A 55,577-nucleotide genomic window follows, 5' to 3' on the forward strand; every position below is an offset into this window, starting at 1 on the left:
CTTTAAGAGATACAATAGAGTTAACTTCAAAATATACAGTAGCAAGAATGCTTGAAAGAGAAGATTTCAAAAAGAGATTTGAAAGTCACTCTAGTATAGGAATACACGAATTCTTTTACCCATTATTACAAGCTTTTGATTCTGTTACTCTAAAGGCAGATATAGAGTTAGGGGGAACAGACCAAAGATTTAACCTTCTTATGGGAAGAACTATACAAAAAGATTTTGATCAAGAAAGCCAAGTAGCTATTCTTATGCCATTATTAGAAGGAACAGATGGAAAAGATAAAATGAGCAAAAGTTTAGGAAACTATATAGGAATAAATGAAGATGCTAATGATATATATGGAAAAGTTATGTCTATACCAGACGAAATGATAGTTAAATACTATGAATTAGCTACAGACATACATCCAGATGAAGTAGCGAAAATAAAAACAAAATTAGAAAAGGAAAATGTTAATCCAAGAGATGTTAAAATGGAATTAGCTAAAGAAATAGTAAGACTATACCATGGAGAAGAAGCATCTATAAAAGCAGAAGAAAATTTCAAAAATATATTCCAACAAGGAAATATGCCAGAAGATATAGATACGTTAGAAGCAAATTTAGATGAAACAAATATAGTAGATTTAATAGTTAAAGCAGAATTTGCTCCTAGTAAAAACGAAGCTAGAAGATTAGTAAAACAAGGAGCAGTAAAAGTAAATGGAGAAAAAGTAGATGAAGAATGTAAAGTAAAAAATGAAGATATACTTCAAGTAGGAAAGAAGAAATTCATAAAAATATTAAATCAAAAGTAATTTAATAAAATTTATAAAAAATCTGTGTAATTTCCAATAACAATGGAATGTACGCAGATTTTTTATTTTAATCTTGTCACTAAATTGTAAGATGTGTAATTTATAATTTACATTATAGTATAAACAGAGTTCTCGGATTTAGGGGGAGCTTTTACTCCCACTAAAACTTAGAAATCATTATCCAGAGATGTAGCTGCTCTTTACTCTTAACTTTCAGAAGATGGGAGTACTAGAGCGGGTAGTCATGGGATAAAATTAGAATTTTAATTTGTTAAGGGGATGATTTTAATGAGTATATTAAAAGCTATAGATCTTAAAAAATACTATGGAGAAGGGACTAATAGAGTAAAAGCGTTAGATGGGGTTAATGTTGAAGCGAATGAAGGTGAGTTTGTAGCCATTGTAGGCACATCTGGAAGTGGTAAAAGTACTCTTTTGCATATGTTAGGTGGACTTGATAGGTCAACTGGTGGAAATGTAATTATAAGTAATAAAAATATATTTGCAATGAGTGATGATGAACTTACAGTATTTAGACGCAGAAATATAGGTTTTGTATTTCAAAATTATAATCTTGTACCCATATTAAATGTATACGAAAATATTATACTCCCAATAGAGCTTGATGGAGGAAAAATTGATAAAGAATATATAGATAATATTATAAAAGTTTTAGGTTTAAGTAGTAAGATTAATAATATGCCTAATAATCTTTCAGGAGGTCAGCAGCAACGTGTTGCAATATCAAGAGCATTAGCCACAAAGCCATCTATAATACTGGCGGATGAACCTACGGGAAACCTTGATAGCAAAACCAGTATGGAGGTTATGGGACTTTTGAAAATGACAAGCAAAAAGTTTAATCAAACAATAGTTATGATAACTCATAATGAAGAAATTGCACAACTTGCTGACAGAACAATTCATATTGAGGATGGTAAGATTGTTGGGGGTGTCTCCTATGAAATTTCAAAATAATAATAAAGCTATTATAAAAAAGCTTACTAAAAATAGTATAAAAGCTAATAAAATCAGAAATATATTTGCAATTATTGCAATAGCTATAACAACTATATTATTTACGTCTTTGTTTACTATAGGCATGGGAATGAAAAATTCAATTGAACAGCAAACCATGAGACAAGTAGGAGGATGTGCTCATGGAACTTATAAATATATAACACAAGATCAACTTGATAAAATTAAAAAACATCCTTCCATAAAAGAACTTGGATATTCTGTTATGTTAAATTCAGCGGAAAATATAGAATTGTTGAAGCATTATACTGAAATTAGATATGCTACAGATGCCCAAGCAAAAATGTTTTTTTCTAGTCCAACAAAAGGAAAGATGCCTGAAAAGGAAAATGAAATAGCAACAGACACAGCTGTTCTTGACTTGCTAGGAGTGCAGCATAAAATAGGAGAAAAGGTTAGAGTAGAATATTATATTGATAAAGAAAAATTTTCTAAAGAATTCATTTTATCAGGTTTTTGGCAACATGATGAGGTTATGCCTGCCAGCATGATGTTTGTATCTAAGCAATTTATTGATAAAAATATTGGAGATAGAATTAATAAACTTCATAAGCCAGGAGATTATGTAGGAACTATAAATGCAGATGTTATGTTTAAAAATAGTAAAAATATTGAGGGAAAAATGAAAAAGGTTATAACTGATAGTGGCTTTAGCTTCGATAAATCACCTAATTCCATTGCCTTTGGAGTAAATTGGGCTTATTTAAGTACAAACAATGATAAAGATCCATCCATTATAATTGCAGGTGTTGGAGCACTTTTATTAATTATTTTTACAGGATATTTGATAATATATAATATTTTTCAGATATCTGTAATCAAGGATATTCGTTTTTATGGATTGCTTAAAACAGTTGGTACCTCTTCAAAACAAATAAAAAAACTTATAAAAAATCAAGCACTGTTGCTATCTGTTATAGGAATTCCAATTGGTCTTATCTTGGGTTATATAATTGGAAATGTGCTTTTACCTATTATTATAAGCACAAGTAATATTAAAACAAGTTATATATCCTTTAGTCCTATTATTTTTATTGGATCTGCAGTATTTGCAATTATTACAGTACTAATAAGTTGTAGAAAACCTGGTAAAATTGCAGCAAAGGTTTCTCCAGTAGAAGCAACAAGATATGTAGATGCTACTGTTAAATTTAAAAAAGAGAAAAGGTCTTCAAATGGTGGCAAGATTTATAATATGGCTAAATACAATATGCTAAGAAATAAGAAGAAAACTATTTTGGTAGTTATTTCAATATCCTTAAGTTTAATAATTCTTAACTCAGTAGTTACTTTTGTAAAAGGTTTTAGTATGGATAAATTTATAGAACATGAGATAGCAGCTGATTTTATAGTAGCTAATGCTAATTATTTTAGTATGAATAAGCATTTTACAACGGAAAATGATGTTATATCTGAAGAAATGATTAGTAATATAAATAAACTTGACGGAATTAAAGGGGGAGGAAAAATTTATTATAATGTAGAACCTAGTAGCATAATTTTTAATGGCAAAAAATCACCTTTACAATTGTATGGTATGGATGATTTCCCTTTATCTAAATTAAATGTAGTTGAAGGTAAAATAGATTTAGAAAAATTTAAAACAGGTAAGTATATTATTGAAAATCTAGGTTCAGATGATAATGGGAGAGTCAGGACTGAAGAAAGTAAATGCAAAATAGGGGATAAGGTTACTGTAAAACTAGAAAATAATGTAACTAAACAATATGAAGTTATGGCAAAAGCAGAACTTAAATACAAAATGTCTGTTAGATATTCAGGTAAAGATGAGGCAGAAATATGTATTCCATCATCAGAATTAAAAAAAGAAATAAAAAAACCATTAACAATGTCTTATGTGTTTGATGTAGATGATAAATATGTAGACAAAACAGAAAAATTTTTAAATGACTATACTAAAACTATTGAACCACAAATGAATTATGAATCAAAACAAAAATATGAAAATGAGTTTAAAAAATTAGAAAATATGTTTTTATTAGTAGGTGGTGTTACTAGTTTAATAATTGGAGCAATTGGAATATTAAATTTTATAAACGCTATACTTACAAGTATAATATCAAGAAGAAGAGAATTTGCAATGTTACAAAGTATAGGTATGACTAATAAACAACTAAATAAGATGCTAATATTAGAGGGAGTTTTCTATGCTTTAGGATCAATAGTCACATCTATAATATTAGGTAGTATAGCATCTTTAACAATTGTCAAAACAATTGGAAGAAGTTTATGGTTTTTTAAATATAAATTTATATTAACTCCAATTTTAATTTCATCACCAATCTTAGTTTTAATATCAATATTAGTTCCTTTTGTTATATATGTAAATGTAAATAATCAAACTATTGTTGAAAGATTAAGAGAATCAGAATAAGTATTAATATTAAGAGAGTGCCTCAAAATAGATCATATTTTCAGACACTCTCTTAATTTCATGGTATAATATGGATAAATAAAATTAGTAAATAGAAAAATTAAATGATTAAAATGAGATAGATTAAGTTTTTATAAGTTTAATTTGTTTACTATAGGGGTGATTTTGTGACTAATATATTAATAATAGAAGATGACAGACTTTTAAATAGAGGTATAAAATATGTACTGATGAAAGATAAATATAATGTTATTAGCTCTTATAGTTATGATGAGGGATATAATGAATTTTTGAATAATAATATCGATCTAATATTACTTGATATAAAACTAATGCATAAAAGTGGGCTAAAGCTTTGCGGAGAAATTCGTAAGATTTCAGAGGTGCCTATAATTTTTATAACAGCTAATGATACGGATCAAGATATGGTAGAGGGTTTTAAAAAAGGATGTGATGACTATATAGCAAAGCCATTTTCTATGGAAATTTTAAGGCAAAGAATTAAGGCAGTATTAAAAAGAACTAATATACAAGATAAAAATACGTTTAAGTATAAAGACATAACTATTGATTATAACATGATGATTTTAAAAAAAGGTGAAAAAATAATAAAGTTAACTACAACAGAATATAAGATCATAGAATTACTCACTAAAAATAAAAATCAGGTTATGCCTCGAAAAATAATATTAGAAAAATTATGGGATGCTAATGGTAATTTTGTAGATGAAAATGCATTAAGTGTAAATATTCGTAGACTCAGACAAAAGATAGAGGACAACCCTAAAAAACCTAAGTATATAATTACTATATTTGGAACTGGATATACATGGGGTGAGATTTAATGAAATTTAATTTTAAAATAGCTTTGTATTTTTTTATGATAGTGTTTTGCTGTATTTTGTTTGATTTATATGCATGGTTTAAATATAAAAATATAAATTTTATGATGTTGATTACAATATTTTCAATTCTAATGATAATGTTATCTATAATACTTATATATGTTTTAAAGAAATACATGGAACATATTCTAATACAACTTTCAGAGGTTATTGAATCTATTACAGACATGAATGAGAATGAAGTTTTTTCTGTTTTAAATGATGATATGTTATCAAAACTTCAATCTCAGGTTATTAAATTGACTAATATACTGAAAGCGCAAAATAGAAGAATAAAATATGAGAGAGATGAGATAAAATCCTTAATTTCAGATATTTCACATCAACTAAAAACTCCTTTGTCAAATTTAAAACTGTATTATGAGATTTTACAAGATACTTCAATTTCTAAAGAGCAATATGATGAGTTTAATTTTAATATGAAAAGTCAGATTGAAAAGCTAAGCTTTTTACTTGAAAGTATGATCAAAATGTCACGGCTTGAAAGTGGTATAATTAAACTAACCCCTAATAAAGCAAGCATAAATAATGTTTGTTTAATTGCAATAAAGCAAGTATATAAAAAAGCAAAAGATAAAAATATAGAAATTAGGTTTAATGTTGCAGAAGATATTGTTTTAAATATCGATAAAAATTGGACTACAGAAGCTATTTTTAACATTATAGACAATGCTGTGAAATATACAAACAATAATGGAACTATTGTAGTTGATAGTATAAAATATGAAATATTTGCAAGAATAGATATAAAAGATAATGGGATAGGCATAGATGAGAAAGAAATAAATAGCATTTTTAAAAGATTTTATAGGGGACAAGGCAGTGAAAATGAGGAAGGGGTAGGTATAGGATTATATTTATCAAGACAAATTATAGAAAAACAAAATGGATATATTAAAGTAAAATCCAAACTTCAAAAGGGATCTATTTTTTCAATATTCATACCATGTTAAGGATTTGAATATAACGCATAAATTGTTTAAAAAGGAATTATGATTTAAAATTAAAAAATTGTATACAAGAAGATTTAAATTCCTATGGCTATGAGATCATAGTTTTAGAAGAATTTGATAATGTATTAGAAAATTATTAAAAAAATCCTCAATAGAAAGGGATTTTTTTATTTTAAAGCAATATAACTATTTAGGTAGGTGTTGACATTTTATAAAGAAGGTTATATAGTTAGTTACATAGGTAACTAACTAGTTATGTAGCGAGGTGATAATAATGAATTTAAATTTTAATGAGCATATTACGATATACCAGCAAATAGCTAATGCCATTGAGGATGGAATATTAAAAGGAATTTATGAAGAAGAAAGCCAAATTCCCTCCACAACAGAAATTTCAGTAACTTACAAAATAAATCCAGCTACAGTAAGGAAAGGATTCAATTTGTTAGTAAGTGAAGAAATAATTTATAAGAAAAGAGGGTTAGGAATGTTTGTTTGTAGTGGCGCAAAGGAAAAGTTAAAAGAAAAAAGAAAAAATAATTTTTTTGAAAGTTATATATTGAGCCTTGTAGATGAGGCTAAAAGGTTAGGAATAACTATAGATGAAATAATGGATATGATAAAAGGGGGTTATAAAAATGAGTAATATATTAATAAAGAATGTTACTAAATCATATCAAGGGAAAGAAGTGGTATCAAATATTTCGTTTAATATAGAAGAGGGAAAAATATATGGACTTCTTGGAAGGAATGGAGCAGGGAAAACAACTCTTTTGCATCTTATAACTAATAGAGCTATTTTAGATAGTGGAAAAATCTTAATAGATGGTGAGGATATTTATGAAAATGACAAGGCTTTATCTAAGATTTATTTTATGGAAGAAAAAAATTTTTTCCCTGAATCAATGAAAATAGTAGATGTTTTTAAATGGACAAAAGAGTTTTATGAAGATTTTGATATGGAATATGCTATTAAACTAAGTAGAATGTTTAATTTAAATATAAAGAAAAAAGTAAAAAACTTATCAACAGGATATAAATCAATAAGTAAAATTATTGCTACCTTAGCCTCATGTGCAGAAATTTTAATTTTTGATGAACCTATTTTAGGATTGGATGCTAATCACAGAGAATTTTTTTATAAAGAGCTATTAAAGGTTTATAATGATGGGCAAAAAACAATTATAATATCTACTCATATAATAGAGGAGATTTCTCACATTTTGGAAAAAGCAGTTATATTAAGAGAAGGTAAAATAATAGAAAATAATTCTGTTGAAGACATGCTTAATTTAGCTTATGCAGTTTCAGGTAACAATGAAGCTGTAGATAAATATATAACATCTAAAAATACAATAGATATAGAAACTTTAGGTTCATATAAAAAAGCCACAATTTTACAAGAAAGAACTAAAGAAGATTTAGATAATATAAAGAAACTGGAATTAGAAATTAGCACAGTAGAACTTCAAAAATTGTTTATATATTTAACAAATATGGGGGAGTAATAAATGGAAAAGAGTAATAAGATATGTAAAATTCAATTAAAGACTTCTATAAAATCTATAGTTACTTATTATAGTATATTAATAGGGTTATTAATATTAACATTAATACAAAAATTTATGTTTACAGATTATAATACTCAGGTAAATGGTATAGATTCAGCAACAGTAATTTTTATATTTATAGTGGCATTAAATTCATTTAAATCTTCTTTTTATTTTTCACAAGGGAATAATATTTCAAGAAAGAGTTTTTATTGGGGAAATATAAAGTACGGTATAATAATATCAGCAGTTTTGGTTTTCGTTGATGTAATTATAAATAGAGTATACAATATTTTTATGAGGTGTCCTACTATTTTTGATATGATTTATGGACAAATAACATATTGTGTAAATGCTTCTTGGGAATTGACATTAGATCATAGTGTTTCAAATTTATTGGGAACTTGTGTATGGACTTTTGTATTATATGTATTTGTATTTATGATGGGTCTATTAATAACTATGATTTATTTTAGATTAAATAAATTAGGTCAAATAATAATATCTTGTATTCCAATAATATTAATTATATTTGTAAATAATTTTCCTTATGATATTTATAACAAAGTGTGCATATTTATTGAAAATGCTTTTGGAATTAGTGAAAATCCAAATCCATATATAACAATTCTAACATTTAGTATACTAAGCATTTTAGTAATGGGAGTACAATATTTATTAATTAAAAAAGCAGTTACGGATAAAATTTAATCATAAAAATAAAAATGGAGATTCCCATTTATGGCCATTTTTTAATTAAAGTTTCCTAAAAGTTTAAAGAAATAGCAAGTTTGAAAAATAGTTTTCTAGCAAAGGTGACTAGGAATTTTATAGGAAAACAAAATATTAGACATAAAGGAACTCTAGGTGATAAAATAGTTGTAGTAAAAACATTATATTTTAATATGTTAAAAAATCAATGTTAATATAACTTAAGAGAACTAATTTTTGTATAAGGAGATTAATTTATGAGTTTCAAAATAAAAAAGTTTAATGAATTGAGCGTAGAAGAAATATATGAAATACTAAAAATAAGAAATGAAGTTTTTATTGTAGAACAGGAATGCCCTTATGAAGATTGTGATGGTAAAGATAAAAATGCATATCATTTGTTTTATATGGAAGAAGGAAAGGTTATTTCTTATTTAAGAATATTAGAAAAAGGCTTATCTTATGATGAAATATCTATAGGAAGGGTTTTAGTGGATAAGGATTATCGTGGTAAAGGTTTGGCAAGAAAGTCTATTTTACAAGCCATAGATTTTATACAGAATAATTTAAAAGAAAACTCTATAAGAATCTCAGCACAACATTATTTAATGGATTTTTATAAAAGCTTTGGATTTAAACCGGTATCAGAGGTTTATTTGGAGGATAATATTCCACATATAGAGATGTTATATAAAAAGGATATATCTATATAATTATTAAAATTATTTTTATATCAAGAATTGTAGAGTAAGTTTTTTATAAGGAATTCTTTTTTATGTAATTTTTATAGCAATCTATTGGAGGATAAAGAAAACAATGAATCTAAATTTGCTAATGTGAGAGTGTTAAGCTGAATATTGTGATATAAAAAATTAAGCTTCAAAAGAGTTAAAACTCTTGTAGAAGCTTAAATTTTTTTTGTGAAAAATTAGAATTATATTAATAAAATTAAATTTTAATTAATAACATTGAAAACTATCTATTCTATTTAAGTCAATTCCAGCATAAGCCCAATTATATCCAGTCCACTTCCATCCAGATATAGATTTGTTCCCTACATATACAATCCACATCCAGAAAGGTTTTCCTCTAGAAGGCCAAATATAAGTAAATTTATATCTACAGAATCTTATAGAACCAGGATCAACAGCTTTAACATTAGGCCCACTTTTACTAGGCTTAGTTGGAGGAATGTTTGGAGGTGGTGTAGATGGAGGTCCTCCTTGAGGAGAAAAACCACCTGGCGGTGTCATAAAAGGTGGCATTGGAGGAGGAGCTGGCCCTCTCATGTAATTATCATAATAAAAGTAATAAAAATAAGGATACATCATATTAACTCCTATAAAATTATTTACAATATTAATGTATTCTAAATTAAAAAAAATGCTAACAGATACTTTAAAATTAAAAACTAACATAAAAGTGAAAAGTATATATTTTAATAAAGGCATAATATAATAAGTTTAGTATTCACTAATATGTATTTGAAAGAATAGTATATAGAGGGGTAAAAAATTAGAAATATTTATAGAAACAATAAAATTAAAAAAGTTGATTTCAGTAACAGAAATGCTTGTCCATCATAATATATAGTATAAGCTAAAAAATTAAATTACAAGTAATAATAATTAATAAAATAAGCTTTAAATAAAATATTTTTATAACATGGGAGGAATAAATGATGTCAATGGATGAAATGAGAGGTAATTACGATTCAAATTCATATAAATCAGCTGATCATGACTGCCATAAGGATTGTGGTAGGGTAATAGAAAGTCAAACTTTACCATTATGTGAAGGAACTAATATAACACCAACTGCTGTAACAACACCAGTAGTAGCTAAGATACCAGTAGTTCTTGCAGAAAAAGAAGTTCAAATAGATGTAGAAGCTAGAATGAAGTTAAAAGAAAAATTCTTTGAAATAAAAAGAATTAAAAAAGATGTATTTTTAACTCAATGTGAATTGTTACCAAGAGCAGGCGTTATAGAAAATGGTGTTCCAATAACAGGAAAATTATTCTTAAGTGGATTTGTTAGAAAGAATATAGAATTTGCTACTGCAGACTGTGTAAAACACGATGTAGTAAGTGGTGAAATAAAACACACTACAGAAAAAATACCATTCACTTGCGTAACAGAAGTAACCTATATAACTCCTCCAATATTAGGCAATAGAGGAATTCAACAAAAAACAGATTTATTCTGTGGTAGATGTGATTGTGAGTGTGAATGTGAAGAAGAAAGATTAGGAAAGTTAACTTGTGAAGAATTTTTAGAAGATTCAATAACACTTGTAGAGAAACCATTCTGCGAATTGCTAGGAGCTAGAATATTTGAAGCAGATATACAAAGAAAACCTTGTTATGAACACGGAGAAAAGGTTTTTGATGAATTACTAGAGAAAATGGTAGTTCACATTAGAGTAAAAGTTTTACAATTACAACAAGTAGCTGTAAATGACACAGACGCTGGTACAGGAAGTATGTGTAGAAAATAATAAGAAAAGTCGCTAATGATAAGAGTACTAATAAATAATGCTAAATAAACAACTTTAAGATAATTTAGGAGAAAGGATTTCTCCTAAATTATCTAATTTTATATGTGGATTTTTATTTGGAGTGGATAGGGTTTATTAATAATATATGTATAAATCAAATAAATATTCTTATAGTAATTATATTTAAGGGGAATTTCTAGTGTGAAAAATAATAATTTTAAAAATTTTATTATACTTATACTTATATTTCAATTACTGCAAGAAGAAGAAAAAGAAAACAATATATATAATCTAATTAATCTATCCAATCTAAATAAAATGGAAAGATTAATTATGGAAGAAAAAGATAAACAGCTTTCCAATGGAAGCATTAAATTTAAAAATACAAAAAGTAAATGGAGCTTCAATGAAGACAATGATAAACAAATTTCTAGGGGAAACGTTAAGTTAAAGAAAGAGAACAGTAAACAGATTATAAAGGGGCTCAATGAGTCAAAGAATAAAAAAGGGAAACAGGCTTCCAATGTAAATATTGAATTAAAGAAAGAAAAAAGTAAAAAGACTCCTAAGACAAATGTTGAATTAAAGAATCAGAAAAGCAAGCAGATTCTTAAGGAACAGAATGAGTTAAAGAAAGAGAAAGAGAAACAGCTTCCTAAAGTAAAAGCTGAGTTAAAAGAAGAGAAAAATAAAGAGATTGCCAATAGAAATACTCAATTAAAGAATGAGAAGGATCAACAACTCTCTAAGATAAATAATGAATTGAATAAAGAAAAAAGTAAGCAAGTTCAAAAGACAAATATTGAACTAAAAAATGAGAATAGTAATAAGATTATTAAGGAACATAAGGAAGAAAAACAAAAAAAGCTTCCTAAGGTAAATGTTGAATTAAAGAAAGAGAACAGTAAACAGATTATAAAGAGGCACAATGAGCCAAAGAATGAAAGAGGGAAACAGGGTTCCAATGTAAATATTGAATTAAGGAAAGAAAAAAGTAAAAAGACTCCTAAGACAAATGTTGAATTAAAGAAAGAAGATAGTAAACATATTGTTAAGGGAGATAATGAATCAAAGAATGAAGAAAGTCAACAGGCTTCCAAGATAAATACTGAATTAGAAAAAGAAAAAAATAAACAAATTTCCAAGGAAAATATTAAACTAAGAAATGATAAGAGTAAGCAGAATGTGAATAAACATAAGGAAGAAAAAGAGAACCAGCTTCCTAAAGTAAAAGCTGAGTTAAAAGAAGAGATTGCTAATAGAAATACTCAATTAAAGAATGAGAAGGATCAACAGCTCTCTAAGATAAATAATGAATTGAATAAAGAAAAAAGTAAGCAAGTTCAAAAGACAAATATTGAACTAAAAAATGAGAATAGTAATAAGATTATTAAGGAACATAAGGAAGACAAACAAAAAAAGCTTCCTAAGGTAAATATTGAATTAAAGAATCAGAAAAGCAAGCAGATTCTTAAGGAACAGAATGGGTTAGAGAAAGAGAAACAGTTTCCTAAAGTAAAAGCTGAATTAAAAGAAGAGAAAAATGAAGAGATTGCCAATAGAAATACTCAATTAAAGAATGAAAAGAGTCAACAGGTTTCTAAAATAAATACTGAATTAAATAAAGAAAATAACAATATAAGAAAAAATACGTTTTCTAAAGTACCTATAGTAATAGCAAGTTTTGGAACAGAAATAACAGAAATAGTTTTTACCAAAATAGAAGATACATTTATAGATATAAAAGAAGTTAAAAATAACATTTTTATAGAAGAGGCTAATTTAATAAAATTAAATTTTAATAAGGCTGAATTGTTTATTAGTGGTTATATTAGAAGTTATATAGAATATATAACATTAGATAAAATAAATGAAAATTCTATTACAACTAAAAATCAAGGAATAATTTCACATAAGGATTTTAGTAAAGCTATAAACATAAATTTATTATTTTTTAATAATATGAAAGAAGGAGAAGCTTTTTTTGTAGATTTTAATAATTATATAAAAGATAAAAAAATTTTGTTAGGCAAAATAGAAAAATTAGATATAAAATCTAGTAATATTTATAAAGATGTAGAGAGTTCTCCTTTTGAAAGAGAAAAATGCTATTTAACATTACAGCAAAATTTATTAATAAGGGCAAAGATTAATGTTTTACAAAACAATGTAGTTCTTTTGTAAAGGTATTATAATTATATAATCAAAAAAAATTATAATGAATATTATAAGAGTGTAATTAATATTAGAAAGGAATATATATGTGGAGACAACCTAATATAAGTTATATAGTTAAACCAGGAGATAGTTTATTCAAAATTGCTAGATCCTATGGTATAACTGTTGAACAATTAAAAGAATATAATGGACTTGTTTCTGATGAGTTGTATGTGGGACAACAAATTTTTATACCTATATCTATCTATGAAGTAAAAAGAGGGGATAGTTTATATTCTATTGCTAAAAAATTTAATACTACTGTAGAAAGTTTGATGGTATTGAATAATTTAGATAGTATAAACCTAAGTATTGGACAAATACTTTATATACCCATTTATACTGAAGCTATAATGAAAGTAGAGGATGGAAATATAAGAAGCAGACCTGATATAAACTCACAAGTATTATACAAAATGGATAAAGGTGCTAAGCTTCCGATCATAAATGTGCATAAGGATTTTTATGGAATAAAATTATTTAATGGAAATGAAGGTTTTGTATCAAAAACTATAGTAGATTTTAAAACTTATGGTAATATGAAGCCTGTAGTAGCTGTAGATGGATTTTATACATTAGAAGAAGGAGAAACTTTACCAAGCTCTTACGAATCTTTTGTTACTAATAGAAATTTAATATCTGAAATATGTTTATTTATGTTTAGGATAGATCCTAATGATGCTACAGCAATAGAAAATTTTGGACAGTTTACAGATGAGTATGTAGAAGAATTGGTGAATATTGCTCATAGAAATAATGTTAGAATATTAGCCGTAGTTCATAATCTATTGTATAGACCTGGTGGTACTACAAAGGCTAAAGATTTAGTTAAAGAATTAGTATCTACTAAAGAAAATAGACAAATCTTTATAAACAATTTGATAAATTTAATAGAAAAGTATAATTTTGATGGTGTAAATATAGATATAGAAGATGTTTATATAGAAGATAGAGACAGATTATCTTCTTTATATTTAGAAATGGGAAGAGAATTAAGGAAAAGAGGATATTATTTGTCAGCTTCTGTGCCAGCAAGAGTCAGCGATGAGCCCTTTAATCCTTTTTCAGATCCTTTTGACTATAGAATCATAGGAAGTGCTGTAGATGAATTTATTGTTATGTTATATAACGAACATGGATGGCCAGGTAGTGGACCGGGACCAGTAGTTTCAATAGGATGGATGAATAGAGTATTAAATTATACTATAACTAGAGTTCTGAGAAATAAAGTAGTAGCTGCAGTTTCAGTGTTTGGATTTGATTTTAATTTAACTACAGGAAGAAATACTTATGTTACTTATGCAGGAGCTGTAGAAATAGCTAATAGATATGGAAAAGATATAATATTTGATGAAGAAACAAAAACGCCTATGTTTAGTTATATAGATGAAAATGGTAATAATCATGAAGTTTGGTTCGAAAATGCTGAAAGTATATACGCAAAGGCAGAATTAGCCTTCAATAAAGGTATAAAAGGGATAGCTTTATGGAGATTAGGAATGGAAGATGAGAAAATCTGGGATTCCATGAAAAAAGATATAGTAGTTAAAATGGCTTAATGGTATAATTTAACTAGTAACCCAGTACATGGTGCTGGGTTCCTAGCAATTTTATATAATTAAAGTAAAAAAATAATTATTTAGCAAAATTCCTTAATTATAAATACTTATTTGAAATTATAGGGAATATATTAATAGTATAATATAACTGAACATAAGAGGTGAAACTATGAAAGAGAAAAATTTAATAAAACAAATAGAGTTATCTGTCATAGAAAAAATGGGTATAGCTTATTGTTACTGCAAAATAAGTTTGGACTCATATGGTCAGTTAGAGGATTTTATTTTTATGGAATCTAATGATTATTTTAAAGATTTAACGGGTTTTACAAAAGGATATATAAAAAATAAAAAAGCTAAAGATATAAGGTCTTTTGAAAGTCATAGAATAAATATAATGAAAGCCTTAGAAAAACTTTTATTATATAAAGAAGAAAAAATGGAATTTGAAGATTATTTTGATATTACTAAAAAGTGGGTTAAAGTATTATTGTATACAGAAAAAAAACAGGCTTTTTTTATTACACTTTATGATATAACCAAATATAAAGTAAAAGAAATAGAATTGAAAAATACAATTAAAAAATATAAATATCTTATAGAGTTATCTGCGGACTCAATAATAATTAGAAATTTAAATGGAGATATAATATATTGCAACAAGTCTGCTCTTAATTTGTTTGGATATTCCTTAGAAGAAATGAAAAAGCTTAATATGATAGACTTAATACCTAAATCATCCATAAAAGATATAGGGTTTAATATGTCTATAGGAGATAAGCCTGTTGAGAGAGTACATAAAAGAAAAGATGGAACGCATTTTTATGGGGAGGAAACAACAAAATTAATAAATATAGAAGGGGAATTGGGGATTGCAACATATATAAGAGATATAACAGAACGGAAAATATACAATGATAAAACGAAGCAAATGGCCTATTTTGACTCTCTTACAGAGTTACCTAATAGGAACTCTTTTTTAAAACAATTAGAGCATGAAATAAAATTAAGCAGGAAAAAACAAACCATATTAGCTATAATGTTTTTAGATCTTGACAAATTTAAAGAAGTAAATGATAACTTTGGCCATTGTACTGGGGATAAACTTTTATGGCAAGTAGCTAAAAGGGTAAAAAATACTATTAGTTCTAAAGATTTAATAGCTAGATTTGGAGGAGACGAGTTTACTATATTAATAAGAGATATAGCTTATGAAAAACAAGTTGAAGATTTAGCTAGGGATATAATAGAAGTTTTTAGAGAACCGATATATATAGAAGGAATATATGTAAATATAAAGACTAGCATAGGTATAAGTTTTTTCCCAAAAGATGGGGATACATCACAGGAACTAATAAAAAAAGCAGATAAAGCTATGTATGATGCCAAAAAAAGAGGGAGTAATAAATTTCAAATATATAAATATTGAAAAATGTTGTGTAGACTTTAAATATAATAATTTAATATTTTTAATAAAAATTAGGGATGTATTTTTATAGATGATAAGTATGTTATCTATAAAAATATATCCTATTTAATTTTAGAGCAATATTTTGTAAATTTGAAAGATTTATAGAAAGTTTTAAAAAAATATTGAAAAAATCATTAAATAAAGTATACTAGATATAGAGGATTTCAAAAAAGTGAAAAACAAATCAAAAATATGAAAAAAATATTTATTAAGGTTAATACCAGATATTAAACCTCATATTCATATAGATTCATTTTATAGAATGAATATTTTAATCTAATTGAAGTAAGTACATATAGTTAATTATACATGATTTTATTTTAAATATAAAGGTTTACATAGGTTTTAAGGAGGAAAAATTAATGAAGGATTATAGTGTGTTTGATGTAATAGGGCCAATTATGATAGGACCTTCTAGTTCACATACTGCAGGAGCAGCTAGACTTGCTAAAGTAGCTTGTTCTATATCAGGAGACAATATAGAAGAGGTTAAGTTTTATTTACATGGATCTTTTGCTAAGACTTACAAGGGACATGGAACAGATAAGGCTTTAATAGCAGGTATATTAAATATGGATCCCTGGGATGAAAATCTTGGAAAATCCTTTGAAATAGCTAAGGAAAAAGGTTTAAAATATGAATTTATAGAAACAGATTTAGGGGATGCTCATCCTAATACTGTTAAATTTGTTATTAAGAAAACCGATGGCACTGTATCAGAAATCATAGGTTCTTCTATAGGCGGTGGAAATATAGTTATAACATCTATAGATGGTCAATCTATGGAATTTACTGGGGGTAATCCTACTATTGTAACACATCATAAAGATGTGCCAGGGATAATATCAAGAATTAGCACAATGATGTATTCAGAAGGCATAAATATTGGAGCTATGAAGGTTTTTAGAGAAAGTAAAGGTACAACTGCAACTATGACTTTTGAAACAGATGGAGAAATACCAAAGAAAGTAATAGACGAAATAAAAGCTATTAAGGATATAGAGAATGTAAAAATTATAAATCCAATAAAATAGGAGGAAAAATTAATGTTCGTAAACACAGGAAAAGAACTTATAAAAGTATGTAATGAAAAAAAATTAAAAATATGGGAATATACTTTAAAAATAGAAGCAGAAAGTAAGAATATAAGTGAAAAAGAAGTATTTGAGACTATGAAAAAAGCTCTTAAGGTTATGCGACATTCAGCAAAAATAGGAAGAAAAGAAGAAGTTAAATCTGTAAGTGGATTAATAGGTGGAGATGCTTTAAAGTTAGAAGAATATTCTAAATGCGAAAATACACTAACAGGAAGCTTTATGGTAAGAGCTATGGCTATGGCTATTTCAACCTCTGAGGTTAATGCAGCTATGGGAAGGATTGTAGCATCACCAACAGCAGGTTCAGCAGGAATATTGCCAGCGGTAGTTATAGCGGCAGGAGAAAAATTAAACAAAAGTGAAGATGATTTAGTTAAGGCTCTATTTACAGCCTCTGGGTTAGGAATACTTATTTCTAAAAATGCTACAACAGCAGGAGCAGAAGGTGGATGTCAAGCAGAATGCGGTTCAGCTGCAGCTATGGCATCTGCAGCAGTAGTAGAAATGATGGGAGGAAGCGTAGAGCAAGCTTTAGATGCAGGAGCTATAGTTATAAAAAACATACTAGGGCTTGTTTGTGATCCAGTGGCAGGACTTGTAGAAATACCTTGTGCGAAAAGAAATATTGCAGGAACAGTAAGTGCTTTAACTACAGCAGATATGGTAATGGCAGGAGTTACAAGTCATATTCCTTTTGATGATTCAGTTGAGGCAATGTATAGAGTTGGAAAACAACTTCCATCTTGTCTTAGAGAAACGGCTTTAGGCGGGGTGGCTGTTACTGAGGCAGGATTAAAGCTTAAAGAAAAAGTATTCGGATGTACAGGTTGTAAAAAATAGATATAAGTAGCATTATATAAAAATTGTTAATGAACTAATAATTTAAACTAATAAACAGCGTTGTCCGAAAAATCTAGTTTATAAACTATTAATTTTATTTTAAATGAAAAAGCTATGAAATATAGGATTAACACCTTAATTTCGTAGCTTTTATTTGTTCGTATTATTTATATTTAATTGATTGAATACAAATAAATAATTTTCAATATTTAGGTTACACAAAAATTTTTTATAGGATTTATGTTTTGAAATAATATATAAAATTTAATAATTTTTAGAAATATTTTCTAAGGCTTTAGCTGTGGAAGTTAAATTTTCAATGGCAGCATTTATTTCTCCAACTTCAGATGCTTGTTCCTGAAAAGACACATTTATTTGATTTATGTTTTTAGTAATATTGGACACGGAAAGTTGAATATTTTTAATTATATCTTCAATTTTATTTATAGATTCTGCACTGGATTTAGATAACTTTCTTATTTCTGTAGCAACTACGTTGAAGCCTTTTCCAGATTCTCCGGCTCTAGCAGCCTCAATGGCTGCATTTAGACCTAAAAGGTTTGTTTTATTAGCTATATTTTTTACAAATTCTAATATTTCATCTGTATTTTTAGCTTCATTATTTGTTTTTTCTACATTTTCTAATATATCTGAATTTGTTAGAGCTACATTTTGAATTGTCTTTAAAACTTCATTACTAGATTTGGTGATTTGAGATAAAGCAATTGAAAGATTTTGAGAAAGTGTAGACATTTCAATATTTTTAGCTAGATTTTTTACTATAGCTATACAACCAACTATATTTCCATTTTCATCTTTAAAGGGGACAGATATATTTTTAACTTCTTTTCCAAAAACATCTTTACTTATATTTTTTTCTATAATTTTTCCTGTTTTTATTGCTTCAAAATCTCCACCTTGGTTGCTTATGAAGTCTCCTGCCTTAACGCTTAACCCAAATTTTTCAGCTCCATCTATTTTTATATATTTTTCTCTATCACATACAGATACTAATATATCTTCAGAAAAAAAGTGATGTAAATAAGGCACAATATTTTTAAAGTAATCAAATACTTGATTATCAAATGAGTTACTTATCATTGTTTATCCTCCAATCTAAACTATATTACATTATAAAATTCAACAAAACATTATTTTATCCTTTTATTTATAAATAATAGTTTAAGTGGAAAATTTTTAAATAAATCATTTTAATTATTAAAAGTCAAGTTTATAATAGTTTAGATATAACTTTAATTTATTTCCTATAATTTTTTTTATAGGAAGGGACAAAATAATAATATAATGATTAAAAGGAGGAGAAAAAAATGAGTAAATATGAATTTGATATAAATGATATAAAAAATATACAAGTAGGTGATTTACCTTCTGCAAAGATTGGAATAATTGATAGTTTATCAGGAAAGGATAAACATAAAAATGCTATAGAACAGGATAAAATGGCTTCTTATATTGCTGGTCATGAATTAGGAACAGAAATAGAAAATCTTTTAAAGGGTGATCAAAGAGATTATTAAATATATTTAAAATAAAGTTTTAATAGAATATTTTTTATGATTTTTTAGAACCCTCAATAATTAAATAAAAGCTATGAATTAAAAAATAATCTTTTAAATTCATAGCTTTTAACCTTAAAACTAAATTTTTATTTTATTAAGTTGTAATATATTTATTTTACACCTCTTACACTATCTAATATCATTTGTTGCCTTTTTTCATAGTCTTTGTCTAAATCCCAATCAGGCTTTTTTTCATACATTCTATCATTATTTGTTTTATTATTAATTTTTCTTGATTTTTCATCAGATTTCATTAAAAATACCTCCTTAAAAAGAAAAAGGATTATTATTTTATTTTTAGATATAGAACTGTACATTTATAATTTAACCAGCATATATATAATGTATACTGTAAGCTTTTTTACTAGAATATAATAAAATGTATTTAGTTAATATTTTTGTTATTAACTTTAATTTAATTTATTTTTTAAATTTTTATGTTAATATAAAGGTTGGACATTAAAAAGGATAATATTGAAATATAAAATATATAATTAAAAACAAAAGACAGGGGGATGGAATAATGAATAATCTAAACATATGTATAGATATAGATGGTACAATTACAGAACCTTATTATTGGTTAGACATAAGTAATAAATATTTTAATAAAAATGTAAAACCAGAAGATATAATTGCTTATAATATTGAAGATGTCTTAGGAATAACAGAAGAAGAATATATGAAATTTTATGAAAAATATAAGGTAAGAATTCATACAGAAGAAAAATTAAGAAAGGGAGCTAAAGAAGTATTAAATGAATTAAATAAATATCATAATATATATTTTGTAACAGCAAGAGAAAAATCCTTAGAGGTTCTAACAAAATCTTATTTAATAAATCATTCCATAAAATTTAGAGATTTATATGTTTTAGGAAGTCATTATAAGGTAGATAAGGCTAAGGATTTAAATTGTGATATATTTATAGAGGACAATCCTAGCAATGCAGTAGAACTTTCAGAGGCTGGGTTTAAAGTGATTTTATTAGATACAAATTATAATAAACATATTAAAGAAAATGAAAATATTATAAGAATAAGCCATTGGGATGAAGTATATAACATAGTTAAAGAAATTTCCTCTACAGAAGAAAAGGCTATATAAGGAAAGTGCATAGCACTTTCCTTATAAAATTTCTTTTATAACTCTAAGAGCATTTTTGTATATTATCCTTTCTATTTCACTTTCATGGAATCCTTCCTTTTTTAGTGCATTTATTAGTTTTTCTATTTCATTACTAGATTTTATTTCACTAGGAGTTTCGATGCCATCAAAATCTGAGCCTATGCACATTGAATCAATTCCACCTACATTTTTTATATGTCTTATATGAGCTATCATTTCTGATATTTTTCCTTCTTCACTTTGACCTAAAAAAGTTTTTTCAAAATTTATTCCCATAACGCCACCTTTATTAGATAAAATTTTTATCATATCATCTGTTAAGTTTCTAGAGTGATTTGTTATAGCTCTAGCATTTGAGTGAGAGGCTACAAAGGGTGATTTTGAGTATTTTACTACATCATAAAATCCTCCATCAGATAGATGAGACACATCTATTATCATTTTTAATTTGTTCATTTCTTCTATTACTTCTAATCCAAAGGGAGTTAAGCCATTATTCATAAATTCTTTGCTGCAGTTTGGAAATCCTATTTCATTAGGAAAATTCCAGGTTAGGGTTATAAGTCTAACACCTAATCTATAAAAATTTCTAAGATTATATAAATTGCCCTCTAAAGCAGCTCCTTCTTCTATAGTTAAAAAAGCAGATATTTTATTATTTGATAGGTTTTTATTTATATCTTCATAGTTTTTAGCAAGTGCAATATATTTTGAGTACTTTTCCAATTCATTATGAAAGAAATCTAACATATTGAGTGCAGTCTTTAAAGGAGAGTTAGTTTCAGTTACATCTATAAATAAAGCAAAAAATTGAGCTAAAGAATTGGAAGCTTTCAGTTTTTTGATATCTACACTTAATGAGTTTTTATATAAAGTTTCATTCTCACTTACTGTAATATTTTTATTAGAACAAGGTTTTTTATTTATAAGAGCATATACAGTGTCACAATGCATATCTATAAAATTCATTTTGTACCTCCAGTTTGTTTATATAGAAATTATTATATTGTAAAATAATTAGTATGTATGATTAAGTTTAAGGTTAGATTATAACTATAGAAATATGTATTATTAAGTAATTTTTAGTTATAGTTTATTTGAAATAATGGAATAGCTTCATCTAAACATTATTAATAGCATTATTATTTTGCTTGTTTATATTATAATGTATATATTAAATTATATGTCATATTTATTTATTTTGTTATATATTAGTTGAATGAGTAAAAAGTAAAAGCTTAAAATATTAATTAAAGGTATGTATTGTATTATTTATTAAATATAACATAAAGAGCGTGGAGAGTTTCCACGCTTTAGTTTGTTTATAAACATATTTTCGCAACAGTTTTCATAATAATATTATTTACTTTATTTGTTCATTGTAAGCGAAGCAGTTAAAACAATAAATCCAATGCTTAAAATTGCTAATATTATAGTTAATATAGTAGCTTTTTTCTTAGATGTTTTTCCCATAGTATAAATACCAATACCTAAAAGTACATAGTACCATATATTAAAAATATCAATATTAGCTATTAAAGTATTTTTTACAGAAGGATTTAAGATAGCATTAATACCTACAGCTTTTTTACTTATAAGCATATATATAGCTTTAAACATACTACCTATACAAGTGGATAAACCAGCCACTAAATATAATGTTACGGTTTGTTGATAGCTTAGAGCAACTTTTGAAATCTTAAAAATTATAAATATTAAAAGAGCCGCACCAAATACAGCTATTAATACACCTATTAGGCCGGAACCTATTTTTAGAGCAGGACTATTCATAGTATCCATAGTTTTTTTTGTCATTTCTAATGCTTGAGGATCTAATCCTTCAAATTGTTTTTCCATTTGTTTTTTTACAATTTCCTTTGTAAGATTAGAGCGTATTAGTTGATAAATGATTGCACAAATAGTTGTTATTAAAAATAATATTCCAAATTTAGGGTTTTCTCTATAATGTTCAAATAATTTGGAAGGGGATGTAAAGAAAAATTTAAATTTTTCTTTTAAAGTTAAGTTTAAATTAGTATTTACATTTTCTTGTTGTTCCATAAATGAAACCTCCTATATAATATAATAAATTTGTTTAAATATATAAAGAAAAATAATTGCATTATTAAATCTTTATGGGAATTTTAATTATCCTTATAAAAATAAGTTATTCATCTTTTATAGAGCTTATTACATCTAGCTTAGCTGCTTTAGAGGCTGGGTATAAACCAGATAAAAATCCTACACAGGATGAGAATAATAATACAAAAGCTACAAGGCCTATACTAGATACAGCTATTTTTACATCACCACTAGAAGAAGTAGAAAGTTTAGATTTTAGCATTGTATTTATTACAAAGCTTATAAAGCTTCCTATAAGTAATCCTACAACTCCTCCTGAAAAACCTATGGCTGTGGCTTCTCCTATAAATATCTTTTTTATATCTCCTACAGAGGCACCTACTACCTTCATAACTCCAATCTCTTTTTTTCTCTCCAGTATGGACATGTTCATTGTATTGGCTATACCAAAGGCTGCTACCAATAAAGAAATACCCCCTATGGCACCTAATATTAGTTTTATTCCACTCAAGGTTTTACCTATGCTGCTCTGCATTTCTTTAAGGGATTGATATAAATATCCATTATCCTTTAGATATTTTTCTGCTTCACTGCTTTTTTCTTGGCTTTTAAGCACTAAATCTATACTTTCATAACCTTTATTTTTTAGAAATTTTTCATCATTGTTTTTATAGATTAATATATTTTTAGTAAAGGATAAAGGAGTTTTAATTTGATAATCATCTGAGAAATTTTGTTTACAGATTCCACTTACTTTTACGGTATAGGTTATCCATTCTTCTTCACCTTTTTCATTTGGTCTAGAAACTTTTACTTTTAATTTTTTCCTTAGAATTTTCTTTATTTCTTCTTCTTTTACTTTATCTACGTCTTTTTTATTTAAAAGATAAGCAGCCAATTTATAACCTAAAATCACTTCATTTTTAGAATCATTAGGATATTTGCCAAATAAAAGTTCATGATCTTTACTATAATTTTTAAATGACATACCTGTTAAATTACTAGACTTCATTTCTGATTTTTTATAAGCTATATCTGCATTAGTATTAAGTTTGGGTATTGAATAGTTTACAAATTCTAATTTATTTAATTCCTTTAAAGTTTTATCATTTAATATTTTTTTCCTATTTTTTATATTGCCTCCTTGATAGGTTGCAGTAGAATCTGAATAGGGGAAAATATTTATTATGTTTACATCTCCAAAGGAATTTAACTGTGAGGACATATATTTTTCAAAGCCATTTCCTAGGGATATTATTACATATATAGCTATACTACCTATAATTACTCCTAGCATAGTTAAGAATGTTCTTCCTTTTCTTTTTAAAAGGTTTCTCCATATAATTTCTGCAAGGTCAGTAAGTTTCATATTAATCACCTATTCCTAATAGGCCTTTAAAAAAACCTAGTATACCAGAACTATTTTTTTCTTTTTTAGTAGTATTAGTGTCATCAATCTTTCCCTTAATAGAGAATTCTTGTGAAACTTTAGAAGGTTTGTTTAATTCGTCTTTAAAGCTTATTTCTACAGTACCTTTTATATCACCAGATAAGTTTAAATCTTGTTTAAATTCATTTTCATCTTCTGATTCCATAGTGCCAAAATATTTAGTGAAGGTTTTATCCTTAGCTTTAACATTTACCATTACATCTTTTAAAGTGGATTTACCACTATTAACAAAGTTTAATGATAATTTTTTGCCTTCTCCATTCTTATTAGAGGAATCTAAAGAGGTTATAAGTAGGTTAGGTTTATTTCCTAAAATTAAACCTATTATTCTAGTTTCTTCTACATATTCTCCATATAATTTATAGCCTATTTTAACTAAAATATTATAATTCCCAGCTTTTAAATTAGGATCACAGGCCATTTCTATAGTTGCATCTTTAGAAGTTTCACCATCTATATGACCTACATAGATTTCATTGGTACTTCCAACAGGAGAAAAACCTGTTAAGACTTTTTTATCTTCTGAGCCAACTAAGGTTATAACTACATCTTTTAGATTAGCTTCTTTATTATTAGTTATAGAAAAATTAATCTTAAATTTACTTCCAGGTTCTATTATTTCAGGAGAAGAGGTTACTTTGTTTAAGGTTATTCTTCCTGATTCAGCATGAGCTAATGAAATAGGGGAAAGACATAGAACTAATAAAAATATTAAAGGGAAAAAACTTTTTTTCATTATTGAGCACCTCCTAAATAATTTTATGTAAGATAATTAGTTATTAAATACTTTTCCGTCTACCACCTTTATTATTTTATTTGCATAATCACAAACTTGAGAAGAGTGAGTAACAATCACAAAGGTTTGTCCAGTAGTTTCATTTAATTCTTTTAATATATTTAGAATTTCTATACTATTTTTGCTATCTAAATTTCCAGTAGGTTCATCTGCAAGTACTATTTTAGGATAGTTTACTAGAGCTCTAGCAATAGAAACTCTTTGCTGTTGCCCGCCGGATAGTTCAGAAGGCTTATGATGAGCTCTTTCTTCAAGTCCAACTTTTTTAAGCATTTCAAAGGCCCTATTTTTTCTCTCTTTTTTAGAAATTCCTGAAAAAATAAGAGGCATTTCCACATTTTCTAAAGCTGTAAGTTGAGGGATTAAATTATAGGACTGAAAAACGAAGCCTATATTACGTCTTCTAAATAATGCTAAATTATTTTCAGAAAGACCATTGATTTTTTCATTTTCTATAAAAATATCGCCAGAGGAAGGGGGCATTAAACCACCTAATATATTTAAAAAGGTAGATTTACCAGAACCAGATTCACCAATAATAGCAACAAATTCACCTTTTTCAATTTCTACAGAAACCCCCTTAAGTATGTCTACATTCATTTTACCTATAGTGAAAGTTTTTTTTACATCAGTAGCTTTAATTATGCTCAATAGAACACCTCCTTTATCACTAATACTGTATATATACACTATACACAGTATTAGTATATAACCTTGTGAACATTTTGTCAACGATTTACTGTATAGTTAATATAAATGAAAATAAACCATTAAATATATACAGTACTTTTATCGTATATAATGGTTTATTTTTAAAGGAGCATTATTTATTAGCTTTAGGATCAAATGCAGTGGCAAAAATATCTCCTAATATATTAAAGTTTAAAACTGTAAAAAGTATAAAAAGTCCAGGAAATATAGCTAAGTAGGGTGATGAGGAAATAAAACCTTGAGCATTTTGTAGCATACTACCCCAAGAGGAATTAGGTGCTCTAACTCCTAAGCCTAGAAAACTAAGGGATGACTCTGTAAGAATAGCAGATGCAATATTTATAGTAGAGGCTACCATTACAGAGGGGATAACATTTGGAATTATATGTTTAAAAATAATTCTATTGTTAGGAGCACCTAAAGCCTTTGAACATAGTACATATTCTCTTTCTCTTAACGAAAGGGTTTGAGCTCTAACTATTCTAGCTATGTCCATCCAACCAAACAATCCAATAATAATAATTATATTTTCTATACCAGGTTTTAAGTAGGCATTAATTATAAGTATAAGAAAAAAGGTTGGGATACACATTAATATATCTATGGTTCTCATTATTATATTATCTATTTTTCCACCTATATAACCACTAAAGGTTCCTACAATAGTTCCTAGAGTTGTGGATATAATCATAGATATAAAACCTACCATTAAAGAAGCTTTTCCACCATATAAAGATCGAGTAAAATAATCTCTACCCATTTCATCCGTGCCAAATAAATGTTTTAAACTAGGATTAGCTAATTTGTTAGATAAATCTATTTTGTTAGGGTCATAAGGGGATAAAAAAGAAAAGGTTGAGGAAAGAACTAATATTAAAATTATAGATAGAGATATATATCCTAATTTATTTTCTTTAAATTGTATTTTTAAATTTATTTTAAGTCTTTCATTCAAAAACAAATTTATCACCTACCTAACTCTTTAATTCTAGGATCTATTAAGCTATAACATATGTCTGCTAAAAGGTTACCTATTATAAGTAAAACAGAAGTTAACATAGTTATAGCCATAATAAGAGGATAGTCAAAACCAAATATAGCTTTTATACCTAGTCTACCCATACCAGGCCATCCAAAAATAGTTTCAGTTATAAAAGCACCAGCTACTAAATTAGGCAAGGACATGCCTAATATAGTGATAATAGGCAAGAGAGCATTCTTTAAAACGTGTTTATATAATATTCTTTTTTTAGATAACCCTTTAGCATAGGCGATCATAACATAATCTTCAGACAGTTCAGAGATTACATTGGATCTTATATATCTAGTAATAACTGATATGTTTCCAAAACTTAATACTGTGCAAGGTAAAATAAGATGCTTTAATACATCTAATCTAGAATCTACACCTATGGTATGCATACCAACACTAGGTAGCAATTTAAGGTTAACAGAAAAAATGTATATTAGTATCATAGCAAACCAAAAACTAGGTATAGATATACCGATATAAGAGATTATTGAAAGAATGTTGTCTATAAGTTTATTTTTATTAACCGCAGAAATTACTCCAAAAATTATACCTAAAACTAAAGAGATTAATAAAGAGGAACCCATAAGAAGTAAGGTTGCAGGAAGTCTCTCTATTATTTGTGTAGAAATTGGTCTAGAGTTTATTAGAGAATAACCTAAATCACCTTTTAATACATTTTTTAACCATAAGATATATTGGATATATATAGGTTTATCAAGACCTAAATTATGTCTGATTCTAGCTATATCAGAAGGCTTCATTTTCGGATTTATAAAGGCTCTAATAGGATCTCCAGGTGCTAATTTTATTAGTAAAAAAGAAATTATAGAGATGAAAATAAGTATAGGAATTGCTTCTATAATTCTTTTTCTTATGTATTTACTCAAATATATCCTACCTTTCTTAATTGTTTTTATCATATAATGTAAAAATAAAATAATAATTGTTAGCTAAATTTTATTGTTTTAATGTACTAAATAAGAATAAATAATTATTATAAAAGTTTAAAATGCCAGGTTTATTTAAAAATAAACGGTATTAAAAGGGGAGATCCAATTAATACCGTCCTTTTAGTTATTAAATTTTTATTCTTCTATGATATAAAGTTTTGATAAGTCTTGGAACATGTATACAGGAGCTGTTTTAGCTTCTTTTATACCCCCCACATTTTTATTTACTGCTATTGTGGCATTAGAATAGCAAATTGGGTATACAGGCATATCTTCTATAAGTTCCTTTTGAATAGTTTTATAAATTTCTTCTCTCTTTGTTTTATCAGTTTCTACAGCGGCTTTATTCCATAGATCATCTAATTTTTTATTATTATATCTAGAAGCATTGAAAGCACCACCTGTCATAAATACTTCTTTATAAGCATCAGGCTCACTACCCATTACATAGCCATTAAATATTAAATCAAAATCAGCTTTAGCTGGATCATCAATTTGCTGGAAGAAGGCATTTGCTTCTAAGCCTTTTAATTCAACATCTATTCCTATATCTTTTAAATTTTCTTTAACTACTAAAGCTTGATTTTCTAAAGTCTTTTTATCATTTCTATAAACCAGTTTAAGTTTTAAATTTTCAGCACCGGATTTTTTTAGTAATTCCTTTGCTTTATCTTTATTTAAGTCATATTTAGTAACATCTTCTGTATAATATAGGGCATTTTTAGGAAGTGGAGAATAGGCTTTAGGAGCATATTTCTCACTTTCATAAGCAGCCTTTATTAAATCATCTTTATTTAAAGCATAGGCTATAGCTTGTCTAACTTCTTTTTTATCTAGACCTGTTGTTTTACAATTTAAGACTAAATTATCTACCATACCTTCATCGTAGGCAATTACTTTCAATTTTTCATTTTTTTCAAATTTACTTATACCACTAATATCTATATAATTAGCAGAAACTTCACCATTTTCAAGAGCTACACGGGAAGAATTTGGATCTGCAATTATTCTATAGGTTATGGTATCAAGATGAGGTTTTCCACCAACATAGTTATCAAATTTTTCTAAAGTTATACTTTCACCTTTTTTAGATTCTTTAAATTTAAAGGCACCAGAACCTATAGGTTTTTCATTTTTAGCACTTTTTTTAATATCTTTTTCTCCTTCAAATACATGCTTAGGAATAGGAGATACCTGAGCCAAAGAATTCATAAAAGGCATTTGAACTGTTGGCAGTTTAAATTCTACAGTTAAGTTATCTACCTTTTTTACCCCTACAGGTTTATCATTAATAACAAAGGCACTTCTAAAAGGTGAATTCTGTTTTTCATCCATTATTTGTTTCATAGTAAATATTAGATCCTCAGCAGTTAAAGGTTTACCATCATGCCATTTTAAATCTTTTTTTAGTTTTACTGTGTAAGTTAAAAAGTCATCTGAATGTTTTACTTCTTCAGCTAGAGTGTAATCAATTTTATCTCCATTCATATAAAATAAAGGTGCAAATAAAGCATTGTCCATAGTCATAGTATCTCTATCGTAAGCGTAGATTGGATTAAGTATTTCTGGTTCACCACGTATGGAAAATACTAGATTACCTCCATCCTTAATATTTTCTTTTGTAGATGTTTCTTTGGCTGTATTACTATTTCCACAAGCAGCAGCCACTAAAGTGGTTGAGGCTACTAATACCATGGTTAATAGTTTCTTCATTTTCATAAAAAAACCCCTTTCCTAATAGTAAAAATTAATATACTCATTCTATTAATAAATGATACCATTTTAATAAAAAATTGTTAAATAATAAAAGCAAATCATGGGTAAAGTAGGTATTTGTTTTAGTTATATTGTTTGAGAAATACATGAAAATTTATAGATATATTTTTATTAGTTATTAAAAATGAATTGTGACAATATATATATAAGTTACATAGTATGTTATTAAAGCCCAGGGATTTAGCTGAAATCCTTTTTTATTGTGCAAAATAAGATTTCAAGGAGTGAATAATATGAAATGTGGAAAAGATTTTTGGGGCAGCATGGAGGAATGTGAATTAGCAAGAGCTTTTATATGTCCACAAAAATTTAAAAGAATTTATAAGGTTGAAAAGGCTTTGCGAAGAGGGACCTTGTTTCCAGATTTATATAGACCATATAAATCTCGCTATTAACAAAAGGTTATATTTATATTTGGAGGAGATAGTATGTTAGATAAATGTTCAAGAGAAGAGTTATTATTAATGCTACAACAATATCAGTTTACGGCTGTAGAATTAAACTTATATTTAGACAATTATCCTGAAAATAAAAGAGCTTTAGAATATTTTAATGAAATTTCATGTAAGCTAATGGAATTAAAAGAAACATATGAAGAAAGGTTTGGACCTTTATTCAATTTTGGTTACAGTAAAAGTAAATTTCCATGGCAGTGGACAACACAACCTTGGCCTTGGGAAAGAGAATATTCAAAAATGTAGTTGAAACATTTAAATAGGAGTGAATAATATATGTGGATTTATGAAAAAAAATTAGAATATCCAGTTAATTTGAAGAGCAAAGATTTGGGAATGGCGAAATTCCTTCTGGCGCAGTATGGTGGACCAGATGGCGAATTGAGTGCAGCTTTAAGATACTTATCTCAAAGATATACAATGCCAACTTCTAAATCTAAGGGGCTTTTAACAGATATAGGAACAGAAGAATTAGCTCATGTAGAGATAATTGCTACTATGGCATACCAAATCATGGAGAATGCAACACCTAAGGAAATGAGAGAAGCTGGGCTAGGATCTTATTATACACAACATGGCAATGCTATATATCCGGCGGATGCTAATGGGGTACCTTGGACAGCAGCATATGTACAATCTACATCAGATCCTATAACAAATCTTCATGAGAATATGGCAGCGGAACAAAAGGCTAGAACTGTTTATGAGCATCTTATGAATTTAACAGATGATCACGACATTAAAGATGTTTTAGCATTTTTAAGACAAAGAGAGGTAGTACATTTCCAAAGATTTGGAGAAGCATTAATGAGTGTGGAAGATAAATTAAATAGTAAGACTTGTTATTAATAAATTGTAAAAATAAATTTATTAATAATAAAATTGTGTGAATTTATTAAGAATTGAGTTATAATAAAAAATATAAATCATAATTATAAAGTAACAATCCAAATTGAATGGTATAATTTGGATTGTTTTTATATTTGTAACTCATTTGTTACAAATATAATGTATAATTACAATATAATTTATATGTTAATCATAAATAATTTTTAAGTAAAAAAAGGAGTATTTATGTCTAAAAAGAGACAAAAGGAAATAAAAAGAAGAAAAAATAGAAAAAAGAAAAAAAAATCATTTATAGGAAGACTATTTTTGTTTTTAGTTTATGAAGTTATAGTAGGTGGAATTTTTTCTTTATTGATTGCCTTTTATGGACCTTTTGATAATGTAAAAAGTACATTAGTGGGAACAGCTATGGCTACATATAAGCATCAGTATATTGCCACTACTTTTTTATCGAAGGATGAAATAAATAAAATTTTAAATAAGGATAAAGGAATAAGAAATTCAAATTTAAAGGAAAATTATGGTGATATAAAAATAAAGAACAAATATGGTAATTCAGTAGAAAGATATGATATAAATACAGCTAAATTTGATGGTTATATATTAGAAATCAAAAACCCCCAAAAAGTAAAAATAGGATATACAAAGTATATGGGAAAAATGGGTGAAAGAACTAGTAAAATGGCTGAGAGGCATGGAGCTGTAGCTGCTGTAAATGGTGGTGGATTTAGGGACGTATCATCCACAGGTAAACTTTGGACAGGTACCGGAGCTTATCCAGAAGGACTTGTAATATCTAATGGTAAAGTTATTTACAATGATTTTAAACCTGGCCAAAAGGCTAATATTACAGCATTTACAAAAGAAGGATTATTAGTTGTAGGAGATCATACTGTAGATGAACTTTTAAAAATGGGAGTAGTAGAGGCCTTGTCTTTTAGAAATACATTAATAATTAATGGAAAGCCTATACCTTATAATGAAGGTATAAATCCTAGAACTGCTATAGGACAAAAGCAAGATGGAACTATAGTCTTATTAGTTATAGATGGGAGAAGGGGGATAAAACAAGGAGCTACTCTAGAAGAGGTAGAAAATATACTGCTGCAAAGAGGAGTAGTTAATGCTAGTAATTTAGATGGAGGATCCTCTTCAACTATGTATTATAAAGGAAAAGTTATAAATAGACCTTGTAATTGGGATGGAGAAAGAACAGTAGCCACTTCCATATATGTAGAACCTTAAAGGAGAAGACTTACTTATGAAAAAAATTAAAATTATATTTGTTTGGACACTAATCGCTATTGGTTTATCCTTTGCAGCTCTGCTTTTCGTGGATAAAGTTTATTTGTCTTCTGCTAAAACTTTTAAAATAAATAAGGTAGAAGAAGAAGATAAAAAAATTAAAAAAACTGTTTCTATAGATGTGCCAGATTATGCAGAAAATATAAAAATATCTTACAATGGAGAATATATATCTTATCACACTGAAAATAAAATAGTCATAATAAATGTAGCTAAAAAAGAGGAAAAATATGTAGAGTTTAAAAATGGAACAGTTAATTATACAGCATGGCTTCCAGATAGAAATATATTATTTATAGGAGAAAAATCTGCAGAAAATAATAGTAGTTTCTTAGCTTTGTTTTCTTATGATAGTGAAAAAAATGAAAAGTTTCAGTTGGAAGATGAAAATGGGAAAAAAACTATAATTAATTTGCCAAATAATAATTATGATATAAAAAATATGACCTTATCCACAGCTACTAATACTATATATTTAAAGGTGAAAAATGAACAAGGAAGAAGTAGAATTTATAGAGTAAATACTATGGCTCAGTTAGAGAGGATAAGAAGTTTAGGAAATAACTTAGGAGAAATAGCTCTTATGAATAGCGAAGATAGGGTAGTTTATGAAAATAAAAATGATGGAAATATTCATGTAGAAGGAAAAGACTATCCAATAACTATAAGAGATGGGGCTAATCATTGTCTTTTAGGTGTAGATGATAAGGATGTAATGTATATAGGTAAACTAAAAGGTGATAGGGAAGAAGGAACTATAGAAAAAATTTATTATTGGAGCTTAGATGATAAAACTATTAATAAAAAAGACATAGAGTTAGAAAGTCCAATTAACAAAAAAGATATAAAAATTCTTCCTAATGGTAAAATATTTTTTATTAATAGTAATGAAAATAAAGTTAAAGAACTTATATCAAAAGAAGAATTTAAATATAATGGAGTTTTTCAAGATATTTCAATGGACGCAATTGTATCTAAAGAAGGTAATAAAGTTATTGTAAAGCCTATTAATTTAAAGTAGTATTTATATAATTTTATAATTAAACTTTGTTTTAAATATTATAAATAAATAATGATATAAGAATAAATGTAATCAAAAGTAAATTAAAAATATTATAAATATTTAATGTAGACACTAATTATTATAAATATATAATAAATTTATTTCTTATTAATTTATTGTAGCAGTTCCTTTTATTATTGAGATTTTCATAGTAAAAGGGCTGTTTTTTTATAATTCAAATAATTAAGTAATGTTAAAAAAATAAATTTAATTGTTATTTTTATGTAGAAGAGTTAGATTTATTTTAGTAGAATATATTTAATAATAAAATTATTTTAAATTCTTAATGTTTTCTTATAAGTTATATATTTAATAGTATATACTTAAAATTATGATAGAATAAATTTACTATATTAATTTATAAAAAGGATGATACATATTGAAATTTATAATAAAACAAAAATTGTTTTCTATAACTGATAAATATATAATAGAAAATGAATATGGAGAAAAACTATATAAAGCACAAAAAATACTTATGTCTATGTTTAAAAAAATAAAAATATACGATATAGAGGATAGGGAATTAGTATATATTAAAGAGAAATTTATAAAAATTTTACCTACTTATTTGATATATATGGGGGGAAACCAAGTAGCTACCATGAAAAAAGACATAAGTATATTAAAGCCTAGATTTACAGTAGAAAGTATCATAGGGGATTATGAAGTAAAAGGAGATATATTAGATATTAATTTTACTATAGAAAAAGCTGGAGAGACTGTAGCAAGAGTAAAAAAACATTTTCCAGCTATAAGAGATTCCTATGAAGTGGATATTAAAGAAGGGGCTAGTCAAAGTCTTATTTTAGCTATGGTTATAATTATAGATGATGTAGTTCATAATACAGAAAAGGAGGATGATGATTAATTTTATAATGTGTTTAAATAAGAGTGAATATCGAAATAAAATAGATTTAATTTTAACACCTAAAATATAAAAAATACACTTAATAAACTAAGTCATTTTGCTAAGAAGTTCTAGAATAGATTCATTAAAAATTTTCTAACAAAGTAAGGAACCCTCATTGCTTTAATGCCTGGAGTCTTCTAGGCTGTGATGAATTAGAATAATTTTTAAATATACCATATTAAGAACTACTAAAGTTTATTCATATGTTTATTATGTGTATTTTTTTATATTTGCTATCTTTAAGATTAAAGATATTTTTAGTCCTCTTGTTTTATCCTAAATGAGATTTTGCTATGATTTAGAACAAGTTTTGTTCTTATAAGGACATTTTTTATTACAACTATTATTACAATTGCTATTACAACTAGAAGAAGAGCTGTTTTTACAGCAACCATTTTTACAACCATTAGTATCTCTTGGAGTAATTTTCATCATAAAATCATTATTTTTATAAATTATTTCTACTTTTTTTATATTATTAGAAACTTCATTGTTATAAACTAATATGATCGAATCATATTCATGTTTTAAATCCTTTTCTTTAATATCATCTAATATTATATCTAAACGTCCTTTAGCACAGCAGCTTTTCACATAGGAAAGCCTAACACAAGAGTAATGATTTTCTTTTAGTAAGTTTGATAAATTCTCTGAAGCTTCTTTGGATATATATATTTCTAAATTATTCTTTTCCATATAAACACCTCAAATATAATTAGTAATATTTTATATTTACCTATTATAACTTAATTGTTAAATAAACAAAAACTATAAAAAATAAAAAATCATCACTTTGTAGCATAATGTTTTACATAAAAAACAAAAAAATATCAACAAAGGACGACTTAAATATGATTATAACATTAAATTAAGAAAGTGAAAACAATTATTATAAAGTTTTTTAGTGAATTTATACAAAAGTTGCAAGATATAATATAGATTTTATAAAAAATTGCTTATTAATATTATAATCATATATTTTTATAGTATAATATATACTTGTATACTTAACAAAAGTATAAGATTATGTTAAAAGAGGTGAAGGAGTATGGACAATAAAGTTAATGTTTATATAAAGGTTTTAGAGAATGGTAAAATACCAAGTTATGGATCTTTAAATGCTGCAGGGTGTGATTTATATGCTACAAAGTATATGGAGATAAAACCAGGAGAAATAAAAGTTATTCCCTTAAATTTTGTTATGGCTATGGATGAAAACTTGGAAGCACAAATAAGACCAAGAAGTGGATTATCCTTAAAAACTAATTTAAGAGTTCCTAATAGTCCAGGAACTATAGATAGTGATTATAGAGACATAGTAGGAGTTATATTGGAAAATACATATGATATAGCTAATTTGCCCTATGATATAGCAAAAGATCCTAATGTATTAAAAGTTTTAAAAGAAAAATATAAAGAAATATCTTTAATTGATTATTTAAATAGTAAAGAAGATATAAATTTAGATACTAGTAATTCTTTAAGTATATTGAAGCAAAAGATATACTTAGATGAAAAAGGCAATCCATACGGAACTATATATATAAATAAAGGAGAAAGAATAGCTCAGATGGTATTCAAAGAATATAAAAGAGCTAATTTTATAGAGTGTGAAAATCCTCAAGAAATAGGAGAAAATAGAGGCGGAGGATTTGGACATACAGGAATAAAATAATATTAATAAAAGGTGCTGAAGGCTAATTTTCGGCACCTTTTATTAAATTATATATTATCTTTAGTTATTTAATTTGTTACATTCACTAAGAGTTTTTACATTAACAACTATTTCTTTATCTGTGTTTAAACTTTTAATATGAGCTATATTTTCTTTATTGTCTACTTTTTCTATATGAACTGGTGTATTTTTATAATAAACAGGAATATATTTTTTAGAGTCTATTATTTGTTTAGCTCGTTTAGATTCCATAAAAAAACCTCCTAAATATAAAATATATTAATATTTTTCCCCATAAAAATAAATATATTAAGGAATTAATAAAGATAAATATATATTTATTTTTATAGGGGAAATTTTAAATATGTGAATTTATAGTATGTTTTTTAGTAATATATAAATAATATAGATGAGATTAAAATTATATTTAATAATATTTTTGGAGGAGAGCTTATGAAAAAGAATAATAATAGTAAACCTAATAAACCAATGGAAGGAAATAAAGATGCTAAATTAAGACAACAAAGTGGTCAAAAAAATGCAAATAAACCTAAAAATTAAAATTATGATTTTAACAAAATATAGGTATAGTAATATAAAATGTGTATAAAATAATATATAGACTCCTAAGTTTTAAATTTTATATTTTCCTAAGTTTTAAATTTAACTTCACCTAAATAAAGTATATTTAGGTGAAGAACATTTTTATTATAAATATAAGATAAAAAATTATATTAAAAAGCTAGTCTTAATAGACTAGCTTTAATAATTATTTTTCATTAGGAGCTTTCATAAAGAAAGCTATTTTATCTTTTTTTGCTGTAGAAACACTTAAATTTCTCTTGTGTAATGTATCATCGTAATCAGAAGTTTGTCCATCGCAGACATAAGCATAATCTGTTTTTCCTTCTTTTACCCAACCCATAAAAATATATGCATGGGATGGAGAACCAGCACTGTCTACAGTAGTAAAACAAATATCACCTTTTTGTAATTTGGTATAATCTGTTTCTTTTGTCCAATTCTTTTTCTTTAAATCTTCTAATAATCCTTTAGTACTTATAGTATTTTTCGGTATATCATAGTCATTATTTCTGTATAATTGGGATATAAATATTACAGAAACACCTTTTTCACTACCTTTATTTATAGAGACTGCTTCTTTAAAGGATTTTTGTCTATTATTTTTATCTTGTATATATTTAGCTATTTTTTCATTTAAAGCAATTTCTTTGTTTTCCCCTTTCTTGTCTGTTCCTTTATTATTATTTTTTACATCTTTAGTTATTTCGGTATTATTATTTTTAGCTCCGTTATCATCTTTAGCCAAGTTAAAGGAGAAAGAAACCATCTGTTTAACAACTAATATACAAACAATCACAATAGGTATAACTACTGCTCCAAAGATTAAATTATTTTTCTTAGCAGCTTTATCTGCCATTTCATGCATTTCTTCTATATACTTTTCTTGATTTTCTTCGTTTAAATTATTAAAGTGTTTATCAAATTTATGATTTTTACTCATATTTATCCTTCCTTATATGAAAATATTTATTTCAGTTAAAATATAACAATATAACAAAATATATTACTTTATAATTGTAGCAGATAAATTATATTAAGTAAAGAAACATAAAATAACATTTTTAAATTTTATTAGATAATTCAATATATTTTAAATGTGTAAGTATAATTGATTTAGATTATATATGTAAAAATTTTTAGAGTATCTTGAAGATTCAGTGTAGGGATAAAGTAATATATATGTAAAAAAATAAATATATATACTATATAAAGAAAAAAAATAGTTACTATAATAAAAATTAATAATTACTTTGATAATTTAAGTTGAATTTTATGGTAATAAAATGTATAATAAGATACGTATTTTATAAAAAATGTATAGGGATGGTAAAAATGATGGGTAAAGTTTTAGAACAAACAAGAGAAAGATTGAATAATCTGATAGAAATGGATTCAATTTTATATGAAGGGGAGATATTGAGATTGAGTCAAGAATTGGACAAGTTAATATATAAATATTACAAGCACGAATTAATTAACTAATTAATTCGTGCTTTTTTAGTAAAAGTTATATTAAAATTTCTCAAAGGAATTAACTTTTTGTATTTAAAAGTTAATTTATAATAAACAGATTATATGTATCATGTTATTCTTTTACAGAAAACCAATAGGTTACATTAATTTCTTCGCAAGGATTTTTATATCTATGAGGAGTAAATTTATTTAAATAAATACTATCTCCTTCATGAAGAGTATAAGTTTGAGAGTTCATTTGGATTTCTAAAGTACCTTTTACTACAATACCTAATTCATCATAATTGTGCCCCCAGGAAGTATCATTATAATCTGTATTTCCTTCTATAGTTATAGCTATGGCATTCAAGTCCTTATTTCCATTAGTTAACATTTCAAATTTTATTTTTTTATCATCTGTAGAAAAAATTTCGTTACGACTATCCTTACATACAATATATTCTTTATCCTCTGTAGATTTTAATATTTCCATCAAATTTATTCCCAGTACTTCGCAAATTTGCTGTAAATTACTTACAGAAGGGCTATTTAAATCTCTTTCCAAATTGCTTATAAAACCTATAGATAGGTTTGTTAATTCTGATAATTCTTTTATAGTAAGATCTTTTTTCTTTCTGTAATATTTAATCTTTTCACCTAACTGCATTTTAGCCTCCTAATGTAGTTTTATAATTTACATTAATTATAGCATAAAAAACATAACTTCTTAAATGTTTTGGAAAGTATTATTTAAATTTGTTATTTAAAAAAATCATTTTTTACGAAAAGATGACTTAAAAAATTCATTTATATGAAAATAATAGAAATAAACAAAATTATGAAATTGTTTTTTATGAAAAACATAGAATATATACCAATACACTAGATTATAGATGTATATTTTATTATTATATATTCGTAATTGTGAAAAAAATAATAAAAAATTGAAAAAATATATAGACAATTATAAAAGTTTTGATATAATAAATAATTGTTAGCTAAATTATATTGAGAATTCCTTAGGGAAAACGTTAGCATTTTTTAAAATTTTAAATTTAATTTCAATATTTTATAAGGGGAGGAAGAAAAATTGGTAATTTTTAAAGGGACTTTATTATTATTACTTTGTTTAAGCGCATTTTCTTTATTTAGTTTAAAAGCGCCAAAAGGAATGAAAGCTATGGGAGCTTTAGCAGATGCAGCAGTAGCTACTTTTCTTGTAGAGGCATTTCAAAGCTATGTAGGCGGAGATATGTTACATATTAAATTATTAAAAGATACCGGACTAGCAGCAGGTGGAATGGGCGGAGCAGCAGCAGCTACTTTAGTTCCATTAGCTTTAGGGGTTTCACCAGTATATGCTGTATTAATAGGAGCTTCATGTTATGGATTAGGTATATTACCAGGTTTTGTAGCTGGTTATGCACTTTCTTTTATAGTTCCTATAATAGAAAAGAAAGTACCTAAAGGATTAGATTTAATTGTCTGTGTGGCCTTGGTAGCACCTTTAGCTAGATTAATAGGAAACGGAGCTACTCCAGTTGTAAATGCTACACTATTAAATATAGGCGGTATAATAACAGTAGCAGCTAATGAAAGCCCAATTATAATGGGATTTATACTAGGTGGAGTTATAACAGTAGTTGCAACAGCACCATTAAGTTCTATGGCGTTAACAGCTATGTTAGGACTTAAGGGATTGCCAATGGCTATAGGAGCTCTTTCTGTAATGGGATCTTCTTTTATGAATTTTGTGTTATTTCACAGATTAAAATTTGGAGATAGAAGCACAACTATAGCAGTTGCAATAGAGCCTCTGACTCAGGCAGATGTAATTTCAGCAAATCCTATACCTGTGTATGTTACAAACTTTATAGGTGGGGGACTTGCAGGTATCATAGTAACTCACTTTGGATTAATAAATAATGCTACAGGAACAGCAACTCCAATAGCAGGACTTATGGTTATGTATGGATTTAATGATCCTAAAAGAGTTACAATAGCAGCTATATTCTGTGCTTTGGCAGGAGCTTTTGCTGGATTCTTAGGATCAATAGTATTTAAAAACTATAAAATAAGAACCGTTGCAGAACTAAAAGTTGCTTCTGAAGAACAGGAAATTGAGCAAGCTACAGCTTAAAAATACATAGATTTAATAAAAGGTAACAGTGATTACATGAAAGATTATATCAATAGCAAGTTACCAGAAGAAAACATAAAAAAATCAAATAAAATCAATGTTTCTAGGGTAGTACCAAAGGATATAAATTGAAAATTGAATATGAAAAAGGTTAAGGGATACTGTTTTTGCAAATAGTGTCCCTTTTTTAGCACTTAAAATATATTCAGATACTTTAGACGTTCATAAATGAGCGTCTATTTTGTATGGCAGGCAGTCGCACCAGTATCAGTTTATATGAGAGTATTTTGTGTATTAGGAACAACAGTTACGATGTGTGGCAAAAATAAAATAAATGGATATATTTCGTCTTGACAAAACAGTAAGATATCATTATATTTATATTATGAATTAAAAAATAAATATATTCATGATATAAGGAGGGGGTAATAATGGCTAAAGGGCCAAAAGGTTTTTCAGATGCAGAAAAAGACGAATTGAGAGCTAAGCTATGCGTAGAATGTGAACGTAGCTGGGCAGTACATGGATACAAAAAAACAAGTGTGGGAGAATTGACAAGAAAGATTGGAATATCAACAGGAGCGTTCTACTTATTATATTCTTCTAAGGAAGATTTATTTTGTGAAACTTTGGAACGAGTACAAGATAGACTAAAAAGTGGGTTGCAGGACATTGTTGGTAATGATAGGAGCAAGGCAGGATTTATCAAATCTATAAAATGGCTTTTTCGGGAGTATAATAATTCTCCATTTTTATATGATTTTAACAATCCTGATTTCTTATCTTTTTTGAACAAGCTGCCAAAAGACAGCGTGGAAAAATTGAAATTTGATAATTTATCGTTTTTTGATAATGCAATTGAACATGCCAATCTTAATTTGAAAATTGACAAAGAAAAAGCATATGCTGTAATAGGTGCATTGCTGTATACAGTGAGCATGAAGGACGATTTATCATACAATCATCTTGAAATATTTGATTTTTTATTAGATAGCGTCATGGATAGACTTTTTGAGTAAAGAGGGGAATATTAATGGACATATTTGAATACAAGACCATAATCTTTGAAATAGGGCAACCTATATCTATTTTTTCATCTTCTATGAAAAACGAATTTAATAATCTAGGAAATGATGGGTGGGAACTGGTTTCTTTGATTTCTAGTCCACATTTAGGAAGTACAAAATATGCTTTAGTAGGAACTTTCAACAATATTTTAGCTGTATTAAAACGTGAACAGCGTGAAAGCGTGAACAGATGAAAAAGGAATATGCAATTGAGATACATGATTTAACGAAAGAGATTGATGGAAAAGCTATCCTGTCTGGCATTACAATGAATGTAAAAAAAGGTGAGATATATGGTTTTTTAGGTGCAAATGGTGCAGGAAAAACCACCTTGATGAAAACTATATACGGAATCTTAAAACCTACTTCGGGGTCAATTTGTATTTTGGGAAATGAACTGACAGAAAATAATTGTGCTGTTTTTAGTAAAATGGGTAGTTTAATTGAGATTCCAGTTTTTTATCATAACTTTTCAGCCTATAAAAATCTTGAATTACATTGTGGCTACATGGGAGCACAATACATTCAAAATATTGAAAAAACGTTGGATATAGCGGGTATAGGGGATCAAGGTGATAAGCCTGTCAAAGAATTTTCGCTGGGGATGAAGCAAAGGCTCGCATTAGCTAGAGCTATTCTGACAAATCCAGAGTTATTGATTTTAGATGAACCAATCAACGGATTAGATCCACAAGGTATAACAGAAATTAGAGAACTGCTTTTGCAAATTAATCGTGAGAATGGAACGACCATTCTTATTTCCAGTCATATTTTGAGTGAGATGGCTAAGATAGCAGATAGGATTGGTGTGATCGATAAAGGCATAATATTAAAAGAAATTTCTATGACAGAAATAGTGGATAAAGGAATAGAGTTGGAATCTTACTATTTAGAATTGCTAAAAGGAGGAAATGCTTTATGAAGCATTTAATAAAATTAGAGTTGGAACGATTTCCCCTAAAACCACATTTGTTGGGAGTCATATTAGCAAACATTATCATTTTAGCTTTGAGTGTTTCTGTATCCTCCACATTTGCCACTACATCGATGCAATCTATACCAAGTGGATTACCCCCTTTGCAGTTAAGCACAATAGCAATAGCTAAGCTGCTTATAAAGACTACTTTGATTGTTTGGCAATCTGTATTGATTGCAACAATTATTGTTGAGGAATATCAAAGCAAGACAATTATGCTGTTATATACTTATCCAATCAATCGTAAAAAAATGATAGCAGCAAAGATTACTTTGGTTTGTGGCATTATGTTGATATTCTATTTGAGTTCAGAAGTATTCCAGCATATGGCTATCTATATATTTAGCAGATACATAAGTTTTATAACTTATCAATTGGATAATATTTTAATTCAGTTAGTAATCATTATTTCTGCCATTTTATTAGGTCTTGTTCCTTTATATATTGGGATGATAAGAAAATCAACAATTGCTACAATTGTTTCTTCTCTGATAATTGTATGTATAACATCTAATTCACAGGGAAGCACTGCGGGGTTAATTTCTGTTCCAGCAGTGGCAATAACGTTTGGCGTCATTGGACTAATTTTTACTGTACTTGTCATAAAGAAAATAATAACATCTGATTTATATTGATAGCAGGAGGATATTTTTATGGATTTATTTGAAATTCCGCCATTTGTACCAGTTCCAAGTAGAGAAGTAATGTTCAATCTTTCCATAATTTCAGTAATAATCGGGATATGCTTGATTATAGTTGGATTGGTATTGAATAATAAAAACAAGAAAAAAAATACAGCCGCATGGATATGTATCACTATTGGGATAGTGATAATTGCTAATCACGGAATACAATTATTATTTACAATTTTTTAGGAGGAAAGATTATGATAGAAGAAATGAATGCAACTTGTAAAAAATTAAATGATTTAGTTGGAGTGAACGTTAAATTGCCTAACCCAAGTAAACGCACTTTACAAGCCAGTGCAGTTGTTAACTGCACAATGGGTGTAGGATTGATTTTATTTGGAGCTTTATCTTCACAAAAATGGACAGCTATTTTAGGAGGATTAAGCATTGTGGGTAGTGTTATATCTAGTGGAGAAGCTAAAAAGAAATAAAGGAGAAACGGTATATCACCTTTAAAACTGTCTTGCGATTATAAAAAGCTTTAATGATGGCAGATAGTTTTCCTGGATTAGAATTTCAAAGACAATAGCCAAATGACGGTTTTGAAACACAATTAAAGCCGTCATTTTCCTTTTTAAAAATGGAGTTGCGGTAGTGTGACTCTATATTCTCATAATATTATTCAATAGTATCTAACGAATGTGATAATATAAAAAAATTCTAAATCTAACTATATTAAAAATTTTCCACCACGGAAAGGCACCATACTTAATCTCCTTATGAAGACTAAAGATGGTGCCTTTAAGAAATTAGGTCAAATTTTAATTTCACCAGATTTAGAACTATTAAAGCTTATTCATATGTTTATTACATGTATTTTCTTATCTTTTCTGTCTCAAAATTAAATCTATTTTAAGACATCCTATTATTATGATCAATTTGATAAATAGTACTAATATTATGCTAATTTTTCTGACTCTTCACGAGTTGGCCAGCATTCTATATTATTTAAACCTTCAATACTATCTGCATAAAAAACAGGTTCTATACCTTGTTTCTTTTGTCTATCATAATCTTTTAGAGCTGCAAAAGCTATTTTAGATAACATAGTTATAGCGATTAAGTTTATTATAGCCATAAAGCCCATGAATAGATCAGCCATATCCCAAACTATTTGAATTTTAGCAATAGATCCAAAAATAACCATACCTATTACACATATTCTGTATAAAAAAAGACTAGTTTTACTTCCTTTTAAAAATTCGATGTTTGTTTCTCCATAGTAGTAGTTACCTATTACAGAACTAAAAGCAAAAAGGAATATACATATGGCTATAAAGGTATTTCCCCAAGAACCTACTTGCGAACTTAATGCAGTTTGTGTAAGTTGAATTCCTGTTAAGTCACTTTTTAAATAGCTACCAGAAATTAAAACTATGAAAGAAGTTGCACTACATATTAATATAGTATCTGTAAATACACCTAAAGTTTGAATAAGTCCTTGTTTAGCAGGATGAGTAACATTAGCTGTTGCAGCAGCATTTGGTGCACTTCCCATTCCAGCTTCGTTAGAAAATAATCCTCTTTTAATGCCCATAAGTACAGCAGCTCCTAATCCACCACCAACAACCTGTTTTATACCAAAAGCATTTTCTATAATAAGAGAAAATATACTAGGAATACTACCTATATTTTTTAAAATAACAAATAAAGCTACTATTACATAGGTTATTGCCATTATAGGAACAATAATTTCACTAGCTCTAGCAATTCTTTTAACACCACCAAATATAATAAGAGAGGTAAGGACTGCTAGGATTAATCCTATAATTAAAGTGTTTACACCAAAGGCTTGTTCAAAAGCTAAAGAAATAGTATTAGCTTGAACAGAGTTAAATACAAGACCATAACTTATAGTTATTAATATAGAGAATATTATGCCCATCCATTTCTTATTTAAAGCTTTTTCCATATAATAAGCAGGACCGCCTCTAAAACCATGTTCGTCTTCTACTTTATATATTTGTGCTAAAGTGCTTTCAACAAAACTTGAAGCACCACCGATTAAAGCTATAAGCCACATCCAAAACACAGCACCAGGACCTCCGGAAGCAATAGCAATAGCCACCCCAGCTAAGTTACCAGTACCAACTCTTGAAGCTGTACTTATACAGAAGGCTTGAAAAGAAGAAACACCTTTTTTACCTTTATGTTTCTCTCTACCAGATTTACTTGCACCTTCTCCTAATAATCGAAACATTTCTTTAAAATATCTAATTTGAACAAATTTAGATTTAAAAGAGAAGAATAAACCTAAAGTTATTAACAATGCTATCAGTATATAAGACCATAGATAATTATTTAATACCGATATAAAATTTTCTAAAAAATTCATATAATTTCCACCTTTCCAAATATACTTTATATTTATTAAATTATTTACTTTATATAAATACATTTAAAATTGTATCAGAAAATAAACTTAATATCAATTTAAAGTGTATTCTGAAAAATGAACTTAAAAAATCAAAAGTTGCTTTACTTAAAGGAAAGCTTTATTACAACTAAAATAGTGGAAAATTTTTTATAAAATTATAAAATATATATATAAATAGAATATATATTTATATAATTTATTTGCATTAAAAATTGCAGTGATATTCAAAATGTTACTTTAAGAATAACTTAATTTTTATAATATGGTTGCGTTTAATGGAAATAATTATAAATAAGTATGAAAAAATCCATATTTTTATAAAAGCATGGAAAATAAATACAGATGCCCGTGAAAGAAAAACTTCATAAATTTAAATTTATTATGAAAAAAATTATATAATATATAGATTGATTTTTTATAATAAAAATTTTGAAAGTTTTTATTTATAAAATTCATATTCAATATATTATGACAATTTTAAAATTTTAAAAATGATATTATTAATAAAACTTTTCAAATGAGGGTTTCTTTATAAGTTTTTTTTATTTGATTTATAAAAAAATATAATATATACTAGTTTTGTTGGTAAATAAAGATTTACCTAGAGGAACTTTATAATATTACCCCAAAAAACCCAAAAACTACAGTTATAAGCGACCCTCTTGTTTAAAGGCTTTAATATTACCTTTAAAACCAAAAGAGAACTTGATAACGTATTTAAAGTAAAAAGAAACACAATTATAATTGTGTTTCTTTTTACTTTTTTTATTTTTAAAAACTCCTACATTGAATTAAAGGAGTAAAGGAGAGTTAGGATAATAAGGTTAGTATAAATTAAATACAAGGGATTTTTGCAAGAGAAGGAAATCCTTCTAATTTATATATTATGAATATAAACATATTATTGATATATGTAATTTGAAAAACCTTGAAAAAGCATGGAAAAGCGTATAATTTTTAAAAATAAAGACTAGTATACCTTACAAATTTAATAATATAAAAATACAGTGGAAAAATAGAGTATATTAGACTTTACTATAATTCAATATTATTGTAAAATGATGCAAATAATAAAAATTCAACACATAAATTATATGGAAATTTGAAGGGAGCTAGATTATGTGTAAAATGATAACCCAAGGCAGCGAAAAAGTCTGTATTGGGGAAAATGCTATAGCTATAAATGGAGCTATAAATATACCACAGGGTGAAGATAGAGAAAAATTTTTTAAGGAATTTACAAAATGGTTAAAAAATAATAATTGTTCATTTTTTGGTATGACAAATTATGTTGAAACAGAAAAGGAAGCAAAGGAAAAAACAAAAGAAATATTATTTGATTATGCTAGTGAAGAATTAGAAAAAAATTTAGAAAACTTTGAGGATGAAGAAAAGGTAATACAATTATCTAAATTTAAGGTTTTATAACATTGGGTATTTTGGGTATCTATTAAAGTATTTAAATAATCCTTAGATTATAATTTTAGAATAGATTTAATTAATATAAAAAAATAGAATTGAGATATATTTTAATTATAAATATAATTTTATTTACATAAATATAGTTAAACATTTCATAAAAATATTTTTATGAAATGTTTTTTATTTATATATAAATTATATAACAAAGTAATGTGGTTCAAAAAAATCTATTTAGGATACTTAATTATTAATAGAATATATAATTAATTCTTAATAGTTCCTTAAATACAGTAAAAATCTATTAATATATTATGACTATAATGATAATTTTTAGAATAATCGTTGATATGTAGCCATTAGATGTGAAAACAATATTTTAAACGTACTAAAAACGTACTAATATAATTCATTTAACTTTATAGCTACTTCATTATCTTTATTAGGATATAAGTGGCTATATATATTTAATGTAGTTTCTATGCTCTCATGCCCCAATCGTTCAGAAATTAATAAGGGGTTAAACCCTAGTTCTATTAATAAACTAGCGTTAGAATGTCTTAGATCATGTACACGTATTTTTTTTAGGTTGTATTTTCCACAAATTGTTTTCAATTTATTACTTAAATATGCGTGTTGCATATAGAACAATCGTTGTTGAGGGTTTGACTTGTATACTTTGTTTTTATAGTTTTTTATTTCTTCACAAAGAGAAGATGGTATAGTTATTTTTCTTTTACTTTTAGGAGTTTTAGGTGGGTTTATAACGTCCTTATTTTTAAATCTTACATAAGTTTTATTAATATTTATTGTTTTATTTTCTAAGTCTATATCATTAAATGTAAGAGCTAATAACTCACCTACCCTCATACCTGTCCAAAACAATATTGTATAAGCCAATTTATATTTAGGGTTCTTAATGTGTTTAATAAATTCATTAAATTCTTCTATAGTCCAAAAATTAATATTGCTAGATTTAATTTTCCCTATAGTTCCAGCTTTGACAACAGGATTGCTATTTAAGCCATAGTATTTTACAGCAAAGTTAAAAATAGCACTAAGTTGGGTACTTATAGCACGGGAATATGTATTAGAATAGTCATCTTCTAAAATACTGTTTTGCCATTTTCTTATGTGGTTAGGTGTAATAGTGTTTATTCCCATATCTTTGAAATAGGGCAATATTTGAGAATCTATTATAAATTTTTTATTCTTTAATGTTGTTTGTCTTATCTTATTTTTAACATCATCTAAATATATATCAACTAAATTTTCGAAATTAATATCTGTATTATTGCTTTGTTTATTTAAAAATTCTCTTTCATAATCCTTGGCATCTTTTTGCCTTTTAAATCCTTCTTTCTTTTTTCTTTTTCTTTTACCTGTCCAGTCAGTGTAATAAAAACTACAAAAATAAGTTCCTCTTTGTTCATTCTTATATACAGCCATTTTTTCTATTCCTTTCTTCTTTTAATAGTATGTCTAATAGCTTTACAGGACTAATTTGTAAAGCATGTGCTAATCTTTTTAATTTTCCTATTGTCAGTCCTTCAATGTCGCCGTTTTCTATTCTACATATATATACCTGTGTAACTCCAATTCTTTCTCCTAAGGCTTCTTGTGTATACCCTAGTTTCGTCCTTAGTTTCTCCACTCCGACATCACCTAATATAATTATACTAATTTCGACAAAAAAGTAATGTGGAAAATGTCGGAAATATAACTACCAGTTATATTTTTTGTGTTACTATTAACGTATAGGAGGGATCCAAATGAATAAAAGAATTATGAAAAAACAAATAAAAAAACTACAGGAAGAAAACGTTAAACTTAAAGAAGTAATAAACAAAATAAAAATAAGGTTAATCTAACATTTTATCTAACATTTTCTTAATAAACTCTTTTTCCTCGCGAGGTAACTTAGAAATTTTCTCATAATACTTTTGCATTTCAGCATCTATTTCAATTGCTGTTTTATTTGTCATATCTTCATCAAGTAAAATGGCAACAGGTACATCTAATGCCTTAGCCACTTTTTCTAGTGTTGTTGCACTTGGATTAACCTTACCCTTTTCAGCATCATGTAAAGTTGATTTTGCAACACCGCTTATATCAGATAATTTTTGCAAAGACATTTTTTTAGAATTTCTTATAGCTTTTATATTATTACCTAAAGACATTTCAAACTTCCTTTCATTTGTACGACTTATCATACAAGTATTATATCATATCGTCCGAGAAAGTAAACCGAAAATATTAGAAAATTAAAGATATCCGAACTTTGTGCGAGAAAACAGTATGATAATAACTTAATTTGTGCGAATTTACGGAAATACTAAGTTTGTATTATATCCGATAAAGGGGTATATTATACACATAGACAACGACATAACAGAAACAAACGAGGTGATTGAGTGATTAACACAAGCTGAAAATACAATTAATAAATGGACGAAAGGAGACAGCGAAGTGTTTAAGGATATAGAAGAAATAATCAAAAGGAGTGATTGAGAATGCCAAGAGTGATGCTACTGTGAAAGCATGGTTTAAATGCCCGATATGTGGTCAAAAATTATTGAAGATTGATACTACTAAAAAAATAGAAGGTGTGTATCTAATGTGTAAAAAGTGCCACCAAGAAATAGAAATAATAAACAACATAGAGTCAAAGCCAGAGCCGATAGCTATTTAGCTATTAAGTGAGCCAGAGCGTGAACCAGTTGTTAATCTAATTAAACATAAACTTATTAAATTAAGATTTGTGTTTATAGGATTAATAACTGGTTTTTTACGCTTATAGCTCACAAAAACAAAACAGAGGAGGGTTGAAAGTGCAAAACAACATCAAGAGATTGCTTGAATTAAGAGGTAAAAAAGTAAGTGATTTAATAAAAGAAACTGAATTGTCAAGAAGCTTTATATATGACGTTATAAATGAAAAATCAGTTCCAACAGTTAAAACAGCGAGAAAAATAGCAGATTATTTAGATGCAACTATAGATGGAGTTTTCCCAAGCGGTAAGAAATTAACTGAAAAAGAAAATTTAGAAAAAATATTAAAAGTGAGTTTATAAAGGAGATAATGATTATGAAAAAAGTAATTAATATTGATTTGCTTCAAGAGTTTTTGAAAGAATTTGAAGGTTATGAAACCTTTCAATTTACAGAAGAAGAAAAGGGAATAATGCAAGAAATTTTAAACATTCTAACTGAAAAAGATGTGACAGTTATTAGAGCAAAAAAGATATTGGAATTTTGCATAACTGCCACAAACTTTTCAAAAATAGGTGGTTAGATTAAGTATACAAATTTCTTATACATTCTTCTGTAACTTTCGGTTTAGATAAGTCAATAAGTTCCAAATAAATTTTATTAAATTCTTCAAAAATTTCTTTAGAAGTCATATTGCAAAAATTTGGATTTAATTTTACTTTCTCAACCGCTAATTGGCCTAAAAGTTCCTCCATATCGAGCACCCCCTCTTATTAGAGGTTAGCATATGAAGGATAAAAAGTAAATAAAAGGAGTTGTAATATATGAATGATTTACAAGTATTAAACAATAAAAACTTAACTTTAGATAGTAGAGAAGTTACTGAAATGATAGGCAAACCACATAATGATTTAATGAAAAGTATCAGAACTTATATAGGTTACTTAGGAGAGGGAGGAATTCCCCAGTCCGATTATTTCATAGAATCAACTTATATAAATTCACAGAATAAAGAACAACCATGTTACCTACTTACAAAAATGGGTTGTGAAATGGTAGCAAATAAAATGACAGGTAAAAAAGGAGTTTTATTTACTGCCAAATATGTTAAAAGATTTAACCAAATGGAACAAAGCAGTTCACCAAAAATCAGCACAGAGTTACGAGCAATATTAATGCTAGATAATAAAACAATGGAGATAGAAGAAAAGGTAACTAACTTAGAAAACAATATCCCACTTTTTAATGTGGAGTGTAAAGAGTTGCAAGCTTTAGTAAGAAAAACAGGAATAAAAGTTTTAGGTGGGTATCGTACACAAGCCTACAATGATAGATCATTACGCACCAAGGTATATACAGATATACAACACCAGTTAAAGAGAGAATTTGGTGTTACTAGATATGAAGCAATAAAAAGAAAACAATTAAATAAAGCAAAAGAAATATTAAAAAATTATACAGTTCCAGTTTATTTAAAAGAAGAAATATTTAATATAAACAATCAAGAAGAATGGAGATGTATATAAATGTTTTATACAGTTGACCAAATAACAGAAATGTTACAGATAAGTAAATCCAAGGCTTATAAAATAGTAGCTAGTCTTAATAAAGAACTGAAAGAAAAAGGATATATAACTATAGCTGGAAGAGTACCTAAAAAGTATTTTGAAGAAAAGTATTATATCTAAGGAGGGAAAGTAAATGACACCATATGAACAACTTATACAACAAATAGAAGAGAGCTTTAATTACAGCAATGCAGATGCAGAGGAGTACGCTAAAAAGCTAAAAAACTTGTCATTAGTAGCATTAGAAGAAATAGAAAGAGAATTTAAAAATGCTTAGGTTAGGCGAAGTTATATTAGCTATATACAGCTTAATAATACTGTTAGCTTTTATAGGTGTAGACATTAAGTATCTAAAAAAGATTAAGGATAATGGCTGGCTTACAGTAATATCTGTGCCTATAGTAATATTTCTTTTAAACATTATTTGGAGGAGATAGAGTATGTTAGAAAATTGGTATGCTTTAGCAGTAGCGATTATAAAAAATACAACTATAGAAGAAGCTTTCGAGTTATACGAATACGGAAAGATAAATAAAAGAAAGAAAATAACTAAAGATGAAGCAGAGGAGATTTTTGACCTAAGAAAGATATATACGCCTAAAGAACTGGGAGAGATTTTAAATAAAAGTGATAGTAGTATATGCCATATTGTTACTAAATATAAACAAGGCTTATATAGTTAAGAGGATGTCAAAATGGATAGAAATTTAGAAATAAAAAAAAGCTCCCTGCCAGGAGCTAAAAACTTAATAAATTAAACATTAAATATATTTTATACAAGATTAGAGGTTTTGTAAAGTGAATTATTGTAAGGGTTGCATACATTGTGTACTCCAAGCGGTAGCTTGTTCTACAGATAGAGAGGAACAGTTATTATGGGAACAAACATGTATAGCAGAGAAATGTAAAAGGGAGGTAAAAGAAGAATGGAAAACCAAGAAACTTTTAAAATAACAGATCTTAAAGGTGCTAGTTGGGCATTAAGAAAGATAAAAGAATGTAAGGAAAGTATTTTAGAAAAAGAAGAACTAGCAAAAGTAGAAAAGGAAAGGATAGATAAATGGCTACTAGATGAAACCAAGAGTGATTTAGCCATACTTGAATACTTTAACGGATTATTAGTTGAATACTATAGAGAACTAAAGAGAAATGACCCTAAACCTAAAATAACAACACCTTATGGACAAGTAACAAGTAGAAAGAACAAAAAATGGAGTTATGGTAATGAAGAAGATTTTATAGAGTATTTAACATCTAATGGATATAACAATTTAATTAGAGTTAAAAAAGAAATAGATAAGAATGAAATTAAAAAGGAATTTATATTAAAAGATAATGTAGTAATTAATAAAAATACTGGTGAAGTTATTCCGTATATAGATGTAACAGAAGAAGAAAATATAAATATTAAGGTGGAATAGATATGGATAAATTAGAACTTTATAATAAAATGCGAGAAGTGCCAGTAGAAGCTAAAAAAGAAATAATAGCTGGAAGGCTCAAAGGAATGACAGATATTAATCCAATGTGGCGAATAAAAAAATTAACTGAAGAATTTGGGCCATGTGGCATAGGATGGTTTTATGAAATAACAAAACAATGGATTGAAGAAGGTTCCAATAATCAAAAAATTGCATTCACTAATATCAATTTGTATATAAAATACAATTCTGAATGGTCAAAAGCTATCACAGGTACTGGTGGAAGTAGTTTTATAGCTAAAGAAAGAAGCGGACTATATACCAGCGATGAGTGTTTTAAAATGTCTTTAACCGATGCGATAAGTGTAGCTTGTAAAAGTTTAGGTATAGCCGCAGATGTATATTTTGAAAAAGATAAAACTAAATATACGCCTAATAATCAAGGCGATATTCCACATACAACTACTACAGACCGACCAAACAATAAAACTTATTCTTGCAGTAGTTGTGGAATAACTGTAAAAGAAAATGTTGCTAAATTTAGTTCCAATAGGTTTAAAAAAATATTATGTGTGAATTGTCAGAAGAAAGAAGGTAATTAAATGTTAAGCGCAACTTTATATATGGGCAAAGAAACGGAATTAAATATAGAAGAAGTAGATAATAGATTTTGTTTAAATCTAATTAAAATGTTTGACTATGACTTGAGTATTGTATGTACAAGAGAAGTTCTAGAAAAAATACAAAACTTTTTAGAAAAAAATCTATATGATGAAATAACCTACCAAGAGTTAGAAGAAGAAATAGCAGTAAAGGAATTACTTTTAGAACAGGCAGAGAGCCAAATACAAAGCTTACAGGATAGAATAGAGTTTCTGCAAGATAGAGGTGTTTAACTGCATGAGTGATAATAAAAAATACTATTATTTAAAGCTAAAAGAAAGCTTTTACGAACGTGATGAAATGGTTATTCTTGAAAGTATGCCAGACGGTTATATGTATTCTAATATATTATTAAAATTATATCTTAGAAGTTTAAAAAATGATGGCAAGTTATTAATTAATGAAAGAATACCTTACAATGCAATGATGTTATCAAATATAACTAGAATGCCGGTTGCAGTAGTAGAAAAAGCTATACAAATATTTAAGGAACTAGAATTAATAGAAGTATTGGATAATGGAGCTATATATATGCTTGATATCCAAAACTTTATAGGAGAAAGTAGTACGGAAGCAGATAGAAAAAGACTTTATAGAAAAAAGATAGAAGAAGAAAAACTATTAATAAGTGGACAAATGTCTGGACAAATCTCCGACAAAACTCCACCAGAGATAGAGTTAGAGAAAGAGATAGATATAGAGTTAGAGAAAGAGATAGATATAGAGTTAGAGAAAAAGAAAAAAAAGAAAGGAAGTAAGAAAGAAGGTACTAATAAAACTTACAATACAATAATTGATGAATATACAAACAATGAAGAATTAAAAAATACTATATTAGAATTTATAAAAATGAGAACTCTAATAAAATCTAAAATGACAAATAATGCATTAGACTTAATGCTTAAAAACTTAAATAAATTATCTAATAATGATGATATAAAAATTAAGATATTAGAACAATCAATAATGAATAGTTGGAAAGGTGTATTCCCATTAAAAGAAAGTAATTCTATAAAACAAAGTTCAAGCAATACAGATTCAAGCAACCCATTTTTAAATATGTTGAATGGGGGTATGTAAATGACACGGGAAGAAACAATTACGATACTAAGTATTATTAAGGCAGCATATCCACAATGGGCAAGAGGATTAACAAAAACGGATGCGGATATGATGATTACTTTATGGTCAAGTATGCTAGAAGAACATGAATATAAATTAGTACAAGTAGCTATTAAAAAGATTATAGCAACAAATAAGTTTCCACCAAGTGTGGCGGAAGTAATAGAAGCTATAAACTATATAACTTCTGGTGGGGCAAGTGAAATGACAGAAATTGAAGCATGGGGACTAGTGCGGAAAGCCATTAAAAATTCAGCTTATAATGCTGAAGAAGAATTTAATAAGTTACCTGAAAAGATACAACGGGCAATAGGCAGCCATAATATACTTCATAATTGGAGCCAAGAAACTGTAGACGGAATTGAAAAAGTTATAGGATCTAATTTTATGAGAAGTTATAAGGCTACTGTAATAAGAAATAAAGAAGAAAAACAGTTACCACAAAGTATTAGAACTATGCTAGGAAGTATAGGTAATAAAATGATTGAGGGGGATAAATAAGTATGAATAATATGACAGATGGCAAGAAAGATGGATTAGCATTAGTTTATGTAAAAGATGCTGTAGCTTATCCAGTAGCTTTGAGTAAAGAACAATTAGAAATGCTGGATATAACTATAGGAATGTGTTTAAGTGATGGTATGAAAGTTATTGGAGATAAGCCTATAGGAAAGATTATTAATTTATTTGAGAAATAAGGGGTGATAAGAATATGACTGATATAAAATTATTTGAAAGATGGGTTAAAAATGCTTTAAAAAACAAGTTTGTATTCATGCCATATAAAAATTTTTTCGTGGTAGTAGATGGATATACAGGATTTAAGATACCTAATAAACTTAGTAGTTATAAAAAAATAATAAAAAAACAAACCTTCCAAAATTTAAAAAGAGGATTTGTTATTAGAGATGGTGAGATAGATAAATGGGACAATTTAGATATATTAGAATGGTTTGATATATCTAATAAAGTAAAAGCTGAAATATTGCCTCTTTCATATGAGGATGGGTATTATAAAATGCAAATATTTAAAACAAAGGATGAACTTATATTTGTAGATAAACAGTTATTAAAAAATGTAAATGTCGGGAACTATGAAATCTATGCTGAAAGTCCAGAAAAACAAGTTATATTTTATTCTGAAAATATAACCTATATAACACTACCAATTAGAATGAATGGGTTTAGATATACTATAAAAGAAAATGAGGAGGAAGAATTGTGTTAAATAAAGAGCAAATAGAACAATGCAGAAGGATAGTTAAATGCAATGGAGTAACATTGCAGAAGTTTGTAGCTATAGAAGAATTAGCAGAGTTACAGCAAGCTATTAGCAAGTATCAAAGGGAACAGGTTATTTTTAATATAGATAATATAACAGAAGAAATGGCGGACGTTTATATTATATTGGAAGAACTAAAATATATATGTGCTATATATGATGATGAAATTAAAAAGCAAATAGAATACAAGATAAAAAGAGAATTAAAAAGAATAGAGGACAAAAATTCGTAATTAGGAGTGATTATAAAAATGATGAAAGCAACACCAAAATTTAATGAAGAATTTGGAAAATGGGT

General features: G+C 26.9%; 71 protein-coding genes (2 of these 71 only partly in view). 51 read left to right on the forward strand and 20 right to left on the reverse strand.

Going from position 1 to position 55,577, the window contains the following annotated elements; translation table 11 throughout:
• From tyrS to ACYUDJ_RS09520, 9 genes are all read left to right on the forward strand, one after another.
• On the forward strand, positions 1 to 803 hold the 3' portion of the coding sequence (gene tyrS, locus ACYUDJ_RS09480) for a tyrosine--tRNA ligase (RefSeq protein ID WP_003487094.1). The gene continues 400 nt to the left of window position 1, outside the view; only the last 803 of its 1,203 coding nucleotides appear in the window; its start codon lies off the left edge, out of view; it ends in the stop codon at positions 801 to 803.
• A 288-nt stretch (positions 804 to 1,091) separates the two neighbouring features.
• A complete protein-coding gene (locus tag ACYUDJ_RS09485) occupies positions 1,092 to 1,781 on the forward strand; it encodes an ABC transporter ATP-binding protein (RefSeq protein ID WP_043031754.1) in 690 nt (229 codons plus the stop codon).
• On the forward strand, positions 1,765 to 4,236 hold the full coding sequence (locus ACYUDJ_RS09490; RefSeq protein WP_043031755.1) for an ABC transporter permease: 2,472 nt from the start codon (positions 1,765 to 1,767) through the stop codon (positions 4,234 to 4,236). Before ACYUDJ_RS09485 ends, ACYUDJ_RS09490 begins: the two co-directional genes overlap by 17 nt.
• A 167-nt stretch (positions 4,237 to 4,403) precedes the next feature.
• Complete coding sequence (locus ACYUDJ_RS09495; RefSeq protein WP_043031756.1) at positions 4,404 to 5,081, forward strand: response regulator transcription factor; 678 nt, start codon at positions 4,404 to 4,406, stop codon at positions 5,079 to 5,081.
• Complete coding sequence (locus tag ACYUDJ_RS09500) at positions 5,081 to 6,094, forward strand: sensor histidine kinase (protein WP_043031757.1); 1,014 nt, start codon at positions 5,081 to 5,083, stop codon at positions 6,092 to 6,094. Before ACYUDJ_RS09495 ends, ACYUDJ_RS09500 begins: the two co-directional genes overlap by 1 nt.
• Before the next feature lie 274 nt (positions 6,095 to 6,368).
• Positions 6,369 to 6,740, forward strand: a complete 372-nt coding sequence (locus tag ACYUDJ_RS09505; RefSeq protein ID WP_043031758.1) for a GntR family transcriptional regulator — start codon at positions 6,369 to 6,371, stop codon at positions 6,738 to 6,740.
• Positions 6,733 to 7,602: an ABC transporter ATP-binding protein gene (locus ACYUDJ_RS09510; protein ID WP_043031759.1), complete on the forward strand. Its 870-nt coding sequence runs from the start codon at positions 6,733 to 6,735 to the stop codon at positions 7,600 to 7,602. The genes ACYUDJ_RS09505 and ACYUDJ_RS09510 overlap by 8 nt, the downstream gene beginning before the upstream one ends.
• A gap of 3 nt (positions 7,603 to 7,605) precedes the next feature.
• Positions 7,606 to 8,355 carry a hypothetical protein gene (locus ACYUDJ_RS09515; RefSeq protein WP_003487079.1) on the forward strand — a complete coding sequence of 250 codons (750 nt, stop codon included), beginning with the start codon at positions 7,606 to 7,608 and terminating at the stop codon, positions 8,353 to 8,355.
• A gap of 257 nt (positions 8,356 to 8,612) precedes the next feature.
• Positions 8,613 to 9,068, forward strand: a complete 456-nt coding sequence (locus ACYUDJ_RS09520) for a GNAT family N-acetyltransferase (protein WP_003487076.1) — start codon at positions 8,613 to 8,615, stop codon at positions 9,066 to 9,068.
• A gap of 246 nt (positions 9,069 to 9,314) precedes the next feature.
• Here ACYUDJ_RS09520 and ACYUDJ_RS09525 read toward each other — a convergent pair whose 3' ends face one another.
• Complete coding sequence (locus tag ACYUDJ_RS09525) at positions 9,315 to 9,683, reverse strand: hypothetical protein (protein WP_042385307.1); 369 nt, start codon at positions 9,681 to 9,683, stop codon at positions 9,315 to 9,317.
• A gap of 350 nt (positions 9,684 to 10,033) precedes the next feature.
• Between ACYUDJ_RS09525 and csxC the strand changes: the two genes are divergently transcribed.
• The 6 genes from csxC to sdaAA all read left to right on the forward strand — a co-directional run bounded on the left by csxC (position 10,034) and on the right by sdaAA (position 18,039).
• A complete protein-coding gene (csxC, locus tag ACYUDJ_RS09530) occupies positions 10,034 to 10,855 on the forward strand; it encodes an exosporium protein CsxC (protein WP_003487073.1) in 822 nt (273 codons plus the stop codon).
• Between the two features lie 201 nt (positions 10,856 to 11,056).
• Positions 11,057 to 13,039: a hypothetical protein gene (locus ACYUDJ_RS09535; protein WP_003487071.1), complete on the forward strand. Its 1,983-nt coding sequence runs from the start codon at positions 11,057 to 11,059 to the stop codon at positions 13,037 to 13,039.
• A 77-nt stretch (positions 13,040 to 13,116) separates the two neighbouring features.
• Positions 13,117 to 14,631 (forward strand): LysM peptidoglycan-binding domain-containing protein, encoded by a 1,515-nt coding sequence (locus tag ACYUDJ_RS09540; RefSeq protein WP_003487069.1) that lies wholly within the window; start codon positions 13,117 to 13,119, stop codon positions 14,629 to 14,631.
• Between the two features lie 169 nt (positions 14,632 to 14,800).
• Positions 14,801 to 16,060 carry a sensor domain-containing protein gene (locus ACYUDJ_RS09545; protein ID WP_003487067.1) on the forward strand — a complete coding sequence of 420 codons (1,260 nt, stop codon included), beginning with the start codon at positions 14,801 to 14,803 and terminating at the stop codon, positions 16,058 to 16,060.
• Positions 16,061 to 16,464: 404 nt separating this feature from the next.
• Entirely contained in the window at positions 16,465 to 17,136 is a 672-nt protein-coding gene (gene sdaAB / locus ACYUDJ_RS09550) for an L-serine ammonia-lyase, iron-sulfur-dependent subunit beta (RefSeq protein ID WP_003487065.1), read from the forward strand.
• Between the two features lie 12 nt (positions 17,137 to 17,148).
• Positions 17,149 to 18,039 (forward strand): L-serine ammonia-lyase, iron-sulfur-dependent, subunit alpha, encoded by an 891-nt coding sequence (gene sdaAA, locus ACYUDJ_RS09555; protein ID WP_003487063.1) that lies wholly within the window; start codon positions 17,149 to 17,151, stop codon positions 18,037 to 18,039.
• Positions 18,040 to 18,303: 264 nt separating this feature from the next.
• Here sdaAA and ACYUDJ_RS09560 read toward each other — a convergent pair whose 3' ends face one another.
• Entirely contained in the window at positions 18,304 to 19,140 is an 837-nt protein-coding gene (locus tag ACYUDJ_RS09560) for a methyl-accepting chemotaxis protein (RefSeq protein ID WP_043031761.1), read from the reverse strand.
• Positions 19,141 to 19,367: 227 nt separating this feature from the next.
• Here ACYUDJ_RS09560 and ACYUDJ_RS09565 point away from each other — a divergent pair, with 227 nt between their 5' ends.
• On the forward strand, positions 19,368 to 19,577 hold the full coding sequence (locus ACYUDJ_RS09565; protein ID WP_003487059.1) for a hypothetical protein: 210 nt from the start codon (positions 19,368 to 19,370) through the stop codon (positions 19,575 to 19,577).
• A gap of 152 nt (positions 19,578 to 19,729) precedes the next feature.
• On the opposite strand, the gene ACYUDJ_RS09570 is transcribed toward ACYUDJ_RS09565, so the two are convergent.
• Positions 19,730 to 19,873: a hypothetical protein gene (locus ACYUDJ_RS09570; RefSeq protein WP_003490388.1), complete on the reverse strand. Its 144-nt coding sequence runs from the start codon at positions 19,871 to 19,873 to the stop codon at positions 19,730 to 19,732.
• 269 nt (positions 19,874 to 20,142) lie between these two features.
• On the opposite strand from ACYUDJ_RS09570, the gene ACYUDJ_RS09575 reads away from it, so the two are divergent.
• Positions 20,143 to 20,727: a 5' nucleotidase, NT5C type gene (locus ACYUDJ_RS09575; protein WP_043031762.1), complete on the forward strand. Its 585-nt coding sequence runs from the start codon at positions 20,143 to 20,145 to the stop codon at positions 20,725 to 20,727.
• 21 nt (positions 20,728 to 20,748) lie between these two features.
• On the opposite strand, the gene ACYUDJ_RS09580 is transcribed toward ACYUDJ_RS09575, so the two are convergent.
• The 8 genes from ACYUDJ_RS09580 to ACYUDJ_RS09615 all read right to left on the reverse strand — a co-directional run bounded on the left by ACYUDJ_RS09580 (position 20,749) and on the right by ACYUDJ_RS09615 (position 29,489).
• Complete coding sequence (locus tag ACYUDJ_RS09580; RefSeq protein ID WP_003487053.1) at positions 20,749 to 21,717, reverse strand: dipeptidase; 969 nt, start codon at positions 21,715 to 21,717, stop codon at positions 20,749 to 20,751.
• Positions 21,718 to 22,116: 399 nt separating this feature from the next.
• Positions 22,117 to 22,809: a Yip1 family protein gene (locus ACYUDJ_RS09585; RefSeq protein WP_003487051.1), complete on the reverse strand. Its 693-nt coding sequence runs from the start codon at positions 22,807 to 22,809 to the stop codon at positions 22,117 to 22,119.
• A gap of 106 nt (positions 22,810 to 22,915) precedes the next feature.
• Positions 22,916 to 24,199 carry an ABC transporter permease gene (locus tag ACYUDJ_RS09590; RefSeq protein ID WP_042385304.1) on the reverse strand — a complete coding sequence of 428 codons (1,284 nt, stop codon included), beginning with the start codon at positions 24,197 to 24,199 and terminating at the stop codon, positions 22,916 to 22,918.
• 1 nt (position 24,200) lies between these two features.
• The gene (locus ACYUDJ_RS09595; protein WP_003487048.1) at positions 24,201 to 25,016 is read right to left on the reverse strand and encodes a COG1361 S-layer family protein; all 816 of its coding nucleotides are present in this window, start codon (positions 25,014 to 25,016) and stop codon (positions 24,201 to 24,203) included.
• Between the two features lie 36 nt (positions 25,017 to 25,052).
• On the reverse strand, positions 25,053 to 25,727 hold the full coding sequence (locus tag ACYUDJ_RS09600) for an ABC transporter ATP-binding protein (RefSeq protein WP_080333506.1): 675 nt from the start codon (positions 25,725 to 25,727) through the stop codon (positions 25,053 to 25,055).
• Positions 25,728 to 25,899: 172 nt separating this feature from the next.
• The gene (locus ACYUDJ_RS09605) at positions 25,900 to 26,748 is read right to left on the reverse strand and encodes an ABC transporter permease (protein WP_042385584.1); all 849 of its coding nucleotides are present in this window, start codon (positions 26,746 to 26,748) and stop codon (positions 25,900 to 25,902) included.
• A 5-nt stretch (positions 26,749 to 26,753) separates the two neighbouring features.
• Complete coding sequence (locus ACYUDJ_RS09610; RefSeq protein WP_042385301.1) at positions 26,754 to 27,707, reverse strand: ABC transporter permease; 954 nt, start codon at positions 27,705 to 27,707, stop codon at positions 26,754 to 26,756.
• Between the two features lie 198 nt (positions 27,708 to 27,905).
• Complete coding sequence (locus ACYUDJ_RS09615) at positions 27,906 to 29,489, reverse strand: ABC transporter substrate-binding protein (protein ID WP_003487043.1); 1,584 nt, start codon at positions 29,487 to 29,489, stop codon at positions 27,906 to 27,908.
• A 290-nt stretch (positions 29,490 to 29,779) separates the two neighbouring features.
• On the opposite strand from ACYUDJ_RS09615, the gene ACYUDJ_RS09620 reads away from it, so the two are divergent.
• The 6 genes from ACYUDJ_RS09620 (at position 29,780) to ACYUDJ_RS09645 (ending at position 34,089) form a co-directional block, all read left to right on the forward strand.
• On the forward strand, positions 29,780 to 29,941 hold the full coding sequence (locus ACYUDJ_RS09620) for a spore coat associated protein CotJA (protein WP_003487042.1): 162 nt from the start codon (positions 29,780 to 29,782) through the stop codon (positions 29,939 to 29,941).
• A gap of 33 nt (positions 29,942 to 29,974) precedes the next feature.
• Positions 29,975 to 30,247 carry a spore coat protein CotJB gene (locus ACYUDJ_RS09625; RefSeq protein ID WP_003487041.1) on the forward strand — a complete coding sequence of 91 codons (273 nt, stop codon included), beginning with the start codon at positions 29,975 to 29,977 and terminating at the stop codon, positions 30,245 to 30,247.
• 30 nt (positions 30,248 to 30,277) lie between these two features.
• The gene (locus ACYUDJ_RS09630) at positions 30,278 to 30,850 is read left to right on the forward strand and encodes a manganese catalase family protein (protein ID WP_003487040.1); all 573 of its coding nucleotides are present in this window, start codon (positions 30,278 to 30,280) and stop codon (positions 30,848 to 30,850) included.
• A gap of 225 nt (positions 30,851 to 31,075) precedes the next feature.
• Positions 31,076 to 32,095: a phosphodiester glycosidase family protein gene (locus ACYUDJ_RS09635; protein WP_003487039.1), complete on the forward strand. Its 1,020-nt coding sequence runs from the start codon at positions 31,076 to 31,078 to the stop codon at positions 32,093 to 32,095.
• 16 nt (positions 32,096 to 32,111) lie between these two features.
• Positions 32,112 to 33,176, forward strand: coding sequence for a hypothetical protein (locus ACYUDJ_RS09640; RefSeq protein ID WP_003487036.1), 1,065 nt, complete (start codon positions 32,112 to 32,114; stop codon positions 33,174 to 33,176).
• 421 nt (positions 33,177 to 33,597) lie between these two features.
• On the forward strand, positions 33,598 to 34,089 hold the full coding sequence (locus tag ACYUDJ_RS09645; RefSeq protein WP_003487034.1) for an LURP-one-related/scramblase family protein: 492 nt from the start codon (positions 33,598 to 33,600) through the stop codon (positions 34,087 to 34,089).
• A 333-nt stretch (positions 34,090 to 34,422) separates the two neighbouring features.
• On the opposite strand, the gene ACYUDJ_RS09650 is transcribed toward ACYUDJ_RS09645, so the two are convergent.
• On the reverse strand, positions 34,423 to 34,827 hold the full coding sequence (locus ACYUDJ_RS09650) for a hypothetical protein (protein WP_003487032.1): 405 nt from the start codon (positions 34,825 to 34,827) through the stop codon (positions 34,423 to 34,425).
• A gap of 352 nt (positions 34,828 to 35,179) precedes the next feature.
• Here ACYUDJ_RS09650 and ACYUDJ_RS09655 point away from each other — a divergent pair, with 352 nt between their 5' ends.
• Positions 35,180 to 35,806, forward strand: a complete 627-nt coding sequence (locus ACYUDJ_RS09655) for a dUTP diphosphatase (protein ID WP_003487031.1) — start codon at positions 35,180 to 35,182, stop codon at positions 35,804 to 35,806.
• 60 nt (positions 35,807 to 35,866) lie between these two features.
• Here the strand turns inward: ACYUDJ_RS09655 and ACYUDJ_RS09660 are convergent, their stop codons facing one another.
• Both ACYUDJ_RS09660 and ACYUDJ_RS09665 read right to left on the reverse strand, forming a co-directional pair.
• On the reverse strand, positions 35,867 to 36,058 hold the full coding sequence (locus ACYUDJ_RS09660) for an H-type small acid-soluble spore protein (RefSeq protein ID WP_003487029.1): 192 nt from the start codon (positions 36,056 to 36,058) through the stop codon (positions 35,867 to 35,869).
• A 517-nt stretch (positions 36,059 to 36,575) separates the two neighbouring features.
• Positions 36,576 to 37,331: a hypothetical protein gene (locus ACYUDJ_RS09665; protein WP_003487027.1), complete on the reverse strand. Its 756-nt coding sequence runs from the start codon at positions 37,329 to 37,331 to the stop codon at positions 36,576 to 36,578.
• Between the two features lie 395 nt (positions 37,332 to 37,726).
• Here ACYUDJ_RS09665 and ACYUDJ_RS09670 point away from each other — a divergent pair, with 395 nt between their 5' ends.
• The gene (locus ACYUDJ_RS09670; protein ID WP_042385580.1) at positions 37,727 to 37,873 is read left to right on the forward strand and encodes an aspartyl-phosphate phosphatase Spo0E family protein; all 147 of its coding nucleotides are present in this window, start codon (positions 37,727 to 37,729) and stop codon (positions 37,871 to 37,873) included.
• Between the two features lie 103 nt (positions 37,874 to 37,976).
• Here ACYUDJ_RS09670 and ACYUDJ_RS09675 read toward each other — a convergent pair whose 3' ends face one another.
• Positions 37,977 to 38,510: a helix-turn-helix domain-containing protein gene (locus ACYUDJ_RS09675; protein ID WP_003487024.1), complete on the reverse strand. Its 534-nt coding sequence runs from the start codon at positions 38,508 to 38,510 to the stop codon at positions 37,977 to 37,979.
• A gap of 423 nt (positions 38,511 to 38,933) precedes the next feature.
• Here ACYUDJ_RS09675 and ACYUDJ_RS09680 point away from each other — a divergent pair, with 423 nt between their 5' ends.
• From ACYUDJ_RS09680 to ACYUDJ_RS09710, 7 genes are all read left to right on the forward strand, one after another.
• Positions 38,934 to 39,983 (forward strand): PTS sugar transporter subunit IIC, encoded by a 1,050-nt coding sequence (locus ACYUDJ_RS09680; protein WP_003487022.1) that lies wholly within the window; start codon positions 38,934 to 38,936, stop codon positions 39,981 to 39,983.
• Positions 39,984 to 40,414: 431 nt separating this feature from the next.
• Complete coding sequence (locus ACYUDJ_RS09685; protein ID WP_003487020.1) at positions 40,415 to 41,002, forward strand: TetR/AcrR family transcriptional regulator; 588 nt, start codon at positions 40,415 to 40,417, stop codon at positions 41,000 to 41,002.
• A gap of 14 nt (positions 41,003 to 41,016) precedes the next feature.
• Positions 41,017 to 41,244 (forward strand): DUF4177 domain-containing protein, encoded by a 228-nt coding sequence (locus ACYUDJ_RS09690; protein ID WP_003487018.1) that lies wholly within the window; start codon positions 41,017 to 41,019, stop codon positions 41,242 to 41,244.
• Positions 41,241 to 41,972 carry an ABC transporter ATP-binding protein gene (locus ACYUDJ_RS09695; protein ID WP_003487016.1) on the forward strand — a complete coding sequence of 244 codons (732 nt, stop codon included), beginning with the start codon at positions 41,241 to 41,243 and terminating at the stop codon, positions 41,970 to 41,972. Before ACYUDJ_RS09690 ends, ACYUDJ_RS09695 begins: the two co-directional genes overlap by 4 nt.
• Positions 41,969 to 42,661, forward strand: a complete 693-nt coding sequence (locus ACYUDJ_RS09700; protein WP_003487014.1) for an ABC transporter permease — start codon at positions 41,969 to 41,971, stop codon at positions 42,659 to 42,661. The genes ACYUDJ_RS09695 and ACYUDJ_RS09700 overlap by 4 nt, the downstream gene beginning before the upstream one ends.
• An 18-nt stretch (positions 42,662 to 42,679) precedes the next feature.
• Complete coding sequence (locus ACYUDJ_RS09705) at positions 42,680 to 42,901, forward strand: hypothetical protein (RefSeq protein ID WP_003487012.1); 222 nt, start codon at positions 42,680 to 42,682, stop codon at positions 42,899 to 42,901.
• An 11-nt stretch (positions 42,902 to 42,912) separates the two neighbouring features.
• A complete protein-coding gene (locus ACYUDJ_RS09710) occupies positions 42,913 to 43,146 on the forward strand; it encodes a hypothetical protein (RefSeq protein ID WP_003487010.1) in 234 nt (77 codons plus the stop codon).
• A 467-nt stretch (positions 43,147 to 43,613) separates the two neighbouring features.
• Here the strand turns inward: ACYUDJ_RS09710 and ACYUDJ_RS09715 are convergent, their stop codons facing one another.
• Positions 43,614 to 45,050: an alanine/glycine:cation symporter family protein gene (locus ACYUDJ_RS09715; protein WP_042385293.1), complete on the reverse strand. Its 1,437-nt coding sequence runs from the start codon at positions 45,048 to 45,050 to the stop codon at positions 43,614 to 43,616.
• A 1,161-nt stretch (positions 45,051 to 46,211) separates the two neighbouring features.
• Here ACYUDJ_RS09715 and ACYUDJ_RS09720 point away from each other — a divergent pair.
• Positions 46,212 to 46,520 (forward strand): hypothetical protein, encoded by a 309-nt coding sequence (locus ACYUDJ_RS09720; RefSeq protein WP_003487006.1) that lies wholly within the window; start codon positions 46,212 to 46,214, stop codon positions 46,518 to 46,520.
• A gap of 390 nt (positions 46,521 to 46,910) precedes the next feature.
• On the opposite strand, the gene ACYUDJ_RS09725 is transcribed toward ACYUDJ_RS09720, so the two are convergent.
• The 3 genes from ACYUDJ_RS09725 to ACYUDJ_RS09735 all read right to left on the reverse strand — a co-directional run bounded on the left by ACYUDJ_RS09725 (position 46,911) and on the right by ACYUDJ_RS09735 (position 48,691).
• The gene (locus tag ACYUDJ_RS09725; RefSeq protein ID WP_460289548.1) at positions 46,911 to 47,960 is read right to left on the reverse strand and encodes a tyrosine-type recombinase/integrase; all 1,050 of its coding nucleotides are present in this window, start codon (positions 47,958 to 47,960) and stop codon (positions 46,911 to 46,913) included.
• Positions 47,947 to 48,165: a helix-turn-helix domain-containing protein gene (locus ACYUDJ_RS09730; protein ID WP_460289549.1), complete on the reverse strand. Its 219-nt coding sequence runs from the start codon at positions 48,163 to 48,165 to the stop codon at positions 47,947 to 47,949. Before ACYUDJ_RS09730 ends, ACYUDJ_RS09725 begins: the two co-directional genes overlap by 14 nt.
• A gap of 208 nt (positions 48,166 to 48,373) precedes the next feature.
• Positions 48,374 to 48,691 (reverse strand): helix-turn-helix domain-containing protein, encoded by a 318-nt coding sequence (locus ACYUDJ_RS09735; RefSeq protein ID WP_460289550.1) that lies wholly within the window; start codon positions 48,689 to 48,691, stop codon positions 48,374 to 48,376.
• Between the two features lie 353 nt (positions 48,692 to 49,044).
• Between ACYUDJ_RS09735 and ACYUDJ_RS09740 the strand changes: the two genes are divergently transcribed.
• The 3 genes from ACYUDJ_RS09740 (at position 49,045) to ACYUDJ_RS09750 (ending at position 49,806) form a co-directional block, all read left to right on the forward strand.
• Entirely contained in the window at positions 49,045 to 49,203 is a 159-nt protein-coding gene (locus ACYUDJ_RS09740; protein WP_460289551.1) for a cysteine-rich KTR domain-containing protein, read from the forward strand.
• 139 nt (positions 49,204 to 49,342) lie between these two features.
• Positions 49,343 to 49,585: a helix-turn-helix transcriptional regulator gene (locus ACYUDJ_RS09745; protein ID WP_460289552.1), complete on the forward strand. Its 243-nt coding sequence runs from the start codon at positions 49,343 to 49,345 to the stop codon at positions 49,583 to 49,585.
• Positions 49,586 to 49,599: 14 nt separating this feature from the next.
• A complete protein-coding gene (locus tag ACYUDJ_RS09750; RefSeq protein ID WP_460289553.1) occupies positions 49,600 to 49,806 on the forward strand; it encodes a hypothetical protein in 207 nt (68 codons plus the stop codon).
• Position 49,807: 1 nt separating this feature from the next.
• Here ACYUDJ_RS09750 and ACYUDJ_RS09755 read toward each other — a convergent pair whose 3' ends face one another.
• On the reverse strand, positions 49,808 to 49,978 hold the full coding sequence (locus ACYUDJ_RS09755; protein WP_460289554.1) for a hypothetical protein: 171 nt from the start codon (positions 49,976 to 49,978) through the stop codon (positions 49,808 to 49,810).
• Between the two features lie 69 nt (positions 49,979 to 50,047).
• Here ACYUDJ_RS09755 and ACYUDJ_RS09760 point away from each other — a divergent pair, with 69 nt between their 5' ends.
• The 15 genes from ACYUDJ_RS09760 to ACYUDJ_RS09830 form a co-directional block, all read left to right on the forward strand.
• Positions 50,048 to 50,749 (forward strand): ORF6C domain-containing protein, encoded by a 702-nt coding sequence (locus ACYUDJ_RS09760; protein WP_460289555.1) that lies wholly within the window; start codon positions 50,048 to 50,050, stop codon positions 50,747 to 50,749.
• On the forward strand, positions 50,750 to 50,911 hold the full coding sequence (locus ACYUDJ_RS09765; RefSeq protein ID WP_460289556.1) for a transcriptional regulator: 162 nt from the start codon (positions 50,750 to 50,752) through the stop codon (positions 50,909 to 50,911).
• A gap of 13 nt (positions 50,912 to 50,924) precedes the next feature.
• On the forward strand, positions 50,925 to 51,068 hold the full coding sequence (locus ACYUDJ_RS09770) for a hypothetical protein (RefSeq protein ID WP_460289557.1): 144 nt from the start codon (positions 50,925 to 50,927) through the stop codon (positions 51,066 to 51,068).
• Positions 51,061 to 51,228 (forward strand): hypothetical protein, encoded by a 168-nt coding sequence (locus ACYUDJ_RS09775; protein ID WP_460289558.1) that lies wholly within the window; start codon positions 51,061 to 51,063, stop codon positions 51,226 to 51,228. Before ACYUDJ_RS09770 ends, ACYUDJ_RS09775 begins: the two co-directional genes overlap by 8 nt.
• A gap of 3 nt (positions 51,229 to 51,231) precedes the next feature.
• Positions 51,232 to 51,474 (forward strand): hypothetical protein, encoded by a 243-nt coding sequence (locus ACYUDJ_RS09780; RefSeq protein WP_460289559.1) that lies wholly within the window; start codon positions 51,232 to 51,234, stop codon positions 51,472 to 51,474.
• Positions 51,475 to 51,589: 115 nt separating this feature from the next.
• Positions 51,590 to 51,745 (forward strand): hypothetical protein, encoded by a 156-nt coding sequence (locus ACYUDJ_RS09785; RefSeq protein WP_460289560.1) that lies wholly within the window; start codon positions 51,590 to 51,592, stop codon positions 51,743 to 51,745.
• Positions 51,718 to 52,212, forward strand: coding sequence for a host-nuclease inhibitor Gam family protein (locus ACYUDJ_RS09790; protein ID WP_460289561.1), 495 nt, complete (start codon positions 51,718 to 51,720; stop codon positions 52,210 to 52,212). Before ACYUDJ_RS09785 ends, ACYUDJ_RS09790 begins: the two co-directional genes overlap by 28 nt.
• Positions 52,213 to 52,214: 2 nt before the next feature.
• Complete coding sequence (locus ACYUDJ_RS09795) at positions 52,215 to 52,814, forward strand: hypothetical protein (protein ID WP_460289562.1); 600 nt, start codon at positions 52,215 to 52,217, stop codon at positions 52,812 to 52,814.
• Positions 52,815 to 53,108 (forward strand): hypothetical protein, encoded by a 294-nt coding sequence (locus ACYUDJ_RS09800; protein WP_460289563.1) that lies wholly within the window; start codon positions 52,815 to 52,817, stop codon positions 53,106 to 53,108.
• 4 nt (positions 53,109 to 53,112) lie between these two features.
• Complete coding sequence (locus tag ACYUDJ_RS09805; protein WP_460289564.1) at positions 53,113 to 53,955, forward strand: phage replisome organizer N-terminal domain-containing protein; 843 nt, start codon at positions 53,113 to 53,115, stop codon at positions 53,953 to 53,955.
• A complete protein-coding gene (locus ACYUDJ_RS09810) occupies positions 53,956 to 54,498 on the forward strand; it encodes a replicative helicase loader/inhibitor (protein WP_460289565.1) in 543 nt (180 codons plus the stop codon).
• Positions 54,499 to 54,500: 2 nt separating this feature from the next.
• The gene (locus ACYUDJ_RS09815) at positions 54,501 to 54,695 is read left to right on the forward strand and encodes a hypothetical protein (protein ID WP_460289566.1); all 195 of its coding nucleotides are present in this window, start codon (positions 54,501 to 54,503) and stop codon (positions 54,693 to 54,695) included.
• 14 nt (positions 54,696 to 54,709) lie between these two features.
• Positions 54,710 to 55,225 carry a nitrate ABC transporter ATP-binding protein gene (locus ACYUDJ_RS09820; RefSeq protein WP_460289567.1) on the forward strand — a complete coding sequence of 172 codons (516 nt, stop codon included), beginning with the start codon at positions 54,710 to 54,712 and terminating at the stop codon, positions 55,223 to 55,225.
• Positions 55,219 to 55,512: a hypothetical protein gene (locus ACYUDJ_RS09825; protein WP_460289568.1), complete on the forward strand. Its 294-nt coding sequence runs from the start codon at positions 55,219 to 55,221 to the stop codon at positions 55,510 to 55,512. The genes ACYUDJ_RS09820 and ACYUDJ_RS09825 overlap by 7 nt, the downstream gene beginning before the upstream one ends.
• 18 nt (positions 55,513 to 55,530) lie before the next feature.
• Positions 55,531 to 55,577 carry the start of a hypothetical protein gene (locus ACYUDJ_RS09830; RefSeq protein WP_460289569.1) on the forward strand. Its footprint extends 172 nt past the window's final position, so the window shows 47 of its 219 coding nt (coding positions 1-47); its start codon is at positions 55,531 to 55,533; its stop codon lies off the right edge, out of view.

Source organism: Clostridium sp. CTA-6 (genome assembly GCF_054768115.1).

What these genes read in the sequence shown, in the direction of transcription:
- ACYUDJ_RS09660 (WP_003487029.1), bottom strand. Translation starts at nt 36,058, where the DNA reads ATGGAATCTAAACGAGCTAAACAAATAATAGACTCTAAAAAATATATT.
- ACYUDJ_RS09545 (WP_003487067.1), top strand. Translation starts at nt 14,801, where the DNA reads ATGAAAGAGAAAAATTTAATAAAACAAATAGAGTTATCTGTCATAGAA.
- ACYUDJ_RS09705 (WP_003487012.1), top strand. Translation starts at nt 42,680, where the DNA reads ATGGATTTATTTGAAATTCCGCCATTTGTACCAGTTCCAAGTAGAGAA.
- ACYUDJ_RS09775 (WP_460289558.1), top strand. Translation starts at nt 51,061, where the DNA reads ATGCTTAGGTTAGGCGAAGTTATATTAGCTATATACAGCTTAATAATA.
- sdaAB (WP_003487065.1), top strand. Translation starts at nt 16,465, where the DNA reads ATGAAGGATTATAGTGTGTTTGATGTAATAGGGCCAATTATGATAGGA.
- ACYUDJ_RS09725 (WP_460289548.1), bottom strand. Translation starts at nt 47,960, where the DNA reads ATGGCTGTATATAAGAATGAACAAAGAGGAACTTATTTTTGTAGTTTT.
- ACYUDJ_RS09595 (WP_003487048.1), bottom strand. Translation starts at nt 25,016, where the DNA reads ATGAAAAAAAGTTTTTTCCCTTTAATATTTTTATTAGTTCTATGTCTT.
- ACYUDJ_RS09590 (WP_042385304.1), bottom strand. Translation starts at nt 24,199, where the DNA reads ATGAAACTTACTGACCTTGCAGAAATTATATGGAGAAACCTTTTAAAA.
- ACYUDJ_RS09755 (WP_460289554.1), bottom strand. Translation starts at nt 49,978, where the DNA reads ATGGAGGAACTTTTAGGCCAATTAGCGGTTGAGAAAGTAAAATTAAAT.
- ACYUDJ_RS09635 (WP_003487039.1), top strand. Translation starts at nt 31,076, where the DNA reads ATGTCTAAAAAGAGACAAAAGGAAATAAAAAGAAGAAAAAATAGAAAA.
- ACYUDJ_RS09735 (WP_460289550.1), bottom strand. Translation starts at nt 48,691, where the DNA reads ATGTCTTTAGGTAATAATATAAAAGCTATAAGAAATTCTAAAAAAATG.
- ACYUDJ_RS09695 (WP_003487016.1), top strand. Translation starts at nt 41,241, where the DNA reads ATGAAAAAGGAATATGCAATTGAGATACATGATTTAACGAAAGAGATT.
- ACYUDJ_RS09800 (WP_460289563.1), top strand. Translation starts at nt 52,815, where the DNA reads ATGTTAAGCGCAACTTTATATATGGGCAAAGAAACGGAATTAAATATA.
- ACYUDJ_RS09585 (WP_003487051.1), bottom strand. Translation starts at nt 22,809, where the DNA reads ATGGAACAACAAGAAAATGTAAATACTAATTTAAACTTAACTTTAAAA.
- ACYUDJ_RS09560 (WP_043031761.1), bottom strand. Translation starts at nt 19,140, where the DNA reads ATGATAAGTAACTCATTTGATAATCAAGTATTTGATTACTTTAAAAAT.
- ACYUDJ_RS09710 (WP_003487010.1), top strand. Translation starts at nt 42,913, where the DNA reads ATGATAGAAGAAATGAATGCAACTTGTAAAAAATTAAATGATTTAGTT.
- ACYUDJ_RS09575 (WP_043031762.1), top strand. Translation starts at nt 20,143, where the DNA reads ATGAATAATCTAAACATATGTATAGATATAGATGGTACAATTACAGAA.
- ACYUDJ_RS09540 (WP_003487069.1), top strand. Translation starts at nt 13,117, where the DNA reads ATGTGGAGACAACCTAATATAAGTTATATAGTTAAACCAGGAGATAGT.
- ACYUDJ_RS09515 (WP_003487079.1), top strand. Translation starts at nt 7,606, where the DNA reads ATGGAAAAGAGTAATAAGATATGTAAAATTCAATTAAAGACTTCTATA.
- ACYUDJ_RS09640 (WP_003487036.1), top strand. Translation starts at nt 32,112, where the DNA reads ATGAAAAAAATTAAAATTATATTTGTTTGGACACTAATCGCTATTGGT.
- ACYUDJ_RS09565 (WP_003487059.1), top strand. Translation starts at nt 19,368, where the DNA reads ATGAGTAAATATGAATTTGATATAAATGATATAAAAAATATACAAGTA.
- ACYUDJ_RS09795 (WP_460289562.1), top strand. Translation starts at nt 52,215, where the DNA reads ATGGATAAATTAGAACTTTATAATAAAATGCGAGAAGTGCCAGTAGAA.
- sdaAA (WP_003487063.1), top strand. Translation starts at nt 17,149, where the DNA reads ATGTTCGTAAACACAGGAAAAGAACTTATAAAAGTATGTAATGAAAAA.
- ACYUDJ_RS09630 (WP_003487040.1), top strand. Translation starts at nt 30,278, where the DNA reads ATGTGGATTTATGAAAAAAAATTAGAATATCCAGTTAATTTGAAGAGC.
- ACYUDJ_RS09690 (WP_003487018.1), top strand. Translation starts at nt 41,017, where the DNA reads ATGGACATATTTGAATACAAGACCATAATCTTTGAAATAGGGCAACCT.
- ACYUDJ_RS09615 (WP_003487043.1), bottom strand. Translation starts at nt 29,489, where the DNA reads ATGAAAATGAAGAAACTATTAACCATGGTATTAGTAGCCTCAACCACT.
- ACYUDJ_RS09580 (WP_003487053.1), bottom strand. Translation starts at nt 21,717, where the DNA reads ATGAATTTTATAGATATGCATTGTGACACTGTATATGCTCTTATAAAT.
- ACYUDJ_RS09780 (WP_460289559.1), top strand. Translation starts at nt 51,232, where the DNA reads ATGTTAGAAAATTGGTATGCTTTAGCAGTAGCGATTATAAAAAATACA.
- ACYUDJ_RS09790 (WP_460289561.1), top strand. Translation starts at nt 51,718, where the DNA reads ATGGAAAACCAAGAAACTTTTAAAATAACAGATCTTAAAGGTGCTAGT.
- csxC (WP_003487073.1), top strand. Translation starts at nt 10,034, where the DNA reads ATGATGTCAATGGATGAAATGAGAGGTAATTACGATTCAAATTCATAT.
- ACYUDJ_RS09655 (WP_003487031.1), top strand. Translation starts at nt 35,180, where the DNA reads ATGGACAATAAAGTTAATGTTTATATAAAGGTTTTAGAGAATGGTAAA.
- ACYUDJ_RS09760 (WP_460289555.1), top strand. Translation starts at nt 50,048, where the DNA reads ATGAATGATTTACAAGTATTAAACAATAAAAACTTAACTTTAGATAGT.
- ACYUDJ_RS09525 (WP_042385307.1), bottom strand. Translation starts at nt 9,683, where the DNA reads ATGTATCCTTATTTTTATTACTTTTATTATGATAATTACATGAGAGGG.
- ACYUDJ_RS09505 (WP_043031758.1), top strand. Translation starts at nt 6,369, where the DNA reads ATGAATTTAAATTTTAATGAGCATATTACGATATACCAGCAAATAGCT.
- ACYUDJ_RS09685 (WP_003487020.1), top strand. Translation starts at nt 40,415, where the DNA reads ATGGCTAAAGGGCCAAAAGGTTTTTCAGATGCAGAAAAAGACGAATTG.
- ACYUDJ_RS09500 (WP_043031757.1), top strand. Translation starts at nt 5,081, where the DNA reads ATGAAATTTAATTTTAAAATAGCTTTGTATTTTTTTATGATAGTGTTT.
- ACYUDJ_RS09770 (WP_460289557.1), top strand. Translation starts at nt 50,925, where the DNA reads ATGACACCATATGAACAACTTATACAACAAATAGAAGAGAGCTTTAAT.
- ACYUDJ_RS09520 (WP_003487076.1), top strand. Translation starts at nt 8,613, where the DNA reads ATGAGTTTCAAAATAAAAAAGTTTAATGAATTGAGCGTAGAAGAAATA.
- ACYUDJ_RS09490 (WP_043031755.1), top strand. Translation starts at nt 1,765, where the DNA reads ATGAAATTTCAAAATAATAATAAAGCTATTATAAAAAAGCTTACTAAA.
- ACYUDJ_RS09750 (WP_460289553.1), top strand. Translation starts at nt 49,600, where the DNA reads ATGAAAAAAGTAATTAATATTGATTTGCTTCAAGAGTTTTTGAAAGAA.
- ACYUDJ_RS09510 (WP_043031759.1), top strand. Translation starts at nt 6,733, where the DNA reads ATGAGTAATATATTAATAAAGAATGTTACTAAATCATATCAAGGGAAA.
- ACYUDJ_RS09805 (WP_460289564.1), top strand. Translation starts at nt 53,113, where the DNA reads ATGAGTGATAATAAAAAATACTATTATTTAAAGCTAAAAGAAAGCTTT.
- ACYUDJ_RS09810 (WP_460289565.1), top strand. Translation starts at nt 53,956, where the DNA reads ATGACACGGGAAGAAACAATTACGATACTAAGTATTATTAAGGCAGCA.
- ACYUDJ_RS09670 (WP_042385580.1), top strand. Translation starts at nt 37,727, where the DNA reads ATGGGTAAAGTTTTAGAACAAACAAGAGAAAGATTGAATAATCTGATA.
- ACYUDJ_RS09700 (WP_003487014.1), top strand. Translation starts at nt 41,969, where the DNA reads ATGAAGCATTTAATAAAATTAGAGTTGGAACGATTTCCCCTAAAACCA.
- ACYUDJ_RS09815 (WP_460289566.1), top strand. Translation starts at nt 54,501, where the DNA reads ATGAATAATATGACAGATGGCAAGAAAGATGGATTAGCATTAGTTTAT.
- ACYUDJ_RS09625 (WP_003487041.1), top strand. Translation starts at nt 29,975, where the DNA reads ATGTTAGATAAATGTTCAAGAGAAGAGTTATTATTAATGCTACAACAA.
- ACYUDJ_RS09665 (WP_003487027.1), bottom strand. Translation starts at nt 37,331, where the DNA reads ATGAGTAAAAATCATAAATTTGATAAACACTTTAATAATTTAAACGAA.
- ACYUDJ_RS09485 (WP_043031754.1), top strand. Translation starts at nt 1,092, where the DNA reads ATGAGTATATTAAAAGCTATAGATCTTAAAAAATACTATGGAGAAGGG.
- ACYUDJ_RS09570 (WP_003490388.1), bottom strand. Translation starts at nt 19,873, where the DNA reads ATGAAATCTGATGAAAAATCAAGAAAAATTAATAATAAAACAAATAAT.
- ACYUDJ_RS09820 (WP_460289567.1), top strand. Translation starts at nt 54,710, where the DNA reads ATGACTGATATAAAATTATTTGAAAGATGGGTTAAAAATGCTTTAAAA.
- ACYUDJ_RS09765 (WP_460289556.1), top strand. Translation starts at nt 50,750, where the DNA reads ATGTTTTATACAGTTGACCAAATAACAGAAATGTTACAGATAAGTAAA.
- ACYUDJ_RS09720 (WP_003487006.1), top strand. Translation starts at nt 46,212, where the DNA reads ATGTGTAAAATGATAACCCAAGGCAGCGAAAAAGTCTGTATTGGGGAA.
- ACYUDJ_RS09675 (WP_003487024.1), bottom strand. Translation starts at nt 38,510, where the DNA reads ATGCAGTTAGGTGAAAAGATTAAATATTACAGAAAGAAAAAAGATCTT.
- ACYUDJ_RS09620 (WP_003487042.1), top strand. Translation starts at nt 29,780, where the DNA reads ATGAAATGTGGAAAAGATTTTTGGGGCAGCATGGAGGAATGTGAATTA.
- ACYUDJ_RS09650 (WP_003487032.1), bottom strand. Translation starts at nt 34,827, where the DNA reads ATGGAAAAGAATAATTTAGAAATATATATATCCAAAGAAGCTTCAGAG.
- ACYUDJ_RS09715 (WP_042385293.1), bottom strand. Translation starts at nt 45,050, where the DNA reads ATGAATTTTTTAGAAAATTTTATATCGGTATTAAATAATTATCTATGG.